The sequence below is a fragment of the Melghirimyces algeriensis genome (assembly GCF_900182565.1).
In the GTDB taxonomy this organism is placed as follows: domain Bacteria; phylum Bacillota; class Bacilli; order Thermoactinomycetales; family DSM-45169; genus Melghirimyces; species Melghirimyces algeriensis.
This window is the reverse complement of record NZ_FXTI01000001.1, coordinates 1-57,671: the sequence shown is the minus strand read 5'-3', so window position 1 is coordinate 57,671 and position 57,671 is coordinate 1. Positions and strand designations below refer to the sequence as shown.

At 47.0% G+C, this 57,671-nt stretch carries 36 protein-coding genes, 2 pseudogenes and 1 CRISPR repeat array (1 of these 39 running past the window's edge); of the genes and pseudogenes, 7 read left to right on the top strand and 31 right to left on the bottom strand.

What is annotated here, in order from left to right:
- Nucleotides 1–273, bottom strand: the 5' portion of a protein-coding gene (locus tag FN782_RS17375; RefSeq protein ID WP_342778342.1) for a carbohydrate-binding protein. The gene continues 66 nt to the left of window position 1, outside the view; 273 of the gene's 339 nt are visible here — the first part of the coding sequence; the start codon lies at nucleotides 271–273; its stop codon lies off the left edge, out of view.
- Nucleotides 250–822, bottom strand: a pseudogene (locus tag FN782_RS17085) (lytic polysaccharide monooxygenase); the annotation flags it as partial. The pseudogene FN782_RS17085 and the gene FN782_RS17375, both read right to left, overlap by 24 nt.
- Nucleotides 823–1,414: 592 nt before the next feature.
- Between FN782_RS17085 and FN782_RS00175 the strand changes: the two are divergent.
- Genes FN782_RS00175 through FN782_RS00160 form a run of 4 tightly spaced genes read left to right on the top strand, consistent with a single transcriptional unit; the run spans nucleotide 1,415 to nucleotide 4,390 of the window.
- Nucleotides 1,415–2,041 carry a TetR/AcrR family transcriptional regulator gene (locus FN782_RS00175; RefSeq protein WP_142503756.1) on the top strand — a complete coding sequence of 209 codons (627 nt, stop codon included), beginning with the start codon at nucleotides 1,415–1,417 and terminating at the stop codon, nucleotides 2,039–2,041.
- Between the two features lie 46 nt (nucleotides 2,042–2,087).
- Nucleotides 2,088–2,942 carry an ABC transporter ATP-binding protein gene (locus FN782_RS00170; RefSeq protein ID WP_142503755.1) on the top strand — a complete coding sequence of 285 codons (855 nt, stop codon included), beginning with the start codon at nucleotides 2,088–2,090 and terminating at the stop codon, nucleotides 2,940–2,942.
- The gene (locus tag FN782_RS00165) at nucleotides 2,935–3,663 is read left to right on the top strand and encodes an ABC transporter permease (RefSeq protein ID WP_142503754.1); all 729 of its coding nucleotides are present in this window, start codon (nucleotides 2,935–2,937) and stop codon (nucleotides 3,661–3,663) included. Before FN782_RS00170 ends, FN782_RS00165 begins: the two co-directional genes overlap by 8 nt.
- A gap of 1 nt (nucleotide 3,664) precedes the next feature.
- Nucleotides 3,665–4,390, top strand: a complete 726-nt coding sequence (locus FN782_RS00160) for an ABC transporter permease (RefSeq protein ID WP_142503753.1) — start codon at nucleotides 3,665–3,667, stop codon at nucleotides 4,388–4,390.
- 43 nt (nucleotides 4,391–4,433) lie between these two features.
- Nucleotides 4,434–5,072: a CRISPR direct-repeat array (repeat unit 30 nt; unit sequence GTTTCAATTCCTCATAGGTAGGATACAAAC).
- Nucleotides 5,073–5,275: 203 nt separating this feature from the next.
- Here FN782_RS00160 and FN782_RS00155 read toward each other — a convergent pair.
- From FN782_RS00155 to FN782_RS00125, 7 genes are all read right to left on the bottom strand, one after another.
- Complete coding sequence (locus FN782_RS00155) at nucleotides 5,276–6,037, bottom strand: class I SAM-dependent DNA methyltransferase (RefSeq protein ID WP_142503752.1); 762 nt, start codon at nucleotides 6,035–6,037, stop codon at nucleotides 5,276–5,278.
- A gap of 91 nt (nucleotides 6,038–6,128) precedes the next feature.
- A complete protein-coding gene (locus FN782_RS00150; RefSeq protein ID WP_142503751.1) occupies nucleotides 6,129–6,896 on the bottom strand; it encodes a thioesterase II family protein in 768 nt (255 codons plus the stop codon).
- A gap of 13 nt (nucleotides 6,897–6,909) precedes the next feature.
- Nucleotides 6,910–15,057: a non-ribosomal peptide synthetase gene (locus FN782_RS00145; RefSeq protein WP_185955939.1), complete on the bottom strand. Its 8,148-nt coding sequence runs from the start codon at nucleotides 15,055–15,057 to the stop codon at nucleotides 6,910–6,912.
- Nucleotides 15,058–15,123: 66 nt separating this feature from the next.
- Nucleotides 15,124–16,389: an ACP S-malonyltransferase gene (gene fabD, locus FN782_RS00140; RefSeq protein ID WP_142503749.1), complete on the bottom strand. Its 1,266-nt coding sequence runs from the start codon at nucleotides 16,387–16,389 to the stop codon at nucleotides 15,124–15,126.
- A 12-nt stretch (nucleotides 16,390–16,401) separates the two neighbouring features.
- Entirely contained in the window at nucleotides 16,402–20,262 is a 3,861-nt protein-coding gene (locus tag FN782_RS00135) for a beta-ketoacyl synthase N-terminal-like domain-containing protein (protein WP_142503748.1), read from the bottom strand.
- Entirely contained in the window at nucleotides 20,240–21,562 is a 1,323-nt protein-coding gene (locus tag FN782_RS00130) for an MFS transporter (protein ID WP_142503747.1), read from the bottom strand. Before FN782_RS00130 ends, FN782_RS00135 begins: the two co-directional genes overlap by 23 nt.
- Nucleotides 21,559–29,022 (bottom strand): type I polyketide synthase, encoded by a 7,464-nt coding sequence (locus FN782_RS00125; protein WP_246064818.1) that lies wholly within the window; start codon nucleotides 29,020–29,022, stop codon nucleotides 21,559–21,561. Before FN782_RS00125 ends, FN782_RS00130 begins: the two co-directional genes overlap by 4 nt.
- Before the next feature lie 577 nt (nucleotides 29,023–29,599).
- Here FN782_RS00125 and FN782_RS00120 point away from each other — a divergent pair.
- The gene (locus FN782_RS00120) at nucleotides 29,600–30,379 is read left to right on the top strand and encodes an arylamine N-acetyltransferase family protein (RefSeq protein WP_142503745.1); all 780 of its coding nucleotides are present in this window, start codon (nucleotides 29,600–29,602) and stop codon (nucleotides 30,377–30,379) included.
- A gap of 226 nt (nucleotides 30,380–30,605) precedes the next feature.
- Here FN782_RS00120 and FN782_RS00115 read toward each other — a convergent pair whose 3' ends face one another.
- The 4 genes from FN782_RS00115 to FN782_RS00100 form a co-directional block, all read right to left on the bottom strand.
- Nucleotides 30,606–32,495, bottom strand: coding sequence for an FtsX-like permease family protein (locus FN782_RS00115; protein WP_142503744.1), 1,890 nt, complete (start codon nucleotides 32,493–32,495; stop codon nucleotides 30,606–30,608).
- Nucleotides 32,467–33,195: an ABC transporter ATP-binding protein gene (locus FN782_RS00110; RefSeq protein WP_246064799.1), complete on the bottom strand. Its 729-nt coding sequence runs from the start codon at nucleotides 33,193–33,195 to the stop codon at nucleotides 32,467–32,469. The genes FN782_RS00115 and FN782_RS00110 overlap by 29 nt, the downstream gene beginning before the upstream one ends.
- Nucleotides 33,196–33,202: 7 nt before the next feature.
- On the bottom strand, nucleotides 33,203–34,450 hold the full coding sequence (locus FN782_RS00105) for a sensor histidine kinase (RefSeq protein WP_185955938.1): 1,248 nt from the start codon (nucleotides 34,448–34,450) through the stop codon (nucleotides 33,203–33,205).
- A gap of 110 nt (nucleotides 34,451–34,560) precedes the next feature.
- Nucleotides 34,561–35,280: a GntR family transcriptional regulator gene (locus tag FN782_RS00100; protein WP_142503741.1), complete on the bottom strand. Its 720-nt coding sequence runs from the start codon at nucleotides 35,278–35,280 to the stop codon at nucleotides 34,561–34,563.
- A gap of 306 nt (nucleotides 35,281–35,586) precedes the next feature.
- Here FN782_RS00100 and FN782_RS00095 point away from each other — a divergent pair, with 306 nt between their 5' ends.
- On the top strand, nucleotides 35,587–36,573 hold the full coding sequence (locus FN782_RS00095) for a glycoside hydrolase family 5 protein (protein ID WP_142503740.1): 987 nt from the start codon (nucleotides 35,587–35,589) through the stop codon (nucleotides 36,571–36,573).
- Between the two features lie 266 nt (nucleotides 36,574–36,839).
- On the opposite strand, the gene FN782_RS00090 is transcribed toward FN782_RS00095, so the two are convergent.
- The 5 genes from FN782_RS00090 to FN782_RS00070 form a co-directional block, all read right to left on the bottom strand.
- Nucleotides 36,840–37,553, bottom strand: a complete 714-nt coding sequence (locus FN782_RS00090; RefSeq protein ID WP_142503739.1) for a GntR family transcriptional regulator — start codon at nucleotides 37,551–37,553, stop codon at nucleotides 36,840–36,842.
- A 99-nt stretch (nucleotides 37,554–37,652) separates the two neighbouring features.
- Complete coding sequence (locus tag FN782_RS00085; RefSeq protein ID WP_142503738.1) at nucleotides 37,653–39,065, bottom strand: glycoside hydrolase family 1 protein; 1,413 nt, start codon at nucleotides 39,063–39,065, stop codon at nucleotides 37,653–37,655.
- Between the two features lie 16 nt (nucleotides 39,066–39,081).
- A complete protein-coding gene (gene celB, locus FN782_RS00080) occupies nucleotides 39,082–40,398 on the bottom strand; it encodes a PTS cellobiose transporter subunit IIC (protein WP_142503737.1) in 1,317 nt (438 codons plus the stop codon).
- Nucleotides 40,379–40,747, bottom strand: coding sequence for a PTS sugar transporter subunit IIA (locus tag FN782_RS00075; RefSeq protein WP_142503736.1), 369 nt, complete (start codon nucleotides 40,745–40,747; stop codon nucleotides 40,379–40,381). The genes celB and FN782_RS00075 overlap by 20 nt, the downstream gene beginning before the upstream one ends.
- Complete coding sequence (locus tag FN782_RS00070; protein ID WP_142503735.1) at nucleotides 40,747–41,058, bottom strand: PTS sugar transporter subunit IIB; 312 nt, start codon at nucleotides 41,056–41,058, stop codon at nucleotides 40,747–40,749. The genes FN782_RS00075 and FN782_RS00070 overlap by 1 nt, the downstream gene beginning before the upstream one ends.
- Nucleotides 41,059–41,740: 682 nt before the next feature.
- Between FN782_RS00070 and FN782_RS00065 the strand changes: the two genes are divergently transcribed.
- Nucleotides 41,741–43,390 (top strand): phospho-sugar mutase, encoded by a 1,650-nt coding sequence (locus FN782_RS00065; RefSeq protein WP_246064798.1) that lies wholly within the window; start codon nucleotides 41,741–41,743, stop codon nucleotides 43,388–43,390.
- 75 nt (nucleotides 43,391–43,465) lie between these two features.
- Here the strand turns inward: FN782_RS00065 and rfbB are convergent, their stop codons facing one another.
- The 13 genes and pseudogenes from rfbB to FN782_RS00005 all read right to left on the bottom strand — a co-directional run.
- Nucleotides 43,466–44,425 (bottom strand): dTDP-glucose 4,6-dehydratase, encoded by a 960-nt coding sequence (gene rfbB, locus FN782_RS00060; RefSeq protein ID WP_142503733.1) that lies wholly within the window; start codon nucleotides 44,423–44,425, stop codon nucleotides 43,466–43,468.
- 48 nt (nucleotides 44,426–44,473) lie between these two features.
- Nucleotides 44,474–45,361: a glucose-1-phosphate thymidylyltransferase RfbA gene (rfbA, locus tag FN782_RS00055; protein ID WP_142503732.1), complete on the bottom strand. Its 888-nt coding sequence runs from the start codon at nucleotides 45,359–45,361 to the stop codon at nucleotides 44,474–44,476.
- Nucleotides 45,362–45,422: 61 nt separating this feature from the next.
- Nucleotides 45,423–46,256 (bottom strand): class I SAM-dependent methyltransferase, encoded by an 834-nt coding sequence (locus tag FN782_RS00050; protein WP_246064797.1) that lies wholly within the window; start codon nucleotides 46,254–46,256, stop codon nucleotides 45,423–45,425.
- 106 nt (nucleotides 46,257–46,362) lie between these two features.
- Nucleotides 46,363–47,766, bottom strand: a complete 1,404-nt coding sequence (locus FN782_RS00045; protein WP_142503731.1) for an MATE family efflux transporter — start codon at nucleotides 47,764–47,766, stop codon at nucleotides 46,363–46,365.
- Nucleotides 47,767–47,795: 29 nt separating this feature from the next.
- Nucleotides 47,796–49,232, bottom strand: coding sequence for a DUF6179 domain-containing protein (locus FN782_RS00040; protein WP_142503730.1), 1,437 nt, complete (start codon nucleotides 49,230–49,232; stop codon nucleotides 47,796–47,798).
- Nucleotides 49,233–49,234: 2 nt separating this feature from the next.
- Nucleotides 49,235–49,702, bottom strand: a complete 468-nt coding sequence (locus FN782_RS00035; protein ID WP_142503729.1) for a DUF6323 family protein — start codon at nucleotides 49,700–49,702, stop codon at nucleotides 49,235–49,237.
- A gap of 227 nt (nucleotides 49,703–49,929) precedes the next feature.
- Nucleotides 49,930–51,129, bottom strand: a complete 1,200-nt coding sequence (locus FN782_RS00030; protein WP_142503728.1) for a macrolide family glycosyltransferase — start codon at nucleotides 51,127–51,129, stop codon at nucleotides 49,930–49,932.
- 163 nt (nucleotides 51,130–51,292) lie between these two features.
- A complete protein-coding gene (locus tag FN782_RS17370; protein ID WP_342778341.1) occupies nucleotides 51,293–52,219 on the bottom strand; it encodes a thioesterase domain-containing protein in 927 nt (308 codons plus the stop codon).
- Nucleotides 52,220–52,243: 24 nt separating this feature from the next.
- Nucleotides 52,244–52,951: pseudogene (locus tag FN782_RS17365) on the bottom strand (polyketide synthase); the annotation flags it as partial.
- Between the two features lie 159 nt (nucleotides 52,952–53,110).
- Entirely contained in the window at nucleotides 53,111–53,857 is a 747-nt protein-coding gene (locus FN782_RS00020) for a polyketide synthase (protein WP_142503727.1), read from the bottom strand.
- 21 nt (nucleotides 53,858–53,878) lie between these two features.
- On the bottom strand, nucleotides 53,879–54,640 hold the full coding sequence (locus tag FN782_RS00015) for an enoyl-CoA hydratase/isomerase (protein ID WP_142503726.1): 762 nt from the start codon (nucleotides 54,638–54,640) through the stop codon (nucleotides 53,879–53,881).
- On the bottom strand, nucleotides 54,640–55,899 hold the full coding sequence (locus FN782_RS00010; RefSeq protein ID WP_142503725.1) for a hydroxymethylglutaryl-CoA synthase family protein: 1,260 nt from the start codon (nucleotides 55,897–55,899) through the stop codon (nucleotides 54,640–54,642). The genes FN782_RS00015 and FN782_RS00010 overlap by 1 nt, the downstream gene beginning before the upstream one ends.
- A gap of 169 nt (nucleotides 55,900–56,068) precedes the next feature.
- Nucleotides 56,069–57,671 (bottom strand): phosphopantetheine-binding protein (locus tag FN782_RS00005; protein ID WP_246064796.1); only part of this gene is annotated, 1,603 nt, incomplete at its 5' end.

Genomic DNA, 57,671 nt, shown 5'->3' with positions numbered 1-57,671 from the left:
CTGCACCTTTTTTTCTTCTTTCCACAATGCCGGAACTTTCGGTGGTTCCCAACCTGTCTGGGATGTATGGGATTGACGGCATTGATAGGTTTTACCCTGATAGGTTACCTGATCTCCCACCTGATAAGAGACTTGAGCCTTCCATTCACTGCCCTTACTAGGTTCCTCCGTGCCCCCATTGTCAGGGTCCTCTGTATCGCCGTTATCAGGGTTCTCCGTGTCCCCGTTATCAGGGTCCTTAGTACCCCCGTTGCCGGAATCGCCGTTATTCAAATTCACATCAATCACTTGATAAAACGCATTCTGGGTGTCATCAATTTCCCATACGCCAAGAATCAAATGATAACCACTGCGATCCGTCGGTACGTTACATTCGTGAGTAACGGTGGTGGAGGGTTTTTTCCCGGCATCGTTGATATAACAGAATGGTTCCAGTTCCAGAGCATCGCGGCTTAGGGGTTTGTTGGGGTCCCAGTTTTTCTTGGTAATATAATATTTCCATTCAGTCGTTCGATGTGGGGCCGTCAAATGCCATTGAAAGGTATTTTTCCCGCCTTTGAGATTCACCCGTTTCCAACGATCCACTTTTTGTACGTCAAGATCCGGGAAAACGCCTGCCCCCGCAATTTGACCATCAGGCGGACCAAACTTCGGAAATGTGCCTGGTCCTTCCACGCTCTGCGGCTCATACTGCACTGGTCCACAGTTGATGTTTTCTCCCTGTTTGCATAAATAAGCACGACTTTTTGGTGACTCAATATAACCGTGAGCAGAAGCGCTGTCCGCAAACAGGATGAAACCAACGGCCATCAGCAACATCATCCCACAGGTAATCAACAGGGTTGATCCTTTAATTTTACCAATCGTCATTACACTGCCTCCTCGAAATAAGATTAGTATACCGAACATTCCGACTTATGCCATTATACTTTCATCTCCCCTTCTCCGTTCTGGGACACACGACAATATTCCGCGGAAAAGATGACCCAAATCGGCTAAAATCATAGCCTTCAGACAAAGGTTTCCTTCCCTTTTAAAGAAGACTACCATTTATGAAAACGATAGATATCATGGTTAGGTTTCATTGATTACTCAAAAAATAAATAAATAATATTTAGATTTTACTATTTAATGCGTGATAATCCTTGTTATAACGCCTGATTCCATTCGCATAGATGATAAATACAGATTATAAAAAGATAATTTTCGCAAAAAGTATCCAAAACAAAGAAAATGACAAGGATGTCATCTTTTTGTTGACTTTATGACATCCCTGTCATACAATAAGTCATAAGAGATATGACATACCTGTCATATTGGGTTGGGAAGCAGGTCGAAGCAAGGCGTGTAATATTTTTGCAAAGGATATGACAACCTTGTCATAAGCGATTTTCCCTGAAAGGAAGGATTCCAAGTGCCGAAACAGACATTTTTCAATTTGCCCCAGAACAAAAGAGAGCGGATCATCGCAGCCGCCATCGATGAGTTTGCTGAATACCATTTTCTCGATGCCAGCATCAATCGGATCATTGATCATGCCAATATCTCGCGGGGCAGTTTTTATCAGTATTTTGAGGATTTGGAGGATCTGTATCAGTATATTTTCCAAATCGTCGCGGACAAAAAGCAGGCCTATATGGACCAACACCTTATGGATCAGCAAACATCAAACGATATTTTTCAGGTCCTGCGCAAGATGTATCAGTTGGGCTTGAAATTTGCAGAGGAGCATCCCGCCTTTGCGAAGATTGGTAATCACCTTTTCAAGGGTGACAAACAATTTAAACTTAGAATTTTGGGTGAATGGGAAGAGCATTCCAAACAGTTTTTCATCGGGTTGTTGAAGAAAGGGCAGGAAGAAGGAACGGTACGACAAGATCTGGATCTGGAAGTCGCTTCGTTTCTGTTTTACCAGTTGAGCCTGACACTCACCGATCAATATTTAATGGAGAATGACTGGTTTGAAAATATAAACCGATATCTGGAAGCCTCCAATGAAATGCTAAATATTTTTGCTCAAGGCATTCGGGCCCCAAAATAGCCGATCTCACCAGGGAAGGTGAACGGAAAAAAGGAGAGGATGTTTCATGTTTCATGTACGAGGATTATCCTACCGATATCCGAAGGCTGAGGTACCCACCATTCATGAGTTAAACTTTGATATTCATCAAGGAGAGATTTTTGGGTTATTGGGACCCAGTGGTGTTGGCAAAAGTACGACACAGAAAATCCTGACGAAACTGATTCGTGATTATGAAGGGGTTGTAAAGTTCAGAGGAAAAAGTCTAAAGGATTACGATAAACAATATTTTCAACAGATTGGAGTAGGCTTTGAGATGCCGGTCCATTTTTCCAAGCTGACCGCTGAGGAAAACCTGGCCTTCTTCAAAAAATTGTACCGGAGCACAGCGGATACAGATGCGCTCCTAAAACGTGTCGGTTTATATGATCACCGCAAAAAGAAGGTCCGTGAATACTCCAAGGGAATGAAAATCCGTCTAAACTTTGTCCGGGCCCTGTTAAACAACCCCCTCATGCTGTTTCTCGACGAACCGACCAATGGGCTTGATCCTGCCAATGCACGGGTGATCAAAGAGATGATCAAGGAATTCAGGGAGAGGGGTGGAACGGTTCTACTGACGACCCATCTGATGAACGATGTAGAAGAACTTTGTGATCGTGTTGCGTTTATGGCAGACGGACGCATCGTTGAAATCGACAGTCCCAAACACTTGAAGTTGAGGGATGGAGAACGGACCGTTGTTGTGGAATATGAAGATCACGAGGAGATCAAGCAAGTCTCATTTGACCTGGATCAACTTCGGCAGAATGAGGAATTTATACACATTGTGCAACACTATAAGATCTTGACCATGCACACCAAAGAAACCACACTGGAGGATATTTTCATTCAAACGACAGGGGTGCAAGCTCATGAGTAATTTTCTTGCGTTGGCAGTCGGTGAAATAACACGAATGAAGAAATATCAGGTGTTGCCTGCCACTGTTTTTATCGCCCTGTTATGGATGGGGTTTCTGTCCCTCGTGGACCGCACGTATGTTCAAACGCTGTTTTCCCTCTTGATTTATGTGGATGTGACCACAATGGCTATGTTGCTGGTTGGGGTTACTCTGTTTTTTGAAAAGCAGGAAGGAACATTTCGTTCATTCCTGGTCTCTCCGATCCACAAAAGCGAATATATTCTGGCCAAGGGAACATCCAACCTCCTATCCAATCTATTGACACTTGTATTGCTTATTGGTTTTGCATACTGGATCAAAGAGGTACAGATCCCCTTTTGGGAATTTTTAGGCGCTGTCATTTTGGTTGGATTTTTCCATACCATGCTTGGGTTTTTGATCAGTTATTATGCGAAGGATTTTACGAACCTGATCATGTATGTCATGGTTTATGCCTTTGTTTTCGTCATCCCTGTGTTGCTAGAACAGATCGGGTTCATCACCCATGATCTTCTACGAAACTTGCTGTATGCGTTGCCCACCAAGTCCTCCATGACCCTCTTTCAGAATGCCGCAGAGGGAAATGTGGAAACATGGGAACTCATCTTGTCCATTGGCTATTTAGCGATGGCTTCCATCGGGGGCTATCTGCTCGCTTTGAGGAAATTTGACGGATTTGCTCTTAAAGAAGGGGGACAGTGAAATGTATGCTAGTTTTATGCTGAGTGAGGCCAAAAAATGGATACGGGATTCCATGACCGCGTTTATGCTGCTCTATCCCCTTCTATTTGGGATCATCGGTCGCTGGGTGATTCCCTGGCTTACCGATACCACCGGTTTGAATCTGGACCCGTATATGGATATTGTCCTGGCTGCCCTCACCATCATGGCCGCCCATATCTATGGGGCACTCGTAGGGTTTTCCATTCTGGATGACCGGGATGACCATATCTTTCATTCGATCCAGGTAACCCCTCTGCCCATCTACCAGTTTGTCTCCTTTCGATTGGGGCTGGCCATGCTTCTCTCCTTTGCCACCGGAATCTATATCCCTTTGTTTTCCAATCTGATCCCCCTGAGCTGGGGGGAAGTTATATTGATTTCCGCAATCGCTTCATTTTCAGCCCCATTGGTAGGCTTATTGATGAATGCCTTTGCCAAAAATAAAATGGAAGGGTTTGCCGTGATGAAGGGGATCGTTGCCATACTCATCATCTTCCCGATCGCTTCCCTGTTTTTTACCGATGCCAAAGAATGGTTCTTTGCATTTGCACCCGGCTTCTGGCCAGCAAAAGCGATGAGCAGTATTGTGCGAGGAGACGAGGGGCAGACGATCGGATTTTATGGTTACATTCTGCTTGGACTCGGCTATGTACTGCTGTTAAACATGCTGGTCTATACCTGGTTTCAAAAGAAAACCCTCCAATAAGAAGCACCCTCAAAAAGTGAGGGTGCTTTCTGTTAAGATAAGGGCTTGAATTCCTCATAGGTAGGATACAAACTTCGCGCAACCCTGTCGGACACCACGGCAGGGCGTGGTTTCAATTCCTCATAGGTAGGATACAAACGGAAGTGAGCGCTTGATTGATATGCTAGAAAAGTACAGTTTCAATTCCTCATAGGTAGGATACAAACTGGATCAGGACGGAAACCGTTTTTTCGAAGTTGTTTCTGTTTCAATTCCTCATAGGTAGGATACAAACGCAATGGATATGGTGTCTGATGATGCACAGAAACTTGGGTTTCAATTCCTCATAGGTGGGATACAAACCCTTTATCCGGGTCGTATTCAGATTGTCGAATCAGGAGTTTCAATTCCTCATAGGTAGGATACAAACCGGTGGTGTATATAGCTGGCGAAGGTGAGTGGGGAATGAGGTTTCAATTCCTCATAGGTAGGATACAAACCAAGTTTGAGAAGAAGCTTTTCAAAGTTTCGTCAAGTCGTTTCAATTCCTCATAGGTAGGATACAAACGCATCCCTCCCAATATGTGCAAATGTGCGCACACGTGTTTCAATTCCTCATAGGTAGGATACAAACCAGGGTCCTGGATTGGACTGACCTTCCCCAATGACTATAGTTTCAATTCCTCATAGGTAGGATACAAACCCATTTTACCCCCACTACAACTGACTTTTCAAGTCCGGGGTCCACATCGGTTTTTCTGACCATCATGCGCCCGATCGGGTAAAACCGTGATTGTACCGGTAAAATGAGCCACATGACAAATGTCGTCGACCCCTGGGGATTTTTACATCATTAGGGGTCGACGACATTTCATCTACCACTTTCAATGGATTTTATACGATCCGTTACGCTTTGGGGCGGTGCGCTTCAAAGGTGATGGTTTGATCCCCTTTGGTGGGATATTCTCCATATTGGTAATCGGCAGAGATCACAATATCGGAGAATCCGATCTGTTCCAGTATGGAGCGGAACTCCTCCACCCCATACCAGCGCAGTGGAAAATACTCCAATTCTGTCTGAACCAGCTTTTTATCTCTCCATTTTTCATATTTCATATGGGAGACGGTGTATTGTTGAATATAGTCGACCTTCACCCGTTTTTCGTCCAACGTAATCAGGTCCCCTTCCGCATTGGTCCAGGTTCGGGTGGAAACATGACCCAGTTGCAGGTCGGTTTGCAGAAAAATATCAAGAATCAGTCGCCCGCCTGGCACAAGATGTTTATAAAAACAGCGCAAGGCTTCGATGGAGTCATTACGGTCCTTTATCAGCAGAAAGGACCCCGTGGGAACAATAATCGCTTCATACTTTTGGGGGAGAGAAAACGATACCATATCTTCTTCATACAGTTGAGGAGAAAGCCCTCTTCGTTCACAGTGTGCATGACACAACGACAGCATCTCTGGGGAACGGTCCATTCCATGCACCTCATTCCCCTCCTGGAGCAGGGGAATGAGGATACGTCCTGTACCGACAGCCGGTTCCAGAATGCTTCCCTGACACGTTTTCAGCCTCTCCCTATAAAATTCCACATCCCCGAATGAATGGCCAATCGGTTTATCAAGATCATAGATTTCAGTGGACAGTTTTCCGTAGAAGCTGTACAAGGCAAAAAATCCCCTTTCTATCCATCATGATTGGCCCGTTTGGCAGATCCGCTTTTACGACTCCATTACCCATCTTACCATACCCATCCAATCAGCAAACCGCGCATTCTTCCAGCAAAACGCTCTGCAAACGGTGCGCCGCTTCCTCATTCTCAAACAGATAAAAGTGATCCCCCGTAAAGATTCGACAGGCAAAAGAGTAAGCGGACAGCTTTTCCCATCCCTTGATATCTTCCGGCTGAACGACAGTATCCTCTCGTCCCAGCCACAATTCCAGAGGGATCGAAATGACCTTCTGTTCATCTGCCGGAAAGGTATCGATCAAATGAAAATCCCTTCCCGTGGCATCAACGGTTGCCTGAAGCAGGTCACGGTCTTCCATAACTTCCTGCGGCAATCCCCGCAGTTTTTTGATATCCCTTTTAATGCTTTCCACCGTTCGAATCGCGAATGGCCGTTCGGGATGCACCGCATGTTGGATGACGGATGCAGGGGATCTGGCTCCGGATAGGATCAACTTTTTAATCAACCGCTGTTTTTCACTGGAAAGCGAAGCGGCAAGAGAATAAGCCAATATTCCCCCCAGGCTGTGCCCCAATATCACCGATGGACGATCGAGGCATGATTGGATGCGCTGTAGGAAAAACCGTTTCCCTTCCCTGTAATCGGAAACAAATGACCTCTTCCTGGACATCCCTCTTCCAGGCAGCTCAAACAGACAGACTTCCACTTCTTTTGGAAGGTTGCGTACCAAAGGCAACATGGACATGGCAGAACCTCCCGCGTGATGAAAACAGTGCAATTTTATCTTTGCCTTTGGATTTGGGTTTAAAATGACATACCCATCCTCCTGCTGCATCTCTATCCCCCACTTACCTTTTATTCATCAACTCCAAGGCCTCATCCACCGATAAGTCTCCCTGTTTCAACCGATGAAGCAGTTCCAAACGATCCCGATTGGAAGCATCGTTTTCAGGCGGTACGGATGAAGATTCTTTTCTTTGCATCCTCCTGGATTCGATTTCTGAAACAAACCCTTGAATGGTGGGATATCGGAACAAATCTCCAATCACAAATGAATCATAGGGCAGAGCCCGTTTCAGTTGTTGGAACAACTCCAGCACGAGCAGGGAGTGGCCCCCTTGGTCAAAAAAGCTGCGCTCAATATGGACCGATTTGTTTAACAAATGCTCCCAAATCTGCTGGACCGCTTGGGTCGTATCGGTTGCTTTCTCTATACCCACCACTGACCGGGATTGTTGCATTTCTTGAACCCATTGTTCCGCTTGACGGATCAGAGGCGGCCGGTCAATCTTCCCGTTGGCATTGCGCGGCAACGCTTCAAGCAGTACAAGCTTCTGAGGGAGCGCATAGTCCGGAAGCCGCTTTCTGAGTCTGTCCATCATTTTTTCTTCACTGCTCTTTTCACACTGACCGACAAAAGCAACCAGCTGGGTTCCCCGTTTGGAGTGCACCGGGGCCACAAAGGATTCATGAACCGCTGGCAGAGATAGAAGCGCATTTTCTATTTCACCCAGTTCCACACGGAAACCCCGGATTTTCACCAGTTGGTCCCTGCGACCAAAAAACTCAAGATCCCCGTCATGATTCATGCGCACCAGATCTCCCGTCTGAAAGAAACGCATCCCTTTCCATTGATAAAAGCGTTTGGACACTCCTCCTTCCTCACTTACATAACCCTGAGCCACCTGAGGGCCTCCAATATGAAGCTCTCCAATCACGCCAGGCGGCACATCCCGTCCCGTTTCATCCACCACACGGAGATGTGTCCCCGGTAACGGTCGACCAATCGGACATAACCCGGATTTTGCTGTCTCTTCTTTGGGATGGCAGGGGTAAACCACGGATTCAATCATGCATTCACTCAGTCCATACCCGTTGAATAAACGGACTCCCGACCAGAGTTTCTCACACAGGGTCTGTTTCTCCTCGATTCGAAACGTATCGGAACCAACAATCAGCGTTTGCAATGTCCTGGGATGAAAACCGCTTTGCCGGGCATGGTCCACCCATTCTCTGACAAATACGGGGGTGGATTCGATCAGTGTCACATCATACCGGTCGGTGAGATGGTTTAAATAATCCATATCGATCCGTTTTTCTTCCGGACATACAATGAGGGTTCCGCCCGTAGACCAGGCCTTGATCAAATCACCCAGATAAACATCCGATGTCCAGCTGCCCAACTGCAACACGTTTTGCGGGCAATGAAATTCATAATATTGTTTCCAGCTTTCTGTCACCTGACAAAGTCCACCTGCAGGCAAGGCGACGATTTTCGGTACCCCGGTACTTCCAGAAGTAGCGATAAAATAGGCGATATCATCCGGCTGGAAAAACACTGTCGGCAAATCGGCATCCAGTTCCGGGTTTTGACCCAGTTCGCCCACCCGATTCAGATCCAGAATCACCTTGGGCTTTAAAATGTGCAACGTTCTCTGCTTCCTGCTCGCGGGATCATCGGCATCGATGGTACACCACGCCGCTCCCCGTTTCCAGACGGCCATCATCGCCAAGGCCACTTCGATCCCCTTCTTCCCAACCAGAGCCACCGTATCCCCTTTCTGCACCCCTTCATTCCGAAGGAACACAGCCAAACGGTGAATGGCACAGGCAGCTTCCGCGTAGGAGTATTCCCGCACTCCATCGGTAATCGCTCGTTTACTTTCCTGTCCTGAGTGCAACAACCACTCCACAGACCACCGGTCATCATTCGACGGGGACGGTCGTTTCAGGCATTGCTCCAGCATGTGACGCTCTTTTGCTGTAATGGAAAAATCATGGATATCTTTGCTGCCGATTTCCTCCAAGCTCTCCACCCATTCCTGCAACGATTGCACAAGGGCCATTACATCCGCTTCCCGATAGCGATGCTGATCCCATCCCATTCGGGTCAAGATATCGGTTTCCTGAACATCGATGGTGAGCGAAAGGGGATCGGAACTTGTGCCGATCGAGTCTACCAAGCGGGCTGGAAAAGATGTCCCTTCCAGATTGCCGGCAAAGTTTTGAAAAATGACTGTGGATTGAAATAATTCTGTGGCACCAGGCAACTCAGCAAGTTTTAACAGATCAGAATAGGAGATTCCCGTATGTTCAGAGACGTCCGACAGGTGCTCCATGATTTGTTTGCAGAGGTCCACCAGGTTGATCCGTTGTGAGACATCCACTTTCACCGGGAGGGTATTGATCAGCATTCCGCTCATCCGCTGTGCTTCCGACACCTGATGGGGACGGTTGGCAAATGTGGTTCCCACGAGTATCTCCCGATTGGACTGATAACGCTGGATGAGGAGCCCCCACACTGTTAACAGGACACTGGATGGCGTCAACCGATGCGTTCGGCAAAAACGTTTCAGGGATGCAGCGGCTTTTCCACCCAGCTTCCGGTCGATCACACGAAAATCCGGATGGGTGACAGAAGAGGGCGATTTTTCAATATGCAGTGATTCTGCTGCTTGGACACCTTGCAATGTGTTCCGCCAAAAATTTCTGCACTCATCTGTATATTCCCTGGACGTCATCCATTCAACGTATCCTTCGATCGTCGGGTGCTCATCCAGTTTTGCCTTTGGATCTTCCAACGCTTGAAAAAAGTCATTGAGGCACTGTGCCAGGGACCAGCCATCAAGCAGGATATGATGATGCACCCAGACAAACAGGGAGGTTTCTTTTCCCTGCCAATGATGAATCACAAACACCTGCTGGGGAATCTGTAATCTCTTTGCCTTCAATTGACGAATGACATGATCATACCAATCCTCCACTGTATCCCAACGCTGACAGAGATCTTCCCAGTCCACTTCCCTGATCTGTATCTCTTCATGCTGAATCACTTGTTTGGGTTCCGATACAGATTGCCAAACAAACCGGGTTCTCAGAGCCGGATGCGCTTGAACTGTTTTGTTCCAAGCCGCAGAGATGGTTTCCAACGGTATGGACTCCGGAAGTTCGTAAGATAAAACCTGCCAGTAGGCATTGGATTCTGGATCTTTTAACGTCTCCATCAACATGACGGACTGCAATGGGGTAAGTGGCAACTCCGTAACGGGTGCTTCCACACGTTCTTCCACCGCAACAGCGATCTCATTTTCCCCATCTTCACGTCCTTCTGCGATCCAGGCCTGCTCTGCGATGGTCGGATAACGAATGAAGTCCTGTGGTTTCAGTTCCACCCCGATCTTTTTCAGCCGGGTGATGATTTGCAAGGACTTAATGGAATCACCGCCACGTTCAAAGAAATGCTCATCCATCCCGATGCGCTTCTGATCCAGCACTTCCTGCCACACGCGGGCAATCGCTTGCTCCATCTCTGTTTGGGGAGACTGATAGGTCCCGGAGGTGTTTTGATTCAGCTGCTCACTCGCTTTGTGACTCAACCATTTGCGATCTCTTTTCCCGCTTCCCGTCAAAGGCAACGCATCCACCTCAAGTAAGAGAGCGGGTATATAGGCTTGAGGCAAATGCTCCACAATGTGCTCCTTGATTCTCCGTGGAAAAACAGACTCTCCCTGTTTTAAGACATAAAAACAGACCAGCGATCGTTCCCCGTTCTGACGATTCCCAATGACAACGGCAGCTTCCTGCACCCCAGAGATCTCTGTCACACAAGCTTCAATCTCCCCAGGTTCAATGCGAACCCCTTTGATTTTGACTTGTGCATCGATCCGTCCGATAAAGTCAATACTCCCGTCTTGTTCCAACCGGACAAGATCTCCTGTTTGATAATAACGGCGTTGTGAATCTTCCACAAAAACCCGGTCGGTTTCTTCCTGATGATGGATATATCCAATCGCCAATGATGGTCCGCCCAACCACAGCTCTCCCGGAAATCCCTGAGGAACTGGATTTCCTTCTTCATCTGCCACACGCACCTCTACATACGGAAGTGGAGATCCGATATTCACCCGATTGTTCACTTGACAACAGGTCACCTCAATACCGGTTTCCGTGGGTCCGTATAAATTTAGTAAGGTAACCTTTGGCAAACACTGCTTCAGACGATGGGCCATATGCGTGGGCAATGCTTCTCCACTGGTATGAACAAACTTCAATGGAATCGCATCGGCCACCTTCCCATTCGTCTCCAGCTCATCCAATACCGGATACAACACGGAGGGGACAAAGTGACACAACGTAATCTTTTCTTCCCGGATCAAACGGACCAACCCCTCCGGATCACGATGCATTCCCTCCGGAGCCAGGACAAGGGTAGCCCCTGCTGCCAAGGAAAAAAACATTTCCCACACAGACACATCAAATGTATAGGGGGTTTTGCCCAAAACGCGATCTCCCGGCAACAGATGTCCCTGTTTCAACTGCCATAAGACACGTAAAGAAGCGCCGGCATGTGGACAGAGGACGCCTTTGGGTTCTCCCGTCGATCCGGAAGTAAACATCAGATAGGCGGGATCGTTGATCTGGATGTCAACCGGTTGACAGCACAAAGTTGGATCGTTTTCCTGCATCCATTCCTCTACAACCCCTGTGTGCCATTCTCCATCCGGAACGTTTGCTTTTACAGTCTGAAGAACCACATCAGGATGAAGCCGCCTTAACAATTGCCGATTCCGCTCATAAGGACTTTCCGGATCAATCGGGACATATACGGCTCCTGCTTTTAACACACCCAACACCGCAGCAACCATTTCCGCCGTTCGATGCATCACAAGCGGAACATAGTCTCCCTTTGCCACACCAAACTGTTGCAATTTGAATGCAATCCACTCTGCCCTCTGGTTCAATTCTTGAAAGGTCCAGGTATTGATAGTGTCTTTCACAGCTGTATAACCGGCATATTGATCCGCTGCCCGCTCCACGAAATGATGCAGCGGAACCGCCTCATCCAGCCACGTCCTGGTCACACCCTCATCCGGTTGAATGATGGATTGGCGCGGATAGGCAACTGCCCAGGGTTGAAGTGGGTCGTGGACCATGTTCGTCAGTGCAGCAAAATAGGCATCCACGAAATCATGAATAACCGACGGAGTAAAAAGAGACGAGCTATATTCCACATGACCCGCAATGCGATCGTTTTGAGTATGAAAAAAGCCGTTCAGGGGAAACCGCGCTCCCCCCGTATCCAATTCCAGATAGGTTACTTTCGCCGACGACAAGGGAAGGGACAATGCCACTTTTTCGCTGAATGTTGTATTGACAACATCAAAACCGCCTTTGCGGTCCATGTTGCGTGCCACGTCGACAATGGAAAAATCCCCGTGATCCAACGACTGTTGAACCTTTTGCTCTACCTCCTTCACCCATTCCCGGAACGGTTTGCGACGATCCAGACTGAACGTGACAGGAACGAGATTCACAAACATCCCGGACCTCTCTATATAATCGTGATGGGACCGGCCATGAAAGGGGATGCCCACCGTCAACTCCTTTTGCCGGCAGAACGTGCTTAAAGTCGCAACCCAGGCCGCCAGCATGACAGTAAACCGACTCACTTTACTCTCTTTGCAAAACGCTTCAAGCTTCTCTCCCAATCCCGCTTCACTTCGGCATTCCAATATTTCTCCATGATACGGGTCCCCATCCCCCTGCTCCGAAACCGGAAACTCGGCCATGGAAAATGATTGCGCTTGCTCTTTCCAATAACGCGCTAATTCCCGATTATTGACCGCATTCCACTGCTGATCGACAAAATGCCGAAGGTGGTCAGGGCGCTCCCGCCCCTTTCTTTCCGGCAGATTTGGGGAAGTCCCGTGAAGGATCTCTTCATAGTTCATCGCAAGCTCTTTCAGTATCTTTTGCAGTGACAATCCATCACACACCATATGGTGGGCGGTAAGGAGAAAAAGGGTTTGCTGCTGATCCGTTTGAATCAGCGCTCCCCGGAACAACCGGTCATGTTCAAGGTCAAACGGCTGGCGAAACAATCGTTTGATCAGGGATAAAGCCGCCTCGGTTCCTTCCACACGGCTTCGGACCAACCGCTGGGCAACATCCGCCTCTTCAATGCGGCGAACCTTTTGTTGGATGGCTTGCCTTTCCGGATGCTCACGGAATGTTAAATGCAATGCCGCATGAGCGCCCAATGTCTCCGTCCAAGCCTGTATAAAGGCTTTTTCATCCAAAGCACCTTGAATGACAAAGGATGCGCCCACATGATAAAAAGCGTTCTCCGAGTTGGTTTTGCACAAATACCAAATCCCGCGTTGCATGGAAGTGACGGAAAACCAATCCTCATGGTCATCCTGGTCAACATGATCCGCTTCCTCTTTTCGATCAGCCGGCAATGATTTCAGCAACTCGGCCAAACGTGCGGGCGTCCGGTTTTGAAGGACATCCGACGGTCGACATATCACCTGAAACTGTTTCGATATTTGGGAGGCAATTTGCGCGGCATGGATGGAATCCCCTCCCATGGAAAACAGGTCGGAATGCGCTGAACAGGATAGATCCATGGTTTCTGCAAAAATGGAAACCATGTGCTGAAGCTCATCATTCCACACAACTGGACGCTCCATATCAGCCTTTTGCTTTTGCAAAAACGCTTCCCGCTGTTGCTTCTCCAATGTTTTGCGATCCACTTTGCCGTTTGTGGTTAAGGGAAGGGCATCATACGTCATCGTTTGAACCGGGATCATCGCTTTGGGAAGTCTGGTTTTTAAAAATTCTACCCACTCATCCACATCATAAGATAAGCCTGAAGGGACTACGGAAGCCATCAGTAGCGTTTTTGAATCGATATCCACCGGCAGAACAACAGCTTGGGATACCGCAGAATGCTCCTGTAAGATGCTTTCAATTTCCCCCAGTTCGATGCGAACACCATTTACATTCACCTGGGCGTCGTTCCGTCCATAATAGTGATACCGACCTGCCTCGTCTTTGCTCACAATATCCCCTGTACAATACGCTTTGATTTGATCTCCCTGAAATTCAATCATATGGAACTTTTCTTCCGTTTCCTCCGGACGATTCAAATATTCTCTGGCTAACCCAGGACCTGCAATCCACAAAAGACCGGGCTCGTTTATTCCCACTTCCTCTCCTGTTTCATCCAACACCAAGCATTTGACATGAGGGAGCGGTTTCCCGATCTCAGGTAGCGCATTCCTTTCTGCCGATGAAGGCACAACTGCTCCGGAAGTAGCCACCACACACCCTTCACTCGGCCCGTAATTGTTGACCAACTGAAAGGGAAGGGCCTCTGAAGGAAATTTGGTTAAGCGGTCGCCCCCCGTCAACAAAACCTTCAGTGTCGTTTCCTGAAGGTCCCATTCCAACTCAAGGAGCCGTTCCGCAATGGGGGTGGAGACAAACGAATGGGTCACGCCGTGTTTCCGCCAGCTTTCCTGCAATTGTTTGGGGCTCAGTCTTTCCTCATCCATCGTTACATGAATGGAGCTTCTGGCTGCCAAAGCCCCCCATACTTCCCAAATAGAAGCATCAAATCCAGGAGAAGATGTCAATGAGACGCACGATTGGTCACTCACCTGAAAGGCTTGTACATGCCAGTGTAACAGGTGTTCCAGAGCCCGCCACTCCATCACCACCCCTTTGGGGCGTCCGGTCGTCCCCGATGTATACACAATGTAGGCAGCACATTCCGGATCATAGTCCCATACCGACCGATCAAGCTCCGCAGAGCCTATTTCCACATCGTGCAAATTCTCATCGATCGTGATCACCGGCGATTCCACAGCATCAAAATGATGGACCAGATTTGGCTGGGTAATCATCAGTGCTGGTTCCGTATCCTCTATGATCTGGTTCAATCGGGCGGTTGGTGATTCGGGATCAACCGCAACGATGACTCCACCGGCTAGAAAGGTGGCATAATGAGCGGCTACTAAAGCGGGGGAGCGACGCAACACAATTAAAACCTTCTGTTCCTGACGGGAACGTATACCCTTTTGCCTACACTGGACAGCCAAGGATCTTGCTTTGGATTCCAGGTGTTTCATCGAATATTGAATGTCCCCATATATGATCTGCTGTGATGAGGACCGATAGCCTTCCGATGCCAAATTCCTCACAATCTCCATCTGTATGACACGCTCCTCTCCAATCATCCCTCAATCTGCATTTTCCGCCAGCTCGTTCGTTCACCCTTATGAAGGAAAATATTCGGGTAACTTCAATTCAATCGATCGATTGGACAACGCCTGTCTGAACAGCTTTAGACTCTCCTCTTTGCCCAGCCCTTTAGCACGCAGGAGACGAAACGTCTGTTCCGCCGCCTGTCTCAATTGAGAAAGACTCGGTTCCTCCCTTCCCTCTCTTAACGCATTCAGCTGAGTTACCAGCCTGCGGTAAGGGGCACGAATCGTTTGCTCAAAGCTTACAGTGCTTTTTGCTTTTTTTAAGGGTGTTCCCACAGCTACTCGCAAACACGCTTGCAACAGGAGGAGCATTTCATTTTTAGACACCGTTTCATCGGCTCGCTGATTGTTTCCCTGAAGAATCCGTTGCACCAATCCCTCATCTTCCGGTCCACCAAATGACAGGGCCCTTACTTGCGGAAATTCCAGACGAATAACGTCCCGCAAGACCTGTTTGGGCCCCAGTTCAATAAAGTTCTGCACCCCTTGATGGGTCAGTTTTTCCATGACCATGGGCCAATTGACACACTCTGTCAGTTGCATGCTTAACAGATTGGGGATGACATCTGCTTCCTGATACACCTCCCCAGTCGCACAAGAAACGATGGGATATTGGCACTTCGCCGGATTGGAAGACTTAACGGCCTTTTCAAAGGCCTCCCGCGCGGGCTGCATCAGCTTACTGTGTGCAGGAACGCTCACCTGGAGCATTTTGGTCACACCGTGCTGATCTTCCAATCGTTCGGCCGCTTGAACCAAAGCCCGCCTGTGACCACTTAACACCCATTGCTCACGTGTATTATGATTGGCAACCTCTACAGAATGGGTTTCTGTGGAGACACTTTCGCAAACGGAACGAATCTCCTTTTCGCCCAACCCGAAAACCACCATCATCCCGCCGTCATCCACGCATTCACTCATCAAGGTCGCCCGGAGCTTTACCAGTTCAACCGCCTTGGAAAAGGACAACCCCTGTGCACATACAACTGCTGATAACTCTCCCAAGCTGTGCCCTGCCAAACATTCCGGTTTCTGCTCACCCCAGGATTGAACGACATGCCAGCAGACTACACTGTGAACCAGAATCGCCGGTTGTACAATAATCGTACTGTCCAGCTCGTCACGCTTATTTTCACAGGCTTTAATCAGGTCATAACCCAATACCTCACTCGCTTCATCGTACAACCGCCGGGCAATTTCGTAACGTTCATACAGCTCTTTTCCCATTCCTTCATATTGAGAGCCTTGCCCCGGAAAAACAAATGCTGTACCCATGAAACCCCCCCTTTAAAATTCTTTGCCCGCTTTGTCAAGCAGTGTCAAAGCCTCTTCTGACGAGATTTCATCATTTTCCAAGGCATCAAAAATGTCATTCCATTCATCTTGGGGGAAATATTCATCCTTGCAAACCTTTACCTGAGCCGCAAATGTCGGGTTGCTGTATAAATCGGAAACCTCAAAACGGAGCTTGACAAAATTCTTTTTCATTAACTGCACAAACCGTAATGCACTCAAAGAAGTCCCGCCCGCACTGAAAAAGTTGTCTTCCGGTTTTACCGTTTCCATGCCGAGAACGGTTTTCCATATGCTCTGAATTCGGGTTTCAAGGTCCTTTATATCCAGATTTTCTGTCTCCTGGACCGTTTCAGGCGATGGCTGGCTTTCCGACTGAACGGCTTGCTCCACTTCCTCCCAAAACGAATCCGCAAACGGAATTTTGATCACGGGTTTCAAATAATGCACTTCATCAAGATCAAACCTGGATACCAGACTCCAACGGTGACCGTTGTTGAAGAAACGGTTCAAAGCATTGTGGAAGTCCACAAAATCGATCGGTGGAATCGCTGTTCTGCTCCCAAAATCCCGCTTGTCATCCAGGATCAGTGTAAGATTCAACACATGACCTGGAACCCCCCGGTGATTCAGAAATCCTGCCATGGCATCCAAATACTGATTGACCGCACAACATTCACTGGCCGATTTGGTTCCCATCAATGAGGAGATGGAGGAAAACAGGATAAAGAAATCCAGATCGGGCGACGCAATCTCTTTCTCAACGAGCCATGTGCCTTTGACCCGATTAAAGATTCCTGTTTGAAACTGTTCCAATTCCAGTTCTTTGATCCATAAATGATAGAGCTGTTTGACCAGCATAAACGCACCGTGAATGGGTCCGTACATCTGTTTGATTTTGGAAAAAGTCGCTTTTACATCCTCTTCATCCGTCACATCACACGTCAGCATGGAGACCTGGGAACCACGGCGTTCGATTTCCATGATTTCTTTTAACTGATACACTTGCGGATGCTCTTCCTCGTTGGCTCCGTTCACAATCTCTGCCCAATCATCCCGGCTGGGCAATGCATTTCTGGCCAGCAAAACCAGATTCACATTGGCTCTCTGACTCAGAAATTTACCGATCTGTACGCCCAGATAACCGGTTCCCCCGGCAATGACATAGGTTCCCCCTTCACGAACGGAAAGTTCTTTTTCCGTTGTATCCGCTTGTCGTTCAATCACTTTTCGATATCGCGTCTGCTTTCGATATGTCACTAACTCCGGGCGCGAATCAACAGGCTGTGCGAATTCGTCACAGATTTGTTTAGCCACTTCTTCAGCACTGCCACACAAATCATGATCGATCGCAAACGAAGCAATCGTGGGCTGTTCTTGCGAGACCACTTTGGCCAGCCCAAACAATGTCACCCTCGCAGGAATAATTTCTTCCTGTTCATCCACTTGTTCCGCATATGAAGACAATACATTCAATTGAAAAGGATGGGTGATGTCCAAATCAATCACGGTTTTCATCAGAGAGTAAAGGGAAAAGACACCCTCCTGTTGTGAATATTCCAGGTCTTCCAGTGACTGCATGGTTTGGTCCACTTTTCTCAATGTAAAAGCGTGAATCACTCCAGCCAATCGGTTGTATGTTTCTGCCCCCATCTCCTGAAACAGCTTCTCATATGCATGCTGATCATGAAGGTCGATTTCAAAACACTGCCGGGAATGCTTGTAAAACCGATCACCCGGAAGGACTTCAATCACTTCCGCCCCTCTTTCAACGAGGCGCTTTTTCAATGCACCCATTCTCGGATCGCCGTGGTGCGCAAAGAGAAGCCATAATGCTCCATTTCGCATATGCAAGGCATCCCTGTTTTTTTCATCGTTGGGAAGTGGCTCCCATTTGGCGGCATAGAAAAGGTCATCGAGATCCTGTTCAAATGTTTCCTGGCTGGCTGGCCAAATGCGTTTGGTATTAAACCATTCCACTGGTAAAGGCAACATTACTCCGTCAACAAAGCGCTCTTCACATGTGGAGCGAACATCCTCCCCCCTCAAAAATTGTTCCATTAACACCCGATCCGTTTCGCTCTCAAATGGATAGCGCTTCAGGTTACGCATGCTTTCCGCCTGCGTATCTGCTTCATCGGCCAGAAAAATGCCTTGTTCAAAGAAGGAATCAGGAGCTCTTTCAAATGTTCGCACACTTAAAAGCCTGTCCACTTTCTCGCTGAATTCCTGGGTCGAGGAGGCAAAAATACTGATGCGTGCTTGCTCATGGCTTCTGCGTACATTTAATGTATAGGTGATATCCTGTAAAGCGTATTGGGGATTTTCTTTCAAATGAGTGGCCAGACTTTGCACTTGATCCCATAAAGCGCGTCGGGAGCGACCCGATAGGAAAAGAGGAAGGGGCTTTTCTTCTTTCGTCTCCACAGGATTACGCGGGTACTCTTCCAGGACGGCATGTACATTTGTTCCGCTGATGCCGATGGAATTCACCCCTGCTCGTAGAGGCGCATCACCCGTCAAAGGGGTATGCTCTCCTGTCACGACAAAGGGGGTTTCCGCAAAGGGAATCTGCTCATTTGCTTGTTGAAAATGCTGAAGTCCAGGAACCAACCGTTTTTCCAAAGAGAGTACCGCCTTGATCAATCCTGCAATCCCCGCCGCATCTCCCATGTGACCCACATTGGATTTGATGGAACCTAAACGGCACGCTTTCACCTGTTGGGATGAATGGTGATACGCTTTGCTGAGTCCCTCCACTTCCACGAGATCACCGATCGGGGTTCCCGCACCGTGAGCTTCCACAAACTGTACACTGTCAAACGAAACACCTGCATCCCTCAAAGCGTCCATGATCGCCTGGGACTGGGCGTCCGGATTGGGCACTTGCATGCCGTTGGATGCTCCATCACTGCTCATGGCAGACCCTTTCAACACCGCATGAATATGATTGCGATCCCGGAGCGCAACGGACAATCGCTTCAGCACAACCACAGCGATCCCTTCTCCGCCGATAATCCCATCCGCTTGGGCATCAAACGAAGCACAGCGATAGTGCGGGCTGCGTACGACATGGTCGGGAGCATCCTCATCCCAATAGGGGAACAGATTCAGATTGATGCCACCGACGACGGCTGTATCACAATCCCCCTGCCGCAGTGCATGTTTTGCAATGTGTACAGCCGCCAGAGAGGAAGAACAACTGGTATTTACAGTCATCACGGGACCGCGCAAGTCCAATGTATAGGCCAAATGATAGCCCATGTTGGCCGGAATGTTGGATATATAGGCCCGTTCATCCGGATCATCAAATAAACGCAAATAATCAAACGCTGGATAAGGGGTATGAGCCACATAGACCCCTGTGCGCGACCCTTTTAAATCATCCTGCCGATAACCCGCCCGCACCAGTCCTTCCAACGCTGTCTGCAAAAACAAGCGTTCAGCCGGCCCCATAAACTGTGCTTCATGATCCGTCAAACCAAATGCCTCCGGATCAAACTGTTCAATTCCATTTAACCATGCGGCATAGGAACGGGAATCTGATTCCAGTTTCTTTTCAACCGTTTGGTAACGTTTGTTTAATTCGGCTCGTGCTTTCGTAATCAAATCAAAGCGCTCTTTGGGAAAGGTACCGACCAAATCGCTTTTGTTCATCAGATGACGCCACAGATCGTCAATATTCCTTGTTTGCGGAAGCTTTATGGAAATCCCCACCACCGCCACAGGTGCCTGATCGTTCGAATCATTCCCATTCGAAGGAATTTCATCCAGCAGTGAAAGTGCCTCTTGAGGTTCAATCTTTTGCTCCTCGACCAAACGCATCACTTGCTTATAGAGCTTCTGAAACTTCATGTTTCTCTCCCCTTTCCAAATGGTTTAACAATTTGATCTGTGTAAAGGCAATCACAGTAAAAACAATCATCAAACCGGTAAAGACGAGAATCATGGAATAGATCGCACTTTTCCCTTCACCCAAAAAGGCAAAAGGCATAAAGCCATGCTGAATAAGCAGATCTGCCGCGATTGCCCCCAACACATAGGCAACCGGCAAAGAGATCCAGGCCAACATTCGGGCCATTGAAAAAACACGGCCCAGGAAACGGGATTCTGTATTGGTTTGGATCAATGTAATGGTCGTGGTATTGACCACGGGTAAAAGCAATCCCATACACAGCCAGAGCGCTCCGATTAACCACAGATAACTGGATAATCCGGTTAAGAGAATCAGAACACCCAGCCCTGCGTTTCCTGCCAGAACAATCCGTATCAAATGATTGTTCACTTTTTTTATGGACATCCATAATCCACCCAAAACCATGCCGGCTCCGAAAATGGAGCTTAAAAGGCCATACTGTTCGGTCGTACCCATGCTTAAGATGTACGGTTGGCCAATGACATGATTTAATCCCAACGCAAAATTTAAAACCGTAAATAGCATCACAAGCGTAAACAAGGCTTTCTTTGCAACCAAAAAGGACAAACCTTCCCTGATTTCCTGCAAAACGGAGGAGGGTGTTTCATCTTCAGTCAACCCTTCTTCCTTTGTCCGGATATAAAGCTTTGTCCATAACAGACAGATCATGGTGATGGCTACAGCGTAACTGATTAAATCTGCACCCACGACATAGGTAAGACTGCCAAACCCCATGATCACCCCCGCCAATACCGGACCCAATACATCGCTGGCAGAGGTGGCCATGGACAGGGCACCATTGGCTCTGGACAACTGGTTTTCCGGAACAATCAAGGAAACTAAAGACTGCAAGGCAGGTGTTTGCATGGTACTCACAATGGACAGAACGGCGGAAACGACCAATACCGCGATCATTGAAAGATTTCCGGTCAACAGAATGAAAAATATGATAAACAGCGCCAATCCGCCAAAAATATCACCCAAAAGAATCAGGGTACGCGGACCTTTCCGATCAATCCATACACCCACAAAGAGAGAAAACAGAATGCCAGGGAGAAAGCCGGCGATCAGAACGCCGGCAAATCCCATCACCTGACCTGTCGTTTGGTAAGCCCAAACCCCCATCCCAAACCGTGTCATGGCCGAGCCGAGCAAAGAGATGAAATGGGTAACCGCAACCGCCAGAAAAATGGCATAGCCATTTCTCGGTGATTGATTGCTAGTATCCTGATGGTTCATACATACAACTCCTTCAAATCACATAACATGTCAATCTCCGCTTCCAATCGTTTAAGCAGAGCATGTGCATCTTCTTCGTTCACTTCTTTTGGATCAATTTCAAGCATCACGTTCAGTTTGTCATCCAGGATATACAGGTTCAGCTCCATGCGGTAATTTAAGCGGTTATCCGGGTGGATCGGCGGTGCATGACCAAAATCCTCATTGTATTCAAACAAGCCTTGACCGTTTTGTTCGGTTGCGATCTCCCCATCAAAACGACCCAGATAGTTGAGCAAGATGGAAGACGTCAATTCTGTAAAGCGAACCGGTTGTTCCAGCCAGCGAGCAATCATAAAATCCACCCCACTGCCTGCTCGCTTCAGCGTTTGATGGACCTGCTTCAGTGTAGCTCGCCCAGAGTTTCCTGACTGAATCTTAAGCGGGTACATGGTGGTAAACCACCCGATCGTCCGACTGAGATCCAGCTCTCCTCCCCGCTCATCCCTGCCATGCCCTTCAAAATGAAAGAGAATGCTCTTTCCTCCGAACACAGCCTGAAATGCCTGGGTAAAAGCAGCCGCAATCACAACATCCGGTCGAAGTTGTTCAGATCGGTGACGCGCATGCAAAAAGCGTTTGGTAACCGCTCGACTGAAGGCTTTGCGGATGTGTATACGTTCATGAAAGGTATAATCCTGACGCACCGGTTTCAGACATAGAGGATGTACATCGTCCAGGGTTAGTTCATGCCAGTACGATAGGGCCTGCTCGTCGGCTTGCTCCGGCAAACCATCGATCCAATCTGAAAATTGGGCTTTTGGCAGCAGAGAAATGCTGGCTCCCTGAGACACCGCTTCATAGGCCTGTTCCAGGTCCTCCAATAAAATTCGCCATGAAACCCCGTCGATCACCAAGTGGTGGACGAAAAAGGAGAGAATTGGCCGATCTTTTGTGAGAAATAAGACAGCAAAGATGGGCAACCGTCGTCCAAAGGTGAATCGATTTTGAACGGTAAATTCGACTTCTTCCATGATGGAGGTCATGGAGTCTTCCGGCTCCTGTGACAGGTTATAGACGGGCATTTCAAACGTATCCGCCAAGGTCGGATCTACATACGCCTGCGGTTCGGTATCACTCAAGTCAAACCATGTAAGCAATGCTTCATGTGAAGCAATCACCTGTTTAAAGGCTTTTTCCAGATGCTCCCGGTTCGTATTTTCAGCCAACCGCACGGACATGGACAGATTCCAGTAGTGGGGTTGGGTGAAACCTTGGGAAAAGAACCATTTTTGCATGGGAGAAAGCGCCACTTGACGGTTTACTGCCTCTACAGGGTGATGTTCCGCTTCCGCATGGTCTCCAGACTGGGCTAAGAATTGATCGAGGGTACGAACCGTTCGATGTTCAAAAATATCCCGGATGCGCAGGGAAATCCCTTTGTTTTTCGCTTTCGATATCATTCGGAGCGCTTTAATCGAATCTCCACCCAGATGGAAGAAATCGGAGTCAATACTGTTCACATGCGAACCGAGCAGCTCCCGCCATATATCCATCAGCACCTGTTGTTGACCGGTCCAAGTATCCTGATCCAAACCTTCCTGTTGATCAAAAAACGAGGGCGCCGGAAGGGACTTCCGATCCACCTTGCCATTCTCCGTCAAAGGGAGTGCGTCCATTTGTTTATACCACCTTGGAATCAGTGCGGATGGCAAATGACGGGACAGCATCTGTTCCATCTGCTTGGGATCAATAGGATGTTCTGATTCCACATAAGCAAGCAATTGTTCGGTATCCACCCGTTGATCCTGATGCAAAACCACCGCCGCCGCTTTTATCCCCGGTACTTTTTGTAAATAGGTTTCAATTTCTTCAAGCTCAACCCGCATTCCTCGAACCTTCACCATTCGGTCCTTCCGTCCAAAACACTGAATCGTTCCGTCCGGCAGGATTTGACCCAAATCCCCTGTTTTATACAGATTGCCAGGGGTTAAGTAATCAATCGGATTAGGTACAAATTTTTCTCTGGTAAGCTGTGAAGAACCGATATAGCCTAACGCAACACTTTCACCGCCAAGTACGATTTCGCCTACGCCAAGCGGGGGAACCAGCTCTCCCTTTTCATTCATGATATATACCCTGGTATTGGCGATTGGCTTTCCAATCGGCACATGGGCTCGATGGACAGACAAGTCTCTTTCTCTTACTTCATGAACAATCGTTCCGACGGCCGCTTCTGTGGGACCGTATTCATTAATGATCCGGGCTTTTGGGAAACGCTTCACCATGTGATGACACAAGGAGGCCGGTAAGGCCTCACCGCCCAAAATGAAACACTGGACATCCGGTGTAAAATCTTCTCTCTCAAGCAAAAGTTGGATTTGTTTGGGTGTTCCTTTCAAGACGATTTTCTCATCCAAAGATGACAATTGATCCAACGCCTCATCCATTTCGCCGGAGCAACCGATCACTGTCCCTCCTGTAAGCAGAGGCAAAAACATGGAGGTGATGGTCATATCGAAAGAGATGGAGGTATAAAAGGGCATATGGATTCTTTCCTGGCGACTGGCAGAAACATAATAGTCTCTGGCCCACATCAAGTAATTGTTTAGATTGGCATGGGATACGGCGACCCCTTTTGGTGAACCTGTACTCCCGGAGGTAAACAGGATATAGGCTGGATCGGTGCACTTGATTGGAGGAAGTGGGACGGCGAGTGGTTCCCCGGACGTTTCCGCCATCGACCACAAAGATAAACCTTCCACCTGCTTTCTGTTTCCCCTGGTCCTGTCCACCGTTTTGTTTTTCTTATGAATCACCAGCATGGCATCAAAACGATATTCGGTCAATTCATTTGCTAGTGTATAATTCTTTTTGGAACAATCCAGTTCAATTTCGGCATCCAAATCGTTGACCAGCTCTTCCAGAATGGATTCACTCAGAAACAGATCCGTTTCCCAATCCAGCTTTGTCGGATACGCTTGTCTGATATTGGCTTCTTTGAAATCGAGCAGGGATTGTATCAAATCCTCTTTTCGTTGATGATCCAACAAATCCCCCAGAAAAATGATGCCGCCTTCTTTAACCGCCTGAACCGCCTTGGATAAAACGGCTTTCAAATAGCTATAATTCGGGAAACAGTGCACCACACTGTTTAGGATGACGGCATCCGCTTTTCCTTCCGGAAACTGTACATCGTGGGCCGCAGACACATCAAACGTCACATGGGAAAGGTGCTGATCCTGCGCCTGTTTTCGGTTTCTTTTCACAATATTCTCCGATAGATCATTCGCCACATACCGTTTGACATGGTTGGCCAAAGCAAACGTGGTCAGACCGGAACCGCAGCCAATTTCCAACACCGTTGCATCCGAACGGATATAGGGAAGCACTTTGCCGACGGCATTTTCTGCATACTCAGCCATTTCCTCTTCACTAAAGGGTTCACCGGTGTAGCTGTTTGCCCATCCGCTGGCCTCAATACTTGAATGCTCTTTTTCCGCAAAATAATTCCAAAGATCTTTATTCATCAATGCACTGGTTGTCGTGACAGCACAATGTTCCACATCCGCCGTATCAAGGACGAACACCGCTTTTAAAACATCCTGCTCAAATAACAGCCGGTCAGCCACAGAATAGGTGTCCTTTTCTGTCAACACCATACTGGCGTTACTCAAACGGGCGATGGACTGCAATCGATGCCGGGGAGTCCGGGGGGATACCGGAATAAATGTCATGCCGGCCAACATCGAAGCCAACATGGAACACAGGGTATAACGATTATTTTCCGTTAATACCATCACTCTCTCCGACTGACCAGCATATTCTTTTAGACGGTCCGCCAGCCGCATGCTTTTTTGCAACAGCTCCCGATAGGTGACGCTCCCCTGGTCATCCCGGATCACTACAGCATTTGGATTCTGCCTCGACAGATCCATCATGGTGGTTAAATACTCAAAGCCTGTCGGAAGTGCTTTAGTCATTCCCTGGCAGATCGCCCCCGAATGGGTTGGGTCATTGATGGGCAACGATTGGACTGGCTGTTCTTCCAGGTCCTGTTTGGTCACCACCTGGAGCAATTGCATAAACGAACGGATCATTTCCTCAATAAAATGTTCCGAATAGATTCCATCATAATACTCCAGATTGCAATATAGCTGTCCATCCTGCAATTCAACAAATTCAAACTCCAGATCCCATTTGCTTGTGCGATGCGTCGTTTCGATCGGGATTGGTTTTGCACCCTGAAACGTCTGTTCAATTTCTGTATCAAATTTAAAGTTTTGCAAGGCCACATTGATATTGAAAACGGGTGACCGGCTGGTATCTCTGGCCAGATTGAGACGATCCACCAGCAAGTCAAAGGGATAATCCTGATGTTCAAATCCTTCCAAAACCACTTTTTTCACATTTTCAAGCAATGTTGCAAACGAATCGTCAGGCTCATGTTTGACTCGCAGTGCAACCGTGTTGGCAAAAAGACCGACAATCGGTTCCAAATCTTCATGACCCCGTCCGGAAACAGGTGTTCCAATCACCATATCACGGGCTTCATTCATCCGATGAATAAAAGCAAACACACTGGCCATCAGTACCATATATAAAGTCGCTTGATGTCGGTCCGCCAGTTGTTTTAAATCCCTGATTAAATCCGGTTCCAGATCAAAGCGACGGATATTTCCCGTAAACTGAAATACATCGGGACGCGGTTTGTCACCGCGAATTTCTGTGACAGGAAGATCCTCTCCCAAGACCTTCAGCCAATACGCTTCCTGAGTGGCCAACCGCCCCTGTCGAAAACTGTTGACCTGCCAATCGCAATAATCGATATACCTTCTTTCGATCTTCGGAAGCTGATTCAAAACAGCAGGTGAATCTGCGTTGTAAATGGCGAGCATCTCATCAGACAATATTCGCAACGACCAGCCATCCACAATGATATGGTGCATCATAATCGATAAGAGGGTCTTTTCCTCGGAATACCGATAAGCGAACACACGTAACAACGGACCGTTCTGCAAATCATAGGGTGTCGATTTCCAATCGTCGACCAAAGCCAATGCTTTTTCCTTGGCCTTCTCTTGATCGGACAGATCCTTATACTCCAATAGATAATTGGGGAAATCCAATATCCGTTGTCTCAATTCGTTCTCTTCAGTGAAAAACACCGTTCTTAGCGCTTCATGGCGCTCCGATAAGAGATCAAAAGTGTGTTTTAGTCGCTCCTGATCCAATCGTCCCTGAACTTCAAAGACAAATGGAGTATTATATACCGTTTTATCATCGATAAATTGCTCAATCACCCATAAACGATTTTGTGCAAACGAAACCGGATAGTCCGTATTCTCTTCCACCATGGAAATCTCGGTCGTTTCGCTCTTTTTCTCTTTTTGTAACAAGGAGGCGATCTGTTGAAAATTATCCTGTGTAAAGACATCTTCCAGTGTGATCTCTGTTTGAAATTCTTTTTTCATTCTACTGACAAATTGAAGTCCGGCTAATGAATTTCCACCTACCGATAAAAAGTTATCTTCCGGGGTTAATCCTTTCACTTCCAGAACCGATTCCACAATGGACAACACGCGATCCAGATCGGTTTCTGCGACATCCGACCCTTGATCACTTCCCTGTTCTCCTATATAGGACCAGTAGGATTGTTCATCAAAAACATACGCAGGCAAAGAAACCTTATAGACATCCATACCTTTAAACTGTTTATGCCAAGCACATCGACGTCCCGCAATATAATCCTGTGCCAGGGAATCTACGCTTTCAGACGTCTTGGATAGGTCCGCATAAATGATATCGTCCCATGCATCCATCTCTTGTTCCAAAAGAGATTGGCAGACATCAACACATTCAGATGTTGTATTTGCGACAATGGCCAGGCGATGTTTAAAATGCTCCCGCCCCGTGGCCAAAGTATACGCTACATCCTTTGCTGGCAGTTGCTTTGCATCCAATGTTGCATATTTTGCAATCGTTCCATACAGAGATTTTTTCGTTCGCGCGGAAAAAGGAAAGACAAACGGCGGTTCTTCATCATTAGAGGATTCTTGGGAGGTTTTTCTTGGGGCTTCCTCTAGAACAGCATGTACATTGGTACCGTTAAATCCAAAACAACTGATCCCTGCTCTCAATGGCTCATCGCCATGTTTTCCATCGCGCACATTCCAGGGAAACGTCGGTACAAAGATGGGAGAATCCATAAAATCAATGTGCTGATTTGGTTCCTCCATATGAACCGTCGGTGGAACAACCCCTTTCTTCAGAACATGCAACGCCTTCACAATCCCCGATAGTCCGGCGGCGCCATCCAGCAAGTGACCAATGTTCCCTTTTACCGATCCCAGAGCAATAAATTGCTTCTTGTCCGTCTTTCGCCTCACTGCTTCTTCAATGCCCCGGATTTCAATCGGATCGCCCAAATGGGTTCCCGTTCCATGCGCCTCTATGTAATCAAGCTGTTCTGGCCCAATCCCCGCCAGCTCCCATGCCTTGGCGAGCAAATCGGCATGCGCCTTCGGATTGGGAGCCGTAATGCCCGCAGATGCCCCATCATTATTTACGGCCGTAGACGTAATAACGGCATGGATATGGTCGTGATCTGCTACGGCTTTTTTCAACGGTTTCAACAAAAGAGCCACCGTACCTTCTCCACGCCCAATCCCGCTGGCATTCTGATCAAACGGTCGACAGCGTTGTTTTTCTGACATTATACCGGCAGCATTCATAAATATTTCTTTTCCATTGATCGGAAAGGGAAAAAGGTTGACTCCACCCACCAATGCCAAGTCACAGTCCCCATTCATTAAACCCAGACAAGCCTCATGCAGAGCCAACATCGAGGAAGCACATGTCGCATTGGTCACAAAGCCCGGACCTGTCAGATTGTATAGGTAAGCGATTCTGGATGCGACAAAAGCGGGAACATTGCCGGGAACACTTAAAGGCGTATATTCGCTCAATGCATCCGCATAATTAGCCATGGCCGCAGATACATAAACACCCGTCCGAGAACCCCTCATTCGAATTCCGGCATAACCGGCGTCCTCAAAACATTGATAGGCAACTTGCAAAAATCTTCTCTGTTGGGGATCCATCACTTTGGCTTCAACCGGTGTTATCCCAAAAAAGTCCGGATCAAACCGATCGATATCATCAAGCCAAGCCGCATCCCAGTAAGGTTTCTCTTCAGAGATTCCGTATTTCTCCCAATAATACTGAACAAATCCGTCACATAACGCTTTTCGCTCAGAAGGAAGTTCAGCAATGCAATCTTCCTGTTTCATCAGAACATTCCAAAAGTCTTCAAAGGTTTTCGCTCCAGGCAGTTCACTGGCCACACCGATAATGGCCATCTTTCGGTCTCTGGCTCCAACACTCTTCGCAGGTGCATCATTGATCATCTTAATTAACTGTCGCGCTGCATCGCGCGACAATTCCTTTTTCTTCAATAAATCAAATATTTGCTGCACCATGTTATCCAATGGACAAACCTCCCCAGACGAAATCATGATTCGCATTCACCATAAAAGAGTCTCTGAACCCAAACGTTTAAACAGAATACCCAACAAGAGACATGACAAAAATCCACTCACAGTTGGAAATCATCCATGATATCATCAGCCCATCACCAAACGGCGAAAGAAACCGTTACAAAAACCGACAGGGAGTATGCCCATTTCTACAACTTTACAATTTAAATAGTAATTTATTATCATTATTACATCTTTTGAGAGACAGAAGCAACAAATTCCACAAATTTATACATTATTCAACATAATTGTTATATAAAAGTTCATATAAAAAACACAAAAAGTTCATATTATTTCCATTTCTATATGTAGGATCGCTATTACAGCAACTGAGCGAATAACCTATTCCTTCCTGATTCATGAGTTGGGATTATACATCTGAAGATCTAATTTCATCCATCTTTCAGAGTAAGTCTTTCGTCGGATGTTGAATTCCATCAAAATCCTGAAGAAATCCTTCCCAAAACAACGTAAAATATAATTGAGAACACAAAGCCATCAGTATTAAGGAAGTGATCGAGTGGCGAATCTATCCACGGAAAAGTTCTTTGAACGTATTCACTACCAGGGAAGTCATAACGTAACATTTGAAGATTTGCCTTCTCTTCAGCTTCAATTTACCAAGGCGATCCCTTTTGAAAATATGGATGTCATGCGTAAGGATCATCGTAAGGTAACCCTTGAAAACGTAAAAAAGAAAATTATCGACCAGAAACGCGGTGGAATCTGCTATGAACTGAATCCCCTGTTTTATTGGTTTTTGCAGCAACAGGGTTTTAAAGTCTATATGGTGGCTGGCACCGTTATTCGGGACGGTGAACCTCGTGGGCCGATTGGAACGCATGTCACAACATTACTTCTTCACAATGAAGAACCCTACATTGTGGATGTTGGTTTTGGCAGCAACCTGGCGCTTCAACCCATTCCAATGACAGGACAAACCGTTTCTTCTTTTACGGGTGAGTACCGAATCCAAAAAACTCAGACGCCCTGGGGAGACTATACCCTTGAAAAATATCAAAACGGAGAACTGAAAGTTCGATATAGCTTTTCTACCAAACCCGTTGATGAGACCTACCTTGATCAGGTGAAGGATCAAATCACTCATCACGAACAATCTCCCTTCAACAAATCCATTCTATTGACCAAACTGATTGATAATGGACACATCACCTTGACAGAACAATCTTTGACCACAACAAAAAACCAACAGAGAACCCAGCAAAAGATTGATCAACACTTGTTTCAGGAGCTGTGTCAACGTCATTTCGGTATCGCTCCATTGCAAGAGAGTTGTTAACCTGTAAAAAACCCCTTCTCACTCCTGAGAGGGGAGGTTTCGGTGGAGCATCCTTTTCCAACGACCCAGCGGACTCGCTTTCGCTCCCAACCGTTTAGCGGATATTTTGTCCGCTGGTTGGGACCGGAGGGGGTGAAGCGGACTCCTTTCACTTCGTTGCTGGAGGAAAAAGATAAGGAAACGGAAATCTCCCTTCCACCACTTTGTGAGGATCATAATTTTAGCATCAACCTACCATTTCCCCTTCTTCTTCTAGTCTCTCTTCCATCCACCAGACGAGCTTTCCCCACAGGTACCGATATATTAGCCACCACATCCCTGTCTGGATGACAAAGGCAAACATCACTGTTGTGACGGTTTCAACGGGAACCAGCAAATCCAAAAATCGGTGAATCAACAAGACATAGACACCTGTTAACAGCCACGGCAACATAAATAACAACCTCACTTCCCATCGGGCAATCCGCCAGCACTGTTCCCCGGTCACTCCCCACTCCCCCAGCAGGCGCCAGCGCTCCGGTTCCCGTATCACTCCTTGACGCAGACGAAAGGTGAGCAGGGTGGCGGAAGCCAAAAAGAACAATATGCTTAAGAACAGGCTGATGAACATCATGGAGGTAGATGTCTGACGAATCATTGCCCTTCCTTGTACCGGTGTATCCGCCAGCAAACCCTCTTTCTGCCAACGGTTATCCAATTCTTTCACCGCACCAGCGCTCTTCTTCCATGGGGACACCTTCCAGCCGTATATCCAGCGACGCTCCTTTTCAAACCGTTCCCATGCCTGTTGAAAATCTGACTCCGCCATCACCAACAACCATTCCGTCCGGGGATGACGATTGAATACGCGGACATTGGATCGCTGTACCACGTCCAGATCCCATGTCCCAGCTCCCACATGCAGCTTCCATCTCTCTGGCTTGATCGGCACAGAACCCTTTTTCTCTTCCTTTGCCCCCTTCCCATAACGAAACACATGCACTCCTTCTCCCGATCGGACCGGAATCGGCGCATAACCCCTGAGGCGTAACAGGCGGTTAAAATCATTGGACGATATCAAGGTGTAATCGATCCCCTCCGCTTTCGCCAGCAACATCGGCAACGACACTTTCTGTCGCACCGACAATCCCTCATTGGCCAAGACACGCTCCACTTCTTGTTCCGGCGCTTTTCCCGTCGCTCCCACCACCTGTACTGTCCAGGGATTTTGTTGCAATTCCAATCGATCCGCTTCTCCCCAAAGGAGAAAACAAACGCTTCCCATTCCCACCGCTGCTGTTATCATCGATGCAACCAGCGTCAACAAGCGGGCATCTTGGGGCAAATCGTGACGCAACCGCGGCAGCAGCAACCAGAGGGAGGGCATCCGGAGAAGGAAGGATTGCTTCATCATCCAGGCTCCTACATAACGTAACAGTCCGTACCCTCCGAAAACTGCGAACAGCACAAAGAAGGGCAGATGTAACATCAATGTCCATTCCGCCCAGGTGTCCGCATACATCCACCAGCCCAGTCCTCCCACACAAACCAGGGAGACTACCACACCTACCCCTTCGGGAATCTGTATGCGAAAGAAGCCTTTGGAGGAAGGCCGATCTCGGACCAAACGCCGTCGCACCCGCCAAGTCGCCCCTGCAAACAGCAATCCGAACATCCCTGCCGTCCAAACGACAGCCTTCCAGGAAAGATGAGTCGATAGCGTCTTTGGAAGAAACAGGACAAAAGAAACCCCTACATCAAACAGAGGAGTCAACAGGACCCCTCCGGCGATTCCAGCCAAGATTGATATTCCGGCCAAGAACCCATTTTCCCACAGAAGAATTCGGGTAAAGTTACTCGCTCCCATCCCCAGTGCGCGCAACAGTTCCCATTCTTCCTTCCGTTCACTGTAAAAGCGGCGATGGGACAAGGCGATGAATCCGGCTGTAAAGACGACTAACAGAAAGAGCGTCGTCATAAAAAAGGTTTGGTGAATATCCGAGGATAGATCCGGATGGAACAACACCTGGAGACAGAGAAAACACAGAGTCACCGCCCAAGTGCAACTAAACAGATAAGCTGTCAGCTCCCGCCAGTGATGACGCACATTATGAAAGGCCCATTCCTTCCAGGTCAAGGTGCTCCCCTCCCATCGCGGAAACCACGGTCAGGAGACGCCGCAAAAAATCCTGCCGCTTTCCTCCGTGCCGAACCTCGGTCATCAGCGCACCATCCCGGATAAACAACACCCGGTCACAGCGACTGGCTGCCACCGGATCATGGGTAACCATCAAAATTGCGCTATTCGCTTGTTGGCGCAAGGTTTCCAACGCTGAGAGCAACGCGCGAGACGCCTTGGAATCCAAGTTGCCCGTCGGTTCGTCCGCTAACACGAGATCCGGGCGGTGGATCATCGCACGAATGGCGGCCGCCCGCTGTTTCTCCCCGCCGGAGGCGTGACGTGGATAGCGATGCCATCCCTTGTCCAAACCCAAGGCAGCTGCCATCGTATCGCTACGTTCCTGCATCACCGCCGGATCTTCCCTTGACAGCACCAAGGGCAACCATGTGTTTTCCCGCAAGGTTAATGCTTCCAACAACCGAAAATCCTGAAAGATGAAACCCAGATGACGACGTCGAAATTGGGCACGCTCCTCACTGGAAAGTGTCGTCAGCTCTCGTCCCTGAAACCACAACTCCCCCGATGTAGGAAGATCCAGGGTACCCAATATACGGAGAAGGGACGTCTTCCCGCTCCCCGACGGACCCATGACGCCCACCCATTCTCCTGGATGGATGGATAAATGAAATCCATTTACCGCCCGATGCGACGGCATCCCTCCCTCACCCCCATATATTTTCGTGAGAAACCTGGCCTCCAGCATCCTTCTTCTCCTCTCCTGTCTCATTACCATTTGCACCCACACTTTGATAGGTAACACATACGCTTGTCCCGCCCTTGAGGGGGGATTTGATCCGAATCCCATGACCGAGGGAATCCACCACCTGCTTCACGAGATAAAGTCCCATACCCGTAGCTTGGGCAAAGCGACGACCATTTTCCCCTGTGAAAAACGGATCGAACACACGGGGGATATCCTGTGGGGGAATCCCTGGACCTTCGTCCCGGATCGTAAAATGAACCCTCTCTCCCTCTTTTTGCAGGGAGAGATGAAGATATTGGGAAGTGTCACGGTGTTGCGAAGCGTACTTGATCGCATTGTTGAACAATTGGTCTAAAACAAAGCGATTCCATTTGGAATCCGTATACACGTCCCAGGAGCCATCGTCTTCTTTCTCCCACCGAGGAAAGAGTCGATGCCGAATCCATTGTCGCTTTCGCTCCCCCACGATTCGGTTCACTTCTGCTTTTAAATCCACCCGATCCAAATGAAAATCGAGGGCAAACTCATTCAGTCGAGCCATATGAAGTACCATCTCCAACCCTTGGTCCAACGTATCCAGCTCTTCCTCCATCTCCGCTCGATACGAAGCGGCATCCGGATGTTGAGCCAGTAAAGAAAGCGCGGAAACGGGTGTTTTCATCTGATGCACCCACTGGTTCATAAAATCCAGATGCCGTTGCTTCTCCGCCTGGGCCCGGTGGTGTTCCGCCAATCGGGCACGTTCCAACTGACGGACAGCATCGCGGATCTGACGTTGAATATAGAGAGGTCCCACCGGAACAGAACGCTGCTGTCCCGCAGCCAAGTCTTGCAGAGATCGCCCAACCGGTCGCCACCGCAACCAGTCCACCAACAGGAACACCAGCAACAGGCCAAACGTGATCCCCCCTCCATAGAGAACAACGGGTCCCAATCTATCGAAATCCACCCCTTCCTGGGCAAAGGACAGGCTGAACCATGCCATCACCAAAAACGCATTTCCCAGCACCAGTAAAATCCAATCCAGCCGATCCCGCAGAAATCTTCCAATCTCTCGTCGGGCCTTCACTCTTTCCCTTCCAGGATCGAGGGATTTAGCCGACCTCCGCGATGGATTGGGACCACTCTGTCCAGCCCCCAGAGGATCGGTTTTTTCCGCAAGTGGATGACGCAATGTGTTATCATCTACAGACTGTTGATGTCCCAAGAATTCCATCTCCCTCTTATGGACAGGATCTCGATTGCGGATGATGGCATATCCATGACACACCTGAAAGACGTTTTGTCAGGAAAACGGATTACTATTCACCATTGCTTTTACCGTTTGATGTTTACCGTCGTAATGACAAATTTGTCGTAACGGTGTCGCGCAAACGAATATTCAAATGGAACCCCTGTATTTAAATAGCCCACTTGTTCGACTTCGAGAATCGGATCATCAAAAGCACACTCCAAATGCTCTTGATCTAAGTCCGTCGGCTTCGAAGCCCGTATTTTACGATGGAACCCACCAATCGACAATCCCAAGGTATCTTTAATATGCTGATAAACCGAGGAATGAAGGACGTCTTCGTTAACCCCTTCTATCACGTTCGTTGGCATATACGTCCGTTCAAGAACATAAGGTTCCCCTTCTACATTGCGAAGACGTACGATATGATAGATAGGTGTTTTGCTGTCAATGGACAAAAAAGACGCTATTTCCTCCGATGGAAACTGGACATCAAATTCAATAATCTTACTCGTCACCTTTTTATCTTTCAAAAGCCTCGTTAACCCTTGGATCTCTTGATCCAATACATTAACCTCGTGATCCTGAAGAGCAGATTTCACAATAAAGGTCCCATGTCCGCGTTTACGATACAACAGTCCTTCCATGACCAAAATGTCGAGCGCCCTCTTCATCGTCATTCTGCTGCATTCAAATTCTTTGGAAAGCGATAATTCATCAGGTATCGCCTCATCCATTGAATAAAATCCTTCTTTTATTCTTCTCCGCAATTCATTTGATATTTGTTCATACTTTGTCTGCTTCATGATAGCTAACCACCTACGTCATTTTCCGGATATAAAGGTATTCTATCATTTCTTCACACTGATATTTTTTGCTTGTTTCATCGACAACACACTTCTCCATATTTGTGTGGATGCTTCAAGAAAAAACGCGCCTCTATCCTCTTCCATCCATCTGTCAAATATCCTTTAAAAGAAAAACGCTTGATTGGCCTCCAATCCCTCCTGTTAATATAATTTATTTAAAAATACTTGTTTTTTAACGTTTTTCTATATAAAATAAGCGTGTATTTCAATAAACAGTAAAATAATTTATTAAGGAGGTAAAAAATGAGAGTGAAAACGGTTTTACCTTGGATATTGACAATCGCACTATGCGCATGGATGATCGTTCCGCCACCGATGGTCCATGCTTCCACAAACGGTTTTTATGTACATAATGGAAAACTATACGATGGGAATGGAAACCCTTTTATCATTCGAGGAATCAACCATGCTCATTCATGGTATAAAAACCAGTTAAACACCGCCATACCGGCTATCGCAAACCAAGGTGCCAATACAGTAAGGGTTGTTCTTTCCAATGGAGAACAATGGACAAAAGATGATGCCACCACCATACGGAACATCATCTCGTTGGCGGAGCAACACAATCTTGTCACCATTCTCGAAGTACATGATGCAACCGGTAGCAACGATGTATCCGATTTGGAGAAAGCGGTGGATTATTGGATTGAAATGAAGGATGCATTGATCGGCAAAGAGGATACCGTTATCATCAATATTGCAAATGAATGGTATGGAGATTCGGAAGGGGCTCGCTGGGCTTCAGGATATAAGCAGGCTATTCCGCGACTGAGAGCAGCCGGCCTAACACACACGCTTATGGTAGACGCAGCAGGATGGGGGCAATATCCCCAATCCATTCACCAATATGGAAAAGAGGTTTTTAATGCTGATCCCCTGCAAAATACGATGTTTTCCATCCACATGTACGAATATGCAGGTAAAGACGCTGAAACCGTGCGATCCAACATAGACGGAGTATTAAATCAGGGACTGGCCGTCATGATTGGAGAGTTTGGTCATCGGCATACAAATGGAGATGTGGATGAGGATACAATCCTGAACTATACAGCAGAAAAAGAGGTTGGCTGGACCGCATGGTCCTGGAAAGGAAACGGTGGTGGCGTAGAATATCTGGACCTGTCAAATGATTGGTCTGGAGACAGCCTAACGGACTGGGGAAACAGAGTCGTACATGGTCCTAACGGTCTTCAATCTACCAGCTCACGCGCCTCCGTTTTCATGAAGTAATCAAAGGGCGAATCCACAAATTCAGGGAAGGATGAATGTCATCCTTCCCTTTTTATGTCGTTAGCTCGGATTTTCTTGATCCGCCTGTTTTACCAAGAGAAGTGAACCAACGATGCCGGCGTCTAAACCCAGTGCAGGAGGGACGATATATTCGCCAATTTGGCTTGACGATTTTGGAAGGGAGACATAACCATTCAATAATGTTTCCACCCTCGTCTGTAACGGTACAGATAAATTTTGTTTCCTCCATAAAAAGTGATCCACTTTTACCGTTTAATGTTGACAGTTGAAATCACGAATTTATCATAGCGGTGTCTTGCAAAGGAATATTCAAATGGCTCTCCTGTATCCAGATACACCACATGCTCCACTTCCAAGATCGGATCATCCACAGCACATTCCAAATATTCTTGATCCAGTTTATTGGGTTTGTCCGCCTTGATTCTGCGGTGGGAGCCGGCGATCGTCAGTCCCAGTGTCTCAGTAATATACTGATAAATAGAGGAATGGAGAACCTCTTCCGTTATTCCCTTAATGAGATTTGTTGCCATATAGGTCCGCTCGATCACATAAGGCTCTTGATCCACAATTCTCAGACGAACGATGTGATAAACGGGAGTATTTTGATCAATGGATAAATGCCTTGCCACATCTTCTGTGGGAAACATCACCTCAAACGTAAGCACTTTACTGGTGATTTGCTTATGACGCAAAAGCCGGGTTAATCCAACCGTCTCCCTGTCCACTACATTGACCAGATTATTTTTTACGGCAGATCGCACAATAAAAGTCCCGTGCCCGCGTTTGCGATACAGCAAACCTTCCATCACCAATATGTCCAGTGCTCGCTTAATCGTCATTCTGCTACACTCAAATTCCTTTGAAAGGGTTAATTCATCAGGAATCACCTCATCCATTGAATAAACCCCCTCCTTAATCCTATCCCGTATCACATTTGAAATCTGTTCATATTTGTTCATGTCCATAACCACCTATTTATTTTCCATGTTAAACATCAGACCGACCACTTCATCCATCGATGGAGTTCCAGTGAAAAAGATGGTCCATCAGACCATCTGTCAGAAGCCATTATTCTCTGAAAGAGACTTAAACCAGTAACCGCTTTTTTTAATCGAACGTTCGCTATCCTTATCCAGATTTACCGATACAAGACCGTAACGATTTTTATAGGCATTTGTCCAGGACCAATTATCCATAAATGTCCATAGATGATATCCCTTCACATTACAACCTTCTTGAATCGCCTTATGCACCCATTTTAAATGTTCTTGAATAAATTCAATGCGGTAGTCATCCTGAATGGTTCCATTCTTATCCCGAAAACGCTCTTCCCCTTCCACCCCCATTCCATTTTCTGAAATAAAGCACTCGATATTCCCATAGTTTTCTTTTAAATTGATTAAGATATCGTATATTCCCTTTTCATAAATTTCCCATCCTCGATAAGGATTCATTTTGCGTCCAGGCATAACATAATGATCAAAGAAGCATTCTGGCATAAACGGAGCATCAGGGTTCGGCATATACTCTTTTGCTTTTACCCGTCTGGGCTGATAGTAATTAATCCCCAGGAAATCAACGGTGTTCTGCTCGATCCTATCAAGGTCTCCGTCTTCCATTTCAGGCCGATAACCCTCTTCATCCAGAATTTGAACCAATTCCTGGGGAAACTCTCCTGTAATGGAGGGGTCGAGGAAAGATCGGTTGAAGAATGCATCAGCAATCTTGGACGCCTGAAGATCGGCAGGATGGTGACTCCTTGGATAAGATGGTGTAAGATTTAGAATAATTCCGATCTTTCCATCTTGGCCAAGCTCTTTATATTCCTTGATTGCTGACGCACTTGACAACATCATATGATAAGCAACTTGGACCGCCTTTCCAAAGTCTACTTCATTGGGATAATGGAAGTCATAAAGGTATCCGCCTTCTACCGGAACAATGGGTTCATTATGCGTAAACCATTTTTTTACGCGGTCACCAAATTGCGCAAAGCATGTTTTTGCATACTGCACATAAGCGTTCACAACTTCACGATTGGCCCAACCGCCCATTTTTTGCAGTTCTAACGGCATGTCAAAGTGATAAAGATTCACAAAAGGCTCAATCCCATGTAAAATCAGCTCATCAATCACCTGGTTGTAAAAGTCGATTCCTTTTCTGTTGATTGATTTCCCATCCGGAAACATTCTGGACCATGAGATGGAGAATCGAAACGAATTGTGACCGATCTCTTTCATTAATTGAATGTCTTCTCGGAACCGATCATAAAATTGAGACGTTTTTTCGGGCCCGACACCGTTGAAAAAGCGGTTTGGTTCCTGTTCATACCAATAATCCCAAATATTTTTACCCTTGCCATCTTTATCAGCTGCTCCCTCGATTTGTGTGGCTGAGACGGCTGATCCCCACCAAAACCCTTTCGGAAAACGAAACTGTATGGATTCCTTTCTATTGTTAAACGCTATCATGATATTTTCCCCTTTGTTATGATACTTTTTGGTTTTCTTTATCTTTCTGTTGTTCTTTTTCCAGGTTCATGCGATCAATCAATTTTAAAAATGGGAACCAGATAATCAAAACAATCAGAAAGTTAACCAGTTGCATCAGTCCACCTGCGATCGAGTTGGTTGCCAATATCCCATTGACAATGACGGGAACCGTCCAAGGAATGGCCACACTTGTCGGTGGTGGAACAAGTCCCATCGACATCGCCAAATAGGTGACCAATGTGACAATCATCGGTGCAATGATCCACGGTACAAGGATGAGCGGGTTCATCACAACCGGCAGACCAAAAATAATCGGTTCATTCACATTAAAAATCCCTGGACCCAGACCCAGCTTTGCCACCTGCTTCATTTGTTTACTCTTCATGAAGAGGATGATTGCCGCAATGACCGCCAGCGTCATTCCCGTACCACCCATACCTACTGTGTAGACTTCTATGAATTGTTTACTGATAATATGAGGAACCTCACCGGTTTCTGTATAGGTATTTAAATTCTCAATCGAGAGGGTATTCCAAATCGGGTCCATCACGGAATTAATGATAATTTGGCCATGTAAGCCAAAAAACCACAGGATTTGGATTAAAAAGATCGCAATCAATGTGGGAACAATCCCGCTACCCAGTCCGACCAACGGAGCTTGCACGACGTTATAGATGACATCATGCATATTAGTTTGAAACACTTGTGTCACCACAATATTAACCCCAAGGAAAACGGATAGCGTAATGATGACGGGAATGAGCGCTGAAAAGGACCTTGCAACCGTAGGGGGCACTCCGGCAGGCATTTTAATGGTAATATTCTTTTGAACAATGGAACGGTACATTTCTGTCGAGAGAAAACCCACCATCATCCCCAAAAACATCCCTTTTGCACCCAATCGATCGATTGGGATGACATTTTGAATCGGGTCACCACCTTCTGGAGTCAGAAAGAAAGGGGTTAACAGAAAAAAGGATGTTAACGCAATCGCGCCACCGAATATGGCTTCCACTTTATAATGTTTTGATAGATAATATCCGATCCCAAACACGACAAATACGGACATGATCCCCATAGTCGCTTGAGAGGCAATGCCAAAAGCGGATCGAAAGGTATCTAAGTGATCCGTACTCATCATTTTTTCAAGAAATGGCAAATTCGTGAGAACGACGGCGATGGAACCGAAAATCGTGAGTGGAAGCGCTAACAGAAAAGCATCACGTAATGCTTTTAAATAGCGATTATTGTTTAATTTGCTTGCAATCGGCAACAGAAACTTACTCAGTTTATCAAACACTTTCGTTTCCATTTCGATCTTTCCTCTCTATAAGATCTACCGATTTAAAGACTTCAAGAAGTTCCTTCACCAACTCTTTCATCGTCAAGATGGACATCAAATGGTCCTCCGCGTGCATGAGCAGCAATGAAAATTCAGTCTTTTCTCCATTGGCTTCCTTTTGAATCATGTGAAAATGAATTTGATGCGCCATACTCAAGTCCCCTTCCACTTGGGTTAGGAGATTTTCCGCCTCGGAAACATTTCCTGCACGATACTCACGCAATGACTGGATGATTTTACTCCGCGCATTTCCGCTGTGAAGAATCAATTGAAACCCGATTTCCTCTTGAGTTAAATGTTCAACCTTCAGCCCATCCATCAGCGATTCCCCATTAAACGCAGGGCTTGGTCATAAGCTTTTTTTCCATCCGCCATTCCATATGCCGCCATATCGATCACGTCCACTTTGATGTCATATTTTTGGGCTTCTGTTTGCAATTCCTCTTGCAAAAACCGCATCTGTGGTCCGATCAGTACCACATCTGCTTTTTCCATTTCCTTTTTCGCCTCGTCTTGCCCCACTGCCCAAATCTCTACTTCATCTCCAACGGACTTCGCATACTCCAACATCTTTGTCACCAATAGACTCGTAGACATTCCCGAACTACAAGCCAACAATATTTTCTTCATATTCTTCCCACTCCTTAGATAAAATTGTTTTTTCAGATAACGCTTACATAATCAATTATATACATTCACGATTAAATGTCTAGTCTTTTTTGGATAAAAAACCGGTCATATTTTAGGAGCCTTTTTTTTCCGCTTTCTCTCTTCAGCATTTTGATGAACAAGCCAAATTAATCGGGTCCCCTTTGCATTTTTTCAAAGTGTCCATTTGAATCCCATCATACTCCGACACCTCCAGCGTGAAGGGGAAAGTTAAGAAAAAAAGCGCAAAAAAAATCGCCTGCTCAAACAATTCTTGTGCAGGCGACAATAGAGTAATAACATTTATCCCTTACCGATTCGGTCTTAAGAATAAAATGTCCGCTCTCCTTTCTACTAGGTATCTTCCAAAAGATTCTCCGGAAAGTACATTTGGCTCATCAATATGTTATAATCGAAATTATCCGAATCTGGTGTATGTTCTTGAAATCACTCCGACCAAAGAAAAGACAAGCTCCCAAGAAACCAGATTCTATGATTCTTGCGAACAGAATCAATAAAATCCTCATACCCATTATTTCTGCCTGGGTTTGAGTTGCAACCATGACTATCCAATGAAAGGAGAAGGGGCGGGGTCCTCCGGAGGTAATGGTTTCTCCGCCCACCTTCCATGAACAAATCCTGTCTGAAAGCCTATCGAAGCTGGTTGGAGGATCAGAAGCTGGATGAAGATTTGAAACAGGAGCTCCTTACCCTGAATGAAGCGGAAATCGAGGACGCCTTTTATCGGTACCTGGACTTCGGCACCGCAGGCATCCGCGGTCTGATCGGACCGGGTACCAACCGGATGAATCGGTACACCGTCCGCCGAACCACAGAAGGTCTAGCCCGCGTATTGCTTCGGCAGAAGGATGTCAACAAGAAAAAAGGCGTCGTCATCGCCTGGGACTCCCGCCGGAAATCACCCGATTTCGCCGCTGAAGCAGCAGGAGTTCTGGCCCGGAACGGAATCCGGGTCCACCTCTTTCCCTCCCTCCGTCCAACCCCGATACTCTCTTTCGCGGTTCGCTACCTGAAAGCCGCCGCCGGTATCATGATCACAGCCAGCCATAACCCCGCTCCGTACAATGGCTTAAAGATTTACGGGGAGGATGGCGCTCAGATGCCTCCGGCCAAAGTGAGTCGGATCAAAAAAGAGATCGAGGACATCGAAAATGAACGCGCTCTTCCCGTCTGGAGCATAAACAGGGGCAGGGAAGCCGGTTTGATCCGCCTTCTCCAAGATGATGTGGATCAGGCCTTCACAAAAAACGTTCTCAACCTTTCCCTGCGGGGTAAACGGGAGAGCAATGCGGAATTGTCGGTGGTATTCACACCTTTGCACGGTACGGGAAACCGACCCGTCCGCCGTATCTTGGACGCTCTCGGTTTCTCCCGACTCCATGTTGTGCCGGAACAGGAACAACCCGACCCGGACTTCCCCACCGTTTCCGTTCCCAATCCTGAAGAACCCGAATCCTTTACGTTGGCATTGCAACAAGCGCGCAAACTGGATGCTGACCTCGTGATCGGAACAGATCCGGACACAGACCGTCTGGGAATGCTGGCTAAAAACACTTCAGGGGATTACACCTGGTTCGACGGGAACCAAATTGGCGCCCTTCTTCTTTATTACCTGCTCTCGGAATTAAAGGGACGGGGGCAACTCCCTCCCGACGGGGTAATGATCCAGTCTCTGGTTTCTTCGGGACTGAGCCGGGCCATCGCCCAATCCTTTGGAGTCAATAGCGATGAGATGCCCACCGGCTTCAAATATATCGCTGAAAAGATCGAAGAATACGAGGTGGGCAATCATCATACCTTTCTGTTCGGTTACGAGGAAAGCCATGGTTATCTCCTGGGCAGTTTTGTCCGGGACAAGGACGCCATCCAGGCTGCCATCATGTGCTGTGAATTGGCCGCCCACTATCGGGAAAAAGGTGTTACTTTGGATGAAGTGTTACATCAAATTCATGAAACATACGGCTGGTACCGGGAAGCGATCATCTCTCATACCTTTGAGGGAAAGTCGGGACCACAAAGAGTGTCCTCCATCATGGATGCCTTCCGCAACCGTCCTCTGAAAAGTATTGGGGGTGTTGCTGTTCGGGAAATCAAAGATTATACCATGGGAGTGGACGGCTTTCCTTCCATCAATATGATCAAATATTTTCTCGATGACGGCGGGTGGATCGCCCTCCGTCCCTCTGGCACCGAGCCGAAGATCAAATTCTATTTCGGTGTGGCAGCCGATTCGGATCAAGCATCCCGATCCCGGCTGGAAAAGATGAAACAGGAGATCCAAAGAGCTTTATAAGCCATCTGATACCCAAAAGGGCGCTGTCCGTTCAGCGTCCTTTTGAATGCCTGTCGCTGATCCACTTGTTCATGTTTATTCCTTATTCCACCAGTCTTGATGGGCCACATACCATTGTACCGTTTGAGCGATTCCTGCTTCAAAAGCGTATTGGGGGTGCCAGCCTAATTGCGTCTGAATTTTTGTTGCGTCAATGGCATAACGGCGGTCATGTCCGGGGCGGTCTGGTACAAATCGAATTAAATCCTTGGGTTTATCCAATAACGCCAAAATCTTTTCTACGATTTGAAGATTGGTTTTCTCATTGTTGCCTCCAATATTATAAACTTCTCCATCAATCCCTTTATGGATCACCAGATCAATAGCGGCACAGTGGTCTTCCACATACAGCCAATCACGGATATGTCGTCCGTCCCCATAAAGGGGTAGAGGCTTATCTTGCAATGCCTGGATAATCATGAGAGGGATCAGTTTTTCAGGAAATTGATAGGGACCATAGTTATTGGAACATCGTGTAATGTTCACTGGCAGTTGAAACGTTTGATGATAGGCATGGACCAAAAGATCAGCACTTGCTTTACTGGCAGAGTAAGGGCTGTTGGGTGCCAGAGGGGTTTCCTCTGTAAAAAAACCCCTATCTCCCAAGCTGCCATAGACTTCATCCGTTGAGATTTGTACATATTTTTTGACCTGATATTTTTGGGCGGCTTCTAAAAGCATCTGTGTTCCCACAATATTGTTCTGCACAAAAATAGATGGCTCTTGTATACTGCGATCCACATGGGACTCTGCGGCACAATTGACAATGACAGATACGCCTTGGGCCATAATGGTGTCAACCAGATCCCGGTCGCGGATATCCCCTTTTATAAATTGCAAATTGTCATGCCCCGCAATATCCTGCAAATTTTCCGAATTTCCTGCATAGGTTAAACGGTCCAGATTCATAATATGGTAGGTTGGATGCTTTTTTAAAAGATACCGAATCAAATGACTGCCAATAAAGCCCATACCACCAGTAACCAATAATTTCATGAACAATGCCGACAGGTGATCGATCAGCCTGCCGTTCCTTCCCTTCCATTATGATGTTAGATCACACGTTTCCGTTTGCGCTACAGCCATTAAGTATTGCCCATATTCGTTCTGCTTCATGGGCATAGCGAGCTCCAACAATTTTTCAGCACCAATATAACCCATATTGTAGGCAATTTCCTCTATACAAGCGATTTTTAAGCCCTGCCGCTTTTCAAGCGTCTCTATAAATTGGGAGGCTTGCAAAAGCGTTTCATGGGTTCCTGTGTCCAGCCAGGCAAATCCCCGCCCCATGACTTCCACATGCAGGTTATCCATCTCCAAATACGCTTTATTCACATCTGTAATTTCCAACTCCCCGCGGGCGGATGGCGTCAGGCCTTTGGCAATCTCTATCACCTGGTTATCATAAAAATAAAAACCGGTAATGGCATAATTAGACTTGGGATAAAGCGGCTTTTCCTCAATAGAAACCACCTTGTTCCACTCGTCAAATTCCACCACCCCAAACCGCTGGGGATCTCGCACATTATAGCCAAAGATGGTGGCTCCCTCTCTTCTTGCTACCACATGATGCAAAAGGGGGGTTAAGCCATGCCCGTAAAAAATGTTATCCCCTAGGATCAGGGCCACTTGGTCCTGACCGATGAAATCTTGACCAATGAGAAAGGCCTGGGCGATCCCCTCTGGTGAAGGCTGGACCGCATAGGACAAATAAATGCCAATCTGTGCCCCATCCCCCAATAGTTGCTGAATGCGCGGAGTATCTTGTGGCGTGGAAATAATCAAAATCTCTTTGATCCCGGCCAGCATTAACACAGACAAAGGATAATAAATCATGGGCTTATCATAGATCGGCAATAGTTGTTTGCAAATCACCTTTGTCAAGGGATAAAGACGTGTGCCTGTCCCACCCGCAAGGATAATCCCTTTCACGTTGAAATCACCTCCTACGTAAAATCAAACTCCCTTAACAGGGAGCTGGGGGATTCAACCTTTACTCGACTTTTTCGCCTACAGCCAGACACAGTTGGCGAACAATCGCATGTTGCTCATCTTGCACCATCTTTCGCCAGCCAACCGAGATTTTCCCAAGGTCCTTGCTTGATAAATAGCCATCCTGCTTCAACTTATATGGAATCCCAACGCCTTCTGATTGAAAAAACATCTCATCCCCTAAAATGGTGCTATGGGCACTAATCAACTCAAACTGTACATTGGAAAAGCCGCCTTCCTTTAAAATACGTGGCAATTCCCGTCCGATTTTTGGATTGCCCCCTTCGGCAAACCGCGCCTCACAATAAGCATCATACAGTTCTCTTAAACCTGGAACAGATGGATAGGTCATAATATGCATTTCAAAGTCATTGTCCACCACAATCACTTTTCCTCCCGGCTTAACAATGCGATATATCTCCCGAACCGCTTCGATGGGATCAGTGAGATGCTCCAACACCAAGCGGGTTATGGCAAAGTCATAGGTATGATCCGTCAAGCCGGTTTGCGTGATATTTCCCTCATATACTTGCCATCTGCCGTAGTTTTTCTTTTTCAGATAATCCATGGCATAGTTAACCAACAAGGGGTCAATTTCCAGTCCGGTCACATTCGCTTGCGGGATATGGGTTAATAGTTTCTCCAATAGAAACCCTGGCCCAGACCCCAATTCAATAATGTTTCCTGCGCCTGCCAAACCATGCGCTTGATAGTGCTGCCATTCACTGGGCCAAAATAAATCAACCTGCGCCTTTAACCGGTTAATCTCCATTTCTACATTATTGTTAATGGACGTAATCCGATAGGAACCTGATGGATTCATGGTATTGTTCAACAGGAGAGTACTTGCTCCTGCCGTTCCTCCTTTCAAGAGCAATCAAGGACATAAAAACAGCCCTACAGGACGGGAACACATTCTGCCATCCTGCAGAGCCAGGATCTCAAGTCGTCGGTTCCTGACTTCCTGAGGAAGCATCAACAGGTTGTTCTGATGTGGCTTCTTGGTTCATCTCTTTACTCATCTGCTTTAAACTGATAACAACAAATGCCACAGAGATCACCGCCGAGCAAAAGTCTGAAATGGGTCCAGAAATGAACACCCCTTGAAGACCGAAGAATCGGGGGAGAATAAGCAATGCCGGGATCAGGATCAATACCTGACGCGTTAAGCTGAGGAAAATGGATTGCTTGGCTTTGCCCAATGCCTGGAAATATCCCGCCCCAATAATTTGAAAACCGATCAGTGGAGTAAGAAGCAGGAAAATCACCATGGCATGGCTGCCAAATTGAATCAATTCTTCGCTTTGATTGAAAATAGCCACCAGGCTTTCCGGGACAAAATAAATAAAGAGAGAGGCAACCGTCGCAATAACAGTGGAAAATGCAATCGCTGCAACAAGGATGCTTTTCACCCTTTCATAACTTTTGGCTCCAAAGTTATAACCAATAATCGGCTGAATTCCCAAGCTAATCCCCCAGATGGGCAGCATAATAAAGGTTTGTACAGCATTAACCACATTCATTCCTGCAATCGCCGTACTCCCGCCATAGTTTAACAACACATTATTCATGGCGATCATGAGCACACCGGTTGCCGTCTGGGTAATAAAGGACCCCACACCCAGCGCCAGAATCCGTCCCACCAAAGGACCACGGAGTCGCATATTTTTAGCACGAATCTTCAAAACACTCTTGCCTGTAAAAAAGTGTGACATCACCCATAAAGCCGATATCAATTGGGAAATCGCTGTCGCCAGGGCCGCCCCTTCCATTCCCCAATCCAATCCAAAAATAAAGATCGGGGCCAAAATCACATTCAGAATAGAGCCAATCAGCATGGTAAACATCGATTTTTTGGGACTGCCCTCAGCCCTGATAAAGTTATTCATCCCTGCTCCAATAATCATAAAAATGCTGGCAAAAAGGATAATGCGTGTATAATCCGCCGCAGGGCCCAATATTTCTTTGTTTGCGCCAAACGCAATAAGTACGGGGTCTAAGAAGATCAGACACAGCACCGTAAACACAACAGAAACTGAAAGCAGCAGGGTTAAGGCATTTCCCATGACCCGCTCGGCTTCAGGTATGTTTTTCTCCCCCAAGCGAATGGAAGTTAGTGCGGTTGCTCCTGTACCGATCAGGCTGGAAAACGCCATAATGCTCATCATAACGGGGAAGGCAACAGCAACGCCAGCCAATCCGATGTCGCCAACCCCATTACCAATAAACACCCGGTCAATAATGTTATAGGAAGCCCCGACAAATAAACCGATAATCATCGGCAAGGAATAGGTGAAGAGTAACTTAAGCGTATTTTCCTCACGCAAAGCGTCTGTTTTATCCATCTTTCCCCTCCGTTAACTATAATTTTTACTTAATAAAACGATATTTCCTCATAGTCAATATCATCGATGAGACGTCCAATTGCCGCGATGCGCTCATCGTCCAACTGCTGCATAAACGCAATATAATGCGTCTCCCACTCGCTCGCTGCTTCAGCTCCGTCAGCAACAATGTCCGGAAAATCCCGAACATCTCCCCGCATTTCCTCATAAAACACGATCTTGGCGAAAATGGCCAATTCAATATCCTCAAAGGTGGCAAAGAGCGCATGATATTCGTCACCAAATAGACATCCTGAATTCAGCAAATCCAGATAATCATGAAGTGAAGCGAAATGGTCTCTGATCAGGCGCACTTTTTTTGCTGTATTGTCACTTTCCATGATACGATCCACCAATTTCCGCATTTGCACATCACTCATGCGCTCATTCTCATTTAACATGAGCACCATCGGTTTCTCGCGCTCTTCCTTCTCCCTGATAACCAGCCTTTCCAGACTACCGTTTTCGGTTGCGTTATTTACCCTTTGAATCAATTCATCTCGGCACAGATCCATATAGCGGGTAAGTGCTTGATCCGTTTGCAGCGCTTCCTGTAACCGATCCACCGCTTCATGAATCACGGCAGCCCTTTGATCAGCATGACAAGCGGTTAACATCCGATTTAACCGATTATATTGATTTTCTGAAATTCTGACCTGATTGACATCCCCTCCTGATAGCAATGAAAAAACAGCATTGTTCATCATTAACTCAAATATGTTAAATAGCTCAATGCGATAATCAAAGCGGCATATCTTCCCGAAATTTGTCAAGACATACATTAAATCCTGATGACTGAAAAAGTGACAGAACCGCGTCTCCAATTGCAGTCGTTCTAAATACTGTTTAATATAAAAAACACCCTGAAGTCGCATATCATCAATGGCTAAAGGATAGTCAATACTCGCCATGGTATTATGGGCTTCAAAAATAATATTGTAGTTGTTCATAAATACGGGTAATGATTCATCGATCGTCATATTATAGGCATCCACTGGCACATCCAATTTCATCTTTTTTACATCTTGATACAGCTGTTTGGCATCCTCAAAATACTGACGAAGCAATTCAACCCCTTTGGCATGCATCGTCTTCACATTTTCCGATTTCAAATGGGCAATCGCCTCTTCAGGCTCCATAAAATGAAGGGCATAGGCATCCATGGCATACATCAGGGATACCATAATCCCTTCCGCTGTTTCCGAGGTAACCGATGTGCTTTCCCCCTGGGTATACCGCCGTATCAATTGTTGCAGGACCTCTATGATCCCAGCCTGTATCCGGTAAGCCTCCCGGCTATTGATCAGCCCTACACGCTGACCTTCCTGCAAGAGAGACATCACATATTGACTCCGTTTTAACTGTGATCGATCGACGTAAATGTTAGAAACGGAACGGGAACCATCCTGTGTGTTATCCAATTCCAAGCCTATTCATCCCCTTCAAATAACGACTCACGACGCATCATGTCCCTCCTGAAATTCTCGGCGAATTCCTCCATTTTACTCCTCAAAAGCTCCAAGGAACCTGCACAGGGGCCGTCAAAAACATCCTTCATCATATGAATAAGTTTCATGTCCCCAATCTTGTCTTCCGTTTCATTTCTGAGATAATAAAAAATCTCATGCAGCTCATTCAACGTATCAACATAATGATCCTGATCCATATAGGGTGAAGTGGAAAATACCTCAACCAATTCCTTTGTCACTTCAATGCCCAGCTCGATCCGTCCATGGTCACGCAGCACTTTATTTCTGGAAATGATTACTGTTTTTACATCATCAGGTGTTAAAACTAGGCCATGCTTTTTTGTTTTCTCATTTAAATCCAGTAGCTCTACCATTGTCTTGGACTGGGGTGATAGTTGGATAGCATTAAACATGCGGGATAAAAACATAGCCTCTCTTCCTTTCGAGCGATCTGTTTAAAAAAGGGGTTGATTTTTCTTCTTCATTATGTTATTGTTAAAATGTACATTTCTATGTTATGCAATAATCATTTCCAATTTATCTTATTTACGAAAAAATGTCAAATCTGGTTAATAATTTCGCAATATTTAGAATAATAAAATAGGTAAACACCTGCTAGCATTGGCTAACAGGTGTTTATGGCGATTCTAACCGATCAGGATATATTTCTTTCCTTCTTAAAGGCACAGATTGCTTCCACCGCTTTTTTATAGCCACCCGCTTCCTCGAAGGAGTGTTTGATTTTTCTCAGATTATTGCGATATTCCGGCTTTTGCACCGTGTTAAGTGCTTCTTTTAATTCAACCGGTGACAGGGTCTCTTTATCGAGGGTGACAGCCGCGCCCAGTCTTGTAAATCGATCCGCCATATAGGGCTGGTCCCCGCCAATGGGCATCACAACAAAGGGAATGCCATGATAAACTAGATCACTTGTAGTATTCACTCCACCATGAGTAATCGCAACATCCGTATATTGGAGTATCTCCTCTTGGGGAACATAATGTTTCATTATCACATTATCCGGCAGTTCAAAAGAGGAGGAATCCGTATTATAGGCTGCAATAACCACCACGGTCTCTTCTTCATCCCGGAAGGCATCAAAAAATACATTGTAAATGTCTGGGTTCACCATATGAAAAGCCGTTCCCAGGGAGATATAGATCACTTTCTTATCTTTCAGCTGTTCAAAGGGAAAGTCAACTGTTTCATTTAGCATACTGACGGGCCCACCAATAAAGCAAAAGCTCTCATCAACATTCTCATGGTCGGAGAAGTAAGCAGATGTATAGACAATATTCAAGTCGCCATAATGGGCCATCATCCCCGTTAGATTGGGCATTTCAATACCATAGATCTCATTCATACGCTTTACCATCGCTCTGTATTCACCAAGCGCCGGATGATCTTGCATCATCTCCATGCCCACCATATTCTTATTTTGGGGTATCATTTCTTCCGGCTTGGCAACCACCGCATGGGAGACGACAGTCGGCACCTCTAAAATTTGACCAATGATATGACCGATGGGATACATGGAATCATAGATCAGGTAATCAATGGGTTCATCTGCGATATGATCCAAAATATGCTGAACTACCTTTTCCGTTGATAACATCATCCTTAAAGCAATATCAAACAATTGTTGGTTCTTATCCAGATCGGGGTTTCCTTTGGGCAGTTTGGCATGCTCCCCTAGGCTTTTAAAAATTGCTCCGGTGTTGGCAATCTTCGCCTGAAAATCATCGGTACAAAAGTAAATGACCCGTTCCCCTTGATTGACCAACGCAGTTACCAAGCCCAACGTTGGATTGACATGACCATGTGAAGGGCCATTTAAAAACAACACCGTTGCCATACATTTCCCACTCCTTTGTCCATTTTGGGGTTAAATGCTGCTGATTCCTGTTGTACTATCACATGGTCCAATCGCTCAGATGCGCCATCCCTTGTCAGAGAAACCTGTGAATCAATTATGAAATGAAATTTCATCCCACATTCAGCCCTTCGTTCAAAATGTTCTAATCATACAATTCCTGGCACAACAGTGTAATATCCGCTTGTGCCTCCGGTTCAAACAAGAGTGTCATATGGCTGGTTGATGCTGCATCCAACAGATAAAAACGGGGAAACACCCGCTCCCACTCTTCCCAGTAACACGTGTGATCAATGGTGATCTCATCTGCATCCGTCGTCAGATAGGGCGTGAGTTCACCATAAAAAGAACCGCTTTGATTGCGGACATAATGACAAGTGACCTCGGAAGCATGGGGAAGAGGAGAGAGGGTGTAGCGATTCAGTTCAAAAGCCGCCTGCATCCGCAAATGATGCTGAAACAGTGTCAATAATCCTGTCTCAGACAACGTTAAAGACAGCCCCCGCTCTCTTCCCAGACGGATCAGGTGTATCAATAGTTCCGCTTCATCGGTGTGCTCTGGGATTTCTTTGTGATGGATCAGCTTTTGCAGGATCGCTTCCGTTTCCTTCCGATTCCGATTTAGCAAGGCCATATTCACAGCCTGTAACGCTCTGCTCTGAGAACTCAGCCGAATTTTTTCCCAACTGGAGGGATCAGGTGTATCCAACATCACCAGGCTCTGAACCCTCTCACCCGCCTCCTGCAATTGGCGGGCCACTTCATAGGCCAATAGTCCTCCCAACGAATAACCGCCTAAATCATAGGGACCCTTTGCCTGTTTGCTCTGTATCATGGATACATAGTAAGCGGCCATGGCCTTTATCCCCCTGATCGGGGGATGTTCGGTCATATGCCCCCGCGCCTGAATCCCATAAAACGGGCGACGGGTTTTTTCTGCCACCCATTGATATCCCTCCACTCCTCCCCCTTCACCATGCAACCAAAATACCGGCCGTCCGGTAAAATGCTGATTCAGATGGAGAAGTTCGGGAAAGGCCGATGGATTGGAAGATGAATCAAAAGCCGGCATCATTTTTTCCAGTACATCCGATCGATGAACCAGGGTTTTTTCTTGCATCGCCCATTCCTTTTCTACTACCTCGGTTAAGTCCGCCTTTAAAGAAGTCACCATATGTTGCTTTAATAACATAAGTGATTCCCGCGGTTTCTCTGCCAACTCCCTCGCCATCTTCCGAGCATGGGGCAAAACCTCCTTTCTGGGAAGAATGGGCACCGAGGCTCCCCGGTCGGCCAATTCAGTTCCCTTGACGTTCTTTCCGGTAAATAAAAGCTCCTGCGCCAAAGGATAGCCCAAAACACGGGGTAAAATCAGTGTTGCTCCATCACCAGGGGTAAAACCATAGCTCATATGGTTACAGGCATATGTACTTTCCCGACTCATAATTACAAAATCACAAAACAGACCCAGACATAATCCCCCTCCCAACCCATGACCCTGCATCGCTGCAATAATGGGAACATCGCACTCCAACGGCAGGCTGTAAAGGTGGAGATCGGTCATTTTCGCTTTCCCCTCATACAGCGCCAGCAATCCTTCCTGGGTACCGCCGCAGGCAAAATAGGTATCATAGCCGGTAAGGATCACCACCTTGCAGTCCTTATTGGCACGCAAAGATTCAAAGACCTGCATGAGCCCCGTAATCAATTCCGTTGAGAAGGTGTTTTTATGGGTGCGTTCCTGCATGGTCACCTGGAAAATCCCTGATTCAACCTCTTGAAGTTCCACCACCGGGCCTTGGATCGGCTCGGCTTCCTCTTCATCATTTGATGTTCCTCTCTCATCTCCCTCAGGCGGACCCAGAAATGCTGCCAGTTCAGCATAGGCTTGTTCAGTCGTGATTTCGCCTGCTTGGAGCGCCCGAAATATCGCCTTTGTATCCATTCCGGCCATTTACTCCTCTCATTTTCCAAATAGGGTATGAATCCGCTCCCTCACCTCAGGCTGATGAAATGTTTTTTCATGCATCAGCACTTCCTGTTCGATGATGGCAGGCAGTTCCTTGCGGATCGGAGCAACCAAATGATTTTTTAACAAGATGAGGGAGTACCTTGGCTTTTCAGCAATCTCACGTGCCAAATCAATAGCATGATCCAACACTTCTGTCCGAGGCAATACGGGAAACGGAATCCCTCTTTTTTCAAGTTCCGCTCCCCGATAGGTGCCGGAGTTGATTAACAACTCCTCGGTCAAGCTAATACCCAACTTTCTTGGCAAAATGCAGGTGGCTCCCATACCCGGTGTAAAGCCATACTTCATAAAATTGGTTGTATAGACACTTTCTCTGCTTAAAATGACAAAATCTGCAAACAGGCCCATGATCAAGCCGCCTCCAATGCCATGGCCCTGCATGGCGGCAATTACCGGAATATCACAGTTTAACGCCAGACTGTAGATGTTCTTATCGGTAAACTTTTCTCTGCCTTCATGAATGGCCAACAAACCTTCCCGCGTTCCCCCTGAGGCAAAGTAGGTGTCATAACCGGTTAAAATCACCACTTTATAGGTATGACTGGCCTGAATGGCTTCAAAGGCATCCATCAGGCCATCAATTAACTCCTTGGAAAAGGTATTTTTATGCACCCGATCCTGCATCCTCAACAAGACAATCTCAGGCTCCAATTCTTGAAAATGTAAGACAGACGTCAACCGATCCACTCCTCTCTCACTTTACTCCCATGGAAATTTCCCTGTTTCAATATAACGGTAGATACCTGACAGATTTTGCGGATCTGAAAACATCGCCTTATTGGCTTCCACTGCCAGGGATTTGGCTTCTTCCAAAGGGGGATAAAGCTGATGGATATACTGTTTATAGCGTACAATAGCCCTTTTGGTTAATGGCTTGAGACGAAGCAGATGTTTGCGGAGCAACGACTGGCTATTATCCTCACAGGCATCAACCAATCCCCACTCATCCGCCTGTTCAGCTGAAATCGTTTTTGTCATAACCGTCATATAGTTGGCTTTGGCCACCCCCATTCGACGGATCAGAAAGGGGAGTACCGCTGCCGGAAAAACGCCAAACAACAACTCGGACAGACTAAATTGGGCCGAGCGCTCAGCCAATACAATATCGCTGGCGGCCACAAAGCCCATCCCGCCTGCGTTCACCCGTCCCCTGACATGGGAAATGGTAATAAAGGGGCCAGTTGCTAACCGTAGCCACAAATCATATAACCGCTCAGGATTTCGCTCACGGACTTGTCCGCTTGCCATAATGTCATGCATTTCCTGAAAGTCCGCTCCTAAACAAAAAACATCCGGAAGCCCTTCCAATACCAACAGGTTGATTGATTCCCCATAGCGATCCAATACCTGATGGCATTCTTCAATCATCTGGTCATTGATGGTATTGTTTTCCTTTGGGCGATATAGCTGTAAATGACAGACGGTCTGTTCCATCCGGACCTTCACCGTTTGATAGTCCATTACAACCACCTGTACTTGCGATGAAATTCATGAATCTCGTCCAATACCAAAAGACCCTGATCCTGACTCACTGACATTGCTCCCGGAATAAGATGAAGATCCAGCTTTACATTGCGTGTCCCAAATTTAACTGCACTGCTTCCCACCAACAGCGTTTCATATTCTTCCATCGATAACCGGTAGCGGTCATTCAATTGTTCTTCCACCCGAAAGTGACTCAGTTTTTCTTGGCCTTGGGGTGTCACAATACCGCTGTAAAATTCTGAACAGCAACCCGATCCATAGGAAAAACAGCCAACCCGTTTGGGTGAATCAAAATGCCCCTGGTCAATGGTACTCAACAGAGATAAGAGGACGCTGCCCCCCATGATATTGCCCACCCGTTGACAGTATTTCAGCCCCGGCAAGACACGCTGTTCAAAATCCGCCTCAATTTCCTGGGGTTTGGCTTTTACCATTTTTCGCATCATCGTACGATGAGCCCCTTTGACCATGCCGCCAAAGGGCGTATGATAACAGAGATACTGAAAGGTCTGTTGATAGTCCACCTCCGCTACCCTGCGCTGGTATTCCAAAAACGTCTGTTCACAACAATCCAGATAAGACAGCAGGGATAAATCCGCATTTCCGGCCTCGCTGTCTGGAATGGGACGGCATGTATCCATCACCTCATAACCATAATAGCCATTAGCACCCACATCCACCTGAAACAGATAGGGCGTCTCACTGACCAGCATAGCCACTGCGCCCGCTCCACCGCTCGGTTCCGCATAGGACCAATCCTGGGTCAGCTCATCACCGCCTTCTGCTACTAAAAAGCGAGAGATGTCACTGGCGATCACAAGGGCTTTTGCACCTGGAGAAGTCTGGGAAAGAATAAACTGAATCGCCATTTGCAAACCAGCTGTTCCTGAATAACAGGCTTGTTTCAGCTCAAACATACGGCAGTTTCGGTTAAGACCTAAGTAATGGTGAATATAGGTGCTGATCGATTTGCCAAAATCAATGCCCGATTCAGAACAGGTAATCAGCAACTCAATACGGTCTTTTTCCTCTGGCGATAATGCATCCACAATGGGTTTCGCCGCATTTACACCACATGTGACCGGGTCTTCAAAGGGAAGGGCCACCGCTTTCTCTTTCATCAGCAAATTTTCGAAGCGTGTCACATCCAATGACCGGTGTTTCGCCAATTCCATCACATCCAGATAAGCCGTGCCGCCAAAAGCATTCATTGCCTCAATGCCAACTGTCTTCATTCTCTCATCCCTCCTGAGTATCATCTTCCATTTCTATGGATACCAATTGCCTGTCTGGCCGTTTCATCCGATCAAAGACGTGCTTTCCCGTCAGCAAAGGGGAAAAAAGGCCACTTTGACTTAACCGATGACAGATGTCACACCCATTCCGATATCTCCCTACCCGTCCTTAAGTTCTAATGCCTCCCCGGCGCAGTAACTGATCCGCTTGTTCGATATCGATCTCACCATCCTGTACGCCTTGGATCAGCTTTTGCAAATGGAGGGGAACTTCCATTTGCTGAGATAATTGATCATGCAAAAAAGCGGCAAACTCACGAAGATGGGGATATTCATAAATGCTATTGGCTGTTAGCTCCACTCCATATCGCTCATTGATTGCTTGAATCCACTCCACACCAATAATGGAATCCAGACCTAATTCAACCAATTCTCCATCCAGATCAATATCTGCCTGATCCATAGACAAGGCTTCTGCCAGACTGGTAACCAGAAATGCTTGTACCGCTTCCATGCTATCCGCCGCCGGCTGGTCGCTTGGTTTTGGTGCTGGTGCCACCGATGGTGCAAGATTGCTCCTGGCATCGCTTATCTCTTCTGCCCTAGCGGGTGTGTCTGGGGACAAAAGCGCCGCAAATTGGCGAATATTGGGATATTCATAAATACTATTGGCTGTAAGCGATGTCTGATATCGTTCATTTACTGCCTGAATCCACTCCACCCCGACGATTGAATCCATACCCATTTCAATAAACGGCGTATCACGATCCACCGTGTCTTGATCCAATTCCAGGATTTCTCTCAACATCGATGCCAGCACTTGTTCAATGTCCCTGACATCCCGTGACAGTTGATGTTTTCCCTTCCCTGCTTTATCCCTTTCCAGTGAGGTTAATGGAATCGCTTCCGGCTTGGCCTTGGGTTCAGACGACCATGTATCTGCCGCTGTCAAGGGCGTTAGGACACGCTGTCCGGAAGATTCCTGTTGGATCACCTCTGTCTGTTTCCTGTCAGGTTGTACGGCCTCCTCACTCGGTAAATCTCCTTTTTGCCGAGAGGATAACGGCATCTCCCGTTCCTTCTCCGCTATCCAATAGGCATTTCGCGCAAAGGGATAGGTGGGCATATGCAGAGATTGGGGATCAGTACCCGCAAACAAAGCCGCCCAATCCATCTCATACCCCTGACAATACATCGCCGCTAAAGCCATTAAACTCTCCTGGTATTGTTGGGAATCCTTGCGAGAGACATGGCTTTGTTCAAGTAAATCAGCGATATATTTTATAATGGCCGTTTGACCTGTAAATGAAGGAGGCACCTGACCCTGAAAGAGATTAGGTGCCTGTTCTTTATTGATGGCCTGCTTCAACGCATATAGCGCATCTTCACGACCCTGGACCACCATGGCCCATCGATGACGAAAATGCTGGCGGCCCTGTAAAAGGGTATAACTGATCTCTAGAAGATCCGCCTCCTGCCCTTCCGGGCTTTCCAAAAAGGCGATCAGGTCTGCCATTTTTTCCGTTAAGGCCGCCTCGGTCTTGGCCGACAGTGCCAGCAGATAGGAAGGAAGTGCCCCATTCACCGCCTGTACCTCTCGCGGGTAGCTTTCCAGCACCAGATGCACATTGGTTCCACTCATACCAAAGGCGCTTACTGCCCCCCGGCGGGGTTTCCCCTCGCTGTCCTTCCATTCCCGATTGCTCTTATTCACATAAAAGGGGCTGTTCTGCCACTGGATATAGGGATTCTCCCGGTCACAATGCAGGCTG

Excerpts from the sequence above, each read along its gene's own strand:
- FN782_RS00145 (WP_185955939.1), bottom strand. The coding sequence starts at position 15,057 with ATGGAGATTGTGAGGAATTTGGCATCGGAAGGCTATCGGTCCTCATCA.
- FN782_RS00030 (WP_142503728.1), bottom strand. The coding sequence starts at position 51,129 with ATGGCAACGGTGTTGTTTTTAAATGGCCCTTCACATGGTCATGTCAAT.
- FN782_RS00045 (WP_142503731.1), bottom strand. The coding sequence starts at position 47,766 with ATGGATAAAACAGACGCTTTGCGTGAGGAAAATACGCTTAAGTTACTC.
- FN782_RS00100 (WP_142503741.1), bottom strand. The coding sequence starts at position 35,280 with ATGAAGCAGACAAAGTATGAACAAATATCAAATGAATTGCGGAGAAGA.
- FN782_RS00165 (WP_142503754.1), top strand. The coding sequence starts at position 2,935 with ATGAGTAATTTTCTTGCGTTGGCAGTCGGTGAAATAACACGAATGAAG.
- FN782_RS00075 (WP_142503736.1), bottom strand. The coding sequence starts at position 40,747 with ATGGATGGGCTGAAGGTTGAACATTTAACTCAAGAGGAAATCGGGTTT.
- fabD (WP_142503749.1), bottom strand. The coding sequence starts at position 16,389 with ATGGGTACAGCATTTGTTTTTCCGGGGCAAGGCTCTCAATATGAAGGA.
- FN782_RS00135 (WP_142503748.1), bottom strand. The coding sequence starts at position 20,262 with ATGAAGTTTCAGAAGCTCTATAAGCAAGTGATGCGTTTGGTCGAGGAG.
- FN782_RS00010 (WP_142503725.1), bottom strand. The coding sequence starts at position 55,899 with ATGAAGACAGTTGGCATTGAGGCAATGAATGCTTTTGGCGGCACGGCT.
- FN782_RS00070 (WP_142503735.1), bottom strand. The coding sequence starts at position 41,058 with ATGAAGAAAATATTGTTGGCTTGTAGTTCGGGAATGTCTACGAGTCTA.
- FN782_RS00090 (WP_142503739.1), bottom strand. The coding sequence starts at position 37,553 with ATGAACAAATATGAACAGATTTCAAATGTGATACGGGATAGGATTAAG.
- FN782_RS00150 (WP_142503751.1), bottom strand. The coding sequence starts at position 6,896 with ATGCAGCAGGAGGATGGGTATGTCATTTTAAACCCAAATCCAAAGGCA.
- FN782_RS00160 (WP_142503753.1), top strand. The coding sequence starts at position 3,665 with ATGTATGCTAGTTTTATGCTGAGTGAGGCCAAAAAATGGATACGGGAT.
- rfbB (WP_142503733.1), bottom strand. The coding sequence starts at position 44,425 with ATGAAATTATTGGTTACTGGTGGTATGGGCTTTATTGGCAGTCATTTG.
- FN782_RS00095 (WP_142503740.1), top strand. The coding sequence starts at position 35,587 with ATGAGAGTGAAAACGGTTTTACCTTGGATATTGACAATCGCACTATGC.
- FN782_RS00170 (WP_142503755.1), top strand. The coding sequence starts at position 2,088 with ATGTTTCATGTACGAGGATTATCCTACCGATATCCGAAGGCTGAGGTA.
- FN782_RS17370 (WP_342778341.1), bottom strand. The coding sequence starts at position 52,219 with ATGCCGGCTTTTGATTCATCTTCCAATCCATCGGCCTTTCCCGAACTT.
- celB (WP_142503737.1), bottom strand. The coding sequence starts at position 40,398 with ATGGAAACGAAAGTGTTTGATAAACTGAGTAAGTTTCTGTTGCCGATT.
- FN782_RS00015 (WP_142503726.1), bottom strand. The coding sequence starts at position 54,640 with ATGGACTATCAAACGGTGAAGGTCCGGATGGAACAGACCGTCTGTCAT.
- FN782_RS00035 (WP_142503729.1), bottom strand. The coding sequence starts at position 49,702 with ATGTTTTTATCCCGCATGTTTAATGCTATCCAACTATCACCCCAGTCC.
- FN782_RS00130 (WP_142503747.1), bottom strand. The coding sequence starts at position 21,562 with ATGAACCATCAGGATACTAGCAATCAATCACCGAGAAATGGCTATGCC.
- FN782_RS00110 (WP_246064799.1), bottom strand. The coding sequence starts at position 33,195 with ATGCCGTCGCATCGGGCGGTAAATGGATTTCATTTATCCATCCATCCA.
- FN782_RS00085 (WP_142503738.1), bottom strand. The coding sequence starts at position 39,065 with ATGATAGCGTTTAACAATAGAAAGGAATCCATACAGTTTCGTTTTCCG.
- FN782_RS00125 (WP_246064818.1), bottom strand. The coding sequence starts at position 29,022 with ATGGTGCAGCAAATATTTGATTTATTGAAGAAAAAGGAATTGTCGCGC.